The 57,671-nt window shown below is 40.6% G+C and carries 52 protein-coding genes and 4 tRNA genes (1 of these 56 only partly in view); 34 read left to right on the top strand and 22 right to left on the bottom strand.

The window, feature by feature from the left end; translation table 11 throughout:
• Positions 1 to 361 precede the first annotated feature (361 nt).
• On the top strand, positions 362 to 928 hold the full coding sequence (pnuC, locus tag MMO42_RS13790) for a nicotinamide riboside transporter PnuC (RefSeq protein WP_241320954.1): 567 nt from the start codon (positions 362 to 364) through the stop codon (positions 926 to 928).
• A 48-nt stretch (positions 929 to 976) separates the two neighbouring features.
• On the opposite strand, the gene MMO42_RS13785 is transcribed toward pnuC, so the two are convergent.
• Both MMO42_RS13785 and MMO42_RS13780 read right to left on the bottom strand, forming a co-directional pair.
• The gene (locus MMO42_RS13785; RefSeq protein WP_241320934.1) at positions 977 to 2,119 is read right to left on the bottom strand and encodes a glycerophosphodiester phosphodiesterase; all 1,143 of its coding nucleotides are present in this window, start codon (positions 2,117 to 2,119) and stop codon (positions 977 to 979) included.
• A 173-nt stretch (positions 2,120 to 2,292) separates the two neighbouring features.
• Positions 2,293 to 3,909 (bottom strand): phosphoethanolamine transferase, encoded by a 1,617-nt coding sequence (locus MMO42_RS13780; protein WP_241320933.1) that lies wholly within the window; start codon positions 3,907 to 3,909, stop codon positions 2,293 to 2,295.
• A gap of 328 nt (positions 3,910 to 4,237) precedes the next feature.
• Between MMO42_RS13780 and MMO42_RS13775 the strand changes: the two genes are divergently transcribed.
• From MMO42_RS13775 to MMO42_RS13765, 3 genes are all read left to right on the top strand, one after another.
• Positions 4,238 to 7,348, top strand: coding sequence for an efflux RND transporter permease subunit (locus MMO42_RS13775; RefSeq protein WP_241320932.1), 3,111 nt, complete (start codon positions 4,238 to 4,240; stop codon positions 7,346 to 7,348).
• A 287-nt stretch (positions 7,349 to 7,635) separates the two neighbouring features.
• A complete protein-coding gene (gene mgtE / locus MMO42_RS13770) occupies positions 7,636 to 8,973 on the top strand; it encodes a magnesium transporter (RefSeq protein ID WP_241320931.1) in 1,338 nt (445 codons plus the stop codon).
• A gap of 78 nt (positions 8,974 to 9,051) precedes the next feature.
• On the top strand, positions 9,052 to 9,645 hold the full coding sequence (locus tag MMO42_RS13765) for a DUF4112 domain-containing protein (protein WP_241320930.1): 594 nt from the start codon (positions 9,052 to 9,054) through the stop codon (positions 9,643 to 9,645).
• A 62-nt stretch (positions 9,646 to 9,707) separates the two neighbouring features.
• Here MMO42_RS13765 and htpX read toward each other — a convergent pair whose 3' ends face one another.
• Positions 9,708 to 10,613: a protease HtpX gene (gene htpX, locus MMO42_RS13760; RefSeq protein ID WP_005184378.1), complete on the bottom strand. Its 906-nt coding sequence runs from the start codon at positions 10,611 to 10,613 to the stop codon at positions 9,708 to 9,710.
• Between the two features lie 217 nt (positions 10,614 to 10,830).
• Positions 10,831 to 11,691, bottom strand: a complete 861-nt coding sequence (locus MMO42_RS13755; RefSeq protein ID WP_241320929.1) for a lytic transglycosylase domain-containing protein — start codon at positions 11,689 to 11,691, stop codon at positions 10,831 to 10,833.
• 497 nt (positions 11,692 to 12,188) lie between these two features.
• On the opposite strand from MMO42_RS13755, the gene ttcA reads away from it, so the two are divergent.
• A complete protein-coding gene (gene ttcA, locus MMO42_RS13750) occupies positions 12,189 to 13,094 on the top strand; it encodes a tRNA 2-thiocytidine(32) synthetase TtcA (protein WP_005208106.1) in 906 nt (301 codons plus the stop codon).
• A 196-nt stretch (positions 13,095 to 13,290) separates the two neighbouring features.
• Positions 13,291 to 13,674 (top strand): SCP2 sterol-binding domain-containing protein, encoded by a 384-nt coding sequence (locus MMO42_RS13745; protein ID WP_004801562.1) that lies wholly within the window; start codon positions 13,291 to 13,293, stop codon positions 13,672 to 13,674.
• 56 nt (positions 13,675 to 13,730) lie between these two features.
• Here the strand turns inward: MMO42_RS13745 and MMO42_RS13740 are convergent, their stop codons facing one another.
• Positions 13,731 to 14,840, bottom strand: coding sequence for a transglycosylase SLT domain-containing protein (locus MMO42_RS13740; RefSeq protein WP_241320928.1), 1,110 nt, complete (start codon positions 14,838 to 14,840; stop codon positions 13,731 to 13,733).
• A 371-nt stretch (positions 14,841 to 15,211) separates the two neighbouring features.
• Between MMO42_RS13740 and greB the strand changes: the two genes are divergently transcribed.
• Together greB and MMO42_RS13730 are read left to right on the top strand one after the other, a co-directional pair.
• Positions 15,212 to 15,700 carry a transcription elongation factor GreB gene (gene greB / locus MMO42_RS13735; RefSeq protein ID WP_005296174.1) on the top strand — a complete coding sequence of 163 codons (489 nt, stop codon included), beginning with the start codon at positions 15,212 to 15,214 and terminating at the stop codon, positions 15,698 to 15,700.
• A 96-nt stretch (positions 15,701 to 15,796) separates the two neighbouring features.
• Positions 15,797 to 15,886: transfer RNA gene (locus MMO42_RS13730), tRNA-Ser, on the top strand.
• A 50-nt stretch (positions 15,887 to 15,936) separates the two neighbouring features.
• Here the strand turns inward: MMO42_RS13730 and MMO42_RS13725 are convergent.
• Positions 15,937 to 16,533 carry a LysE/ArgO family amino acid transporter gene (locus MMO42_RS13725; protein ID WP_241320927.1) on the bottom strand — a complete coding sequence of 199 codons (597 nt, stop codon included), beginning with the start codon at positions 16,531 to 16,533 and terminating at the stop codon, positions 15,937 to 15,939.
• 450 nt (positions 16,534 to 16,983) lie between these two features.
• On the opposite strand from MMO42_RS13725, the gene MMO42_RS13720 reads away from it, so the two are divergent.
• Complete coding sequence (locus tag MMO42_RS13720) at positions 16,984 to 18,147, top strand: MFS transporter (protein ID WP_241320926.1); 1,164 nt, start codon at positions 16,984 to 16,986, stop codon at positions 18,145 to 18,147.
• Positions 18,148 to 18,393: 246 nt separating this feature from the next.
• The gene (locus tag MMO42_RS13715; RefSeq protein ID WP_241320925.1) at positions 18,394 to 19,281 is read left to right on the top strand and encodes an ArgP/LysG family DNA-binding transcriptional regulator; all 888 of its coding nucleotides are present in this window, start codon (positions 18,394 to 18,396) and stop codon (positions 19,279 to 19,281) included.
• Between the two features lie 173 nt (positions 19,282 to 19,454).
• Here MMO42_RS13715 and MMO42_RS13710 read toward each other — a convergent pair whose 3' ends face one another.
• Positions 19,455 to 19,790 (bottom strand): hypothetical protein, encoded by a 336-nt coding sequence (locus tag MMO42_RS13710; RefSeq protein WP_241320924.1) that lies wholly within the window; start codon positions 19,788 to 19,790, stop codon positions 19,455 to 19,457.
• A gap of 298 nt (positions 19,791 to 20,088) precedes the next feature.
• Between MMO42_RS13710 and MMO42_RS13705 the strand changes: the two genes are divergently transcribed.
• The 3 genes from MMO42_RS13705 to MMO42_RS13695 all read left to right on the top strand — a co-directional run bounded on the left by MMO42_RS13705 (position 20,089) and on the right by MMO42_RS13695 (position 21,935).
• Complete coding sequence (locus tag MMO42_RS13705) at positions 20,089 to 20,499, top strand: J517_1871 family lipoprotein (protein ID WP_241320953.1); 411 nt, start codon at positions 20,089 to 20,091, stop codon at positions 20,497 to 20,499.
• Positions 20,500 to 20,572: 73 nt separating this feature from the next.
• Positions 20,573 to 21,196, top strand: coding sequence for a MarC family protein (locus tag MMO42_RS13700; RefSeq protein WP_241320923.1), 624 nt, complete (start codon positions 20,573 to 20,575; stop codon positions 21,194 to 21,196).
• Positions 21,197 to 21,413: 217 nt separating this feature from the next.
• On the top strand, positions 21,414 to 21,935 hold the full coding sequence (locus tag MMO42_RS13695) for an acyl-CoA thioesterase (protein ID WP_004801507.1): 522 nt from the start codon (positions 21,414 to 21,416) through the stop codon (positions 21,933 to 21,935).
• Positions 21,936 to 22,070: 135 nt separating this feature from the next.
• Here the strand turns inward: MMO42_RS13695 and MMO42_RS13690 are convergent, their stop codons facing one another.
• Positions 22,071 to 22,280: a hypothetical protein gene (locus MMO42_RS13690; RefSeq protein ID WP_241320922.1), complete on the bottom strand. Its 210-nt coding sequence runs from the start codon at positions 22,278 to 22,280 to the stop codon at positions 22,071 to 22,073.
• A gap of 477 nt (positions 22,281 to 22,757) precedes the next feature.
• Here MMO42_RS13690 and MMO42_RS13685 point away from each other — a divergent pair, with 477 nt between their 5' ends.
• From MMO42_RS13685 to pgaD, 7 genes are all read left to right on the top strand, one after another.
• Positions 22,758 to 23,792: a GTP-binding protein gene (locus MMO42_RS13685; RefSeq protein ID WP_241320921.1), complete on the top strand. Its 1,035-nt coding sequence runs from the start codon at positions 22,758 to 22,760 to the stop codon at positions 23,790 to 23,792.
• Positions 23,793 to 23,846: 54 nt separating this feature from the next.
• Positions 23,847 to 24,377 carry a YaeQ family protein gene (locus tag MMO42_RS13680; RefSeq protein ID WP_241320920.1) on the top strand — a complete coding sequence of 177 codons (531 nt, stop codon included), beginning with the start codon at positions 23,847 to 23,849 and terminating at the stop codon, positions 24,375 to 24,377.
• Between the two features lie 29 nt (positions 24,378 to 24,406).
• Positions 24,407 to 24,748: an FKBP-type peptidyl-prolyl cis-trans isomerase gene (locus tag MMO42_RS13675; protein WP_005144817.1), complete on the top strand. Its 342-nt coding sequence runs from the start codon at positions 24,407 to 24,409 to the stop codon at positions 24,746 to 24,748.
• 375 nt (positions 24,749 to 25,123) lie between these two features.
• A complete protein-coding gene (locus tag MMO42_RS13670; RefSeq protein WP_005296148.1) occupies positions 25,124 to 25,525 on the top strand; it encodes a hypothetical protein in 402 nt (133 codons plus the stop codon).
• A gap of 256 nt (positions 25,526 to 25,781) precedes the next feature.
• Positions 25,782 to 27,779: a poly-beta-1,6-N-acetyl-D-glucosamine N-deacetylase PgaB gene (gene pgaB / locus MMO42_RS13665; protein WP_241320919.1), complete on the top strand. Its 1,998-nt coding sequence runs from the start codon at positions 25,782 to 25,784 to the stop codon at positions 27,777 to 27,779.
• A 12-nt stretch (positions 27,780 to 27,791) separates the two neighbouring features.
• Positions 27,792 to 29,048 carry a poly-beta-1,6-N-acetyl-D-glucosamine synthase gene (gene pgaC, locus MMO42_RS13660; RefSeq protein ID WP_241320918.1) on the top strand — a complete coding sequence of 419 codons (1,257 nt, stop codon included), beginning with the start codon at positions 27,792 to 27,794 and terminating at the stop codon, positions 29,046 to 29,048.
• Positions 29,049 to 29,081: 33 nt separating this feature from the next.
• Positions 29,082 to 29,498 carry a poly-beta-1,6-N-acetyl-D-glucosamine biosynthesis protein PgaD gene (pgaD, locus tag MMO42_RS13655; protein ID WP_241320917.1) on the top strand — a complete coding sequence of 139 codons (417 nt, stop codon included), beginning with the start codon at positions 29,082 to 29,084 and terminating at the stop codon, positions 29,496 to 29,498.
• Positions 29,499 to 29,641: 143 nt separating this feature from the next.
• Here the strand turns inward: pgaD and MMO42_RS13650 are convergent.
• A tRNA-Leu gene (locus MMO42_RS13650) sits at positions 29,642 to 29,727 on the bottom strand.
• 212 nt (positions 29,728 to 29,939) lie between these two features.
• Here MMO42_RS13650 and MMO42_RS13645 point away from each other — a divergent pair.
• Positions 29,940 to 31,700, top strand: coding sequence for an alkaline phosphatase D family protein (locus tag MMO42_RS13645; RefSeq protein WP_241320916.1), 1,761 nt, complete (start codon positions 29,940 to 29,942; stop codon positions 31,698 to 31,700).
• A gap of 125 nt (positions 31,701 to 31,825) precedes the next feature.
• Here MMO42_RS13645 and MMO42_RS13640 read toward each other — a convergent pair.
• Both MMO42_RS13640 and MMO42_RS13635 read right to left on the bottom strand, forming a co-directional pair.
• Positions 31,826 to 31,911, bottom strand: a tRNA-Leu gene (locus tag MMO42_RS13640).
• A gap of 8 nt (positions 31,912 to 31,919) precedes the next feature.
• Positions 31,920 to 31,993, bottom strand: a tRNA-Cys gene (locus MMO42_RS13635).
• Positions 31,994 to 32,145: 152 nt separating this feature from the next.
• Between MMO42_RS13635 and folD the strand changes: the two genes are divergently transcribed.
• The 3 genes from folD to MMO42_RS13620 all read left to right on the top strand — a co-directional run bounded on the left by folD (position 32,146) and on the right by MMO42_RS13620 (position 34,153).
• Positions 32,146 to 32,994 (top strand): bifunctional methylenetetrahydrofolate dehydrogenase/methenyltetrahydrofolate cyclohydrolase FolD, encoded by an 849-nt coding sequence (gene folD, locus MMO42_RS13630; protein WP_004652016.1) that lies wholly within the window; start codon positions 32,146 to 32,148, stop codon positions 32,992 to 32,994.
• Positions 32,995 to 33,044: 50 nt separating this feature from the next.
• Entirely contained in the window at positions 33,045 to 33,713 is a 669-nt protein-coding gene (locus MMO42_RS13625) for a 50S ribosomal protein L11 methyltransferase (RefSeq protein WP_241320915.1), read from the top strand.
• Between the two features lie 155 nt (positions 33,714 to 33,868).
• On the top strand, positions 33,869 to 34,153 hold the full coding sequence (locus MMO42_RS13620; RefSeq protein ID WP_241320914.1) for a GNAT family N-acetyltransferase: 285 nt from the start codon (positions 33,869 to 33,871) through the stop codon (positions 34,151 to 34,153).
• 61 nt (positions 34,154 to 34,214) lie between these two features.
• On the opposite strand, the gene MMO42_RS13615 is transcribed toward MMO42_RS13620, so the two are convergent.
• On the bottom strand, positions 34,215 to 34,637 hold the full coding sequence (locus tag MMO42_RS13615; RefSeq protein ID WP_005296131.1) for a hypothetical protein: 423 nt from the start codon (positions 34,635 to 34,637) through the stop codon (positions 34,215 to 34,217).
• Between the two features lie 290 nt (positions 34,638 to 34,927).
• Between MMO42_RS13615 and glpK the strand changes: the two genes are divergently transcribed.
• The 3 genes from glpK (at position 34,928) to glpD (ending at position 39,033) form a co-directional block, all read left to right on the top strand.
• Complete coding sequence (gene glpK, locus MMO42_RS13610; RefSeq protein WP_005296128.1) at positions 34,928 to 36,442, top strand: glycerol kinase GlpK; 1,515 nt, start codon at positions 34,928 to 34,930, stop codon at positions 36,440 to 36,442.
• A gap of 50 nt (positions 36,443 to 36,492) precedes the next feature.
• Positions 36,493 to 37,251 carry a DeoR family transcriptional regulator gene (locus tag MMO42_RS13605; RefSeq protein WP_241320913.1) on the top strand — a complete coding sequence of 253 codons (759 nt, stop codon included), beginning with the start codon at positions 36,493 to 36,495 and terminating at the stop codon, positions 37,249 to 37,251.
• Between the two features lie 261 nt (positions 37,252 to 37,512).
• On the top strand, positions 37,513 to 39,033 hold the full coding sequence (gene glpD / locus MMO42_RS13600) for a glycerol-3-phosphate dehydrogenase (RefSeq protein ID WP_241320912.1): 1,521 nt from the start codon (positions 37,513 to 37,515) through the stop codon (positions 39,031 to 39,033).
• A gap of 208 nt (positions 39,034 to 39,241) precedes the next feature.
• Here glpD and MMO42_RS13595 read toward each other — a convergent pair whose 3' ends face one another.
• The 5 genes from MMO42_RS13595 to MMO42_RS13575 form a co-directional block, all read right to left on the bottom strand.
• A complete protein-coding gene (locus MMO42_RS13595) occupies positions 39,242 to 39,550 on the bottom strand; it encodes a hypothetical protein (RefSeq protein WP_241320911.1) in 309 nt (102 codons plus the stop codon).
• Positions 39,551 to 39,582: 32 nt separating this feature from the next.
• Complete coding sequence (locus MMO42_RS13590; protein ID WP_241320910.1) at positions 39,583 to 40,257, bottom strand: MltR family transcriptional regulator; 675 nt, start codon at positions 40,255 to 40,257, stop codon at positions 39,583 to 39,585.
• A gap of 89 nt (positions 40,258 to 40,346) precedes the next feature.
• A complete protein-coding gene (locus tag MMO42_RS13585; protein ID WP_241320909.1) occupies positions 40,347 to 41,108 on the bottom strand; it encodes a hypothetical protein in 762 nt (253 codons plus the stop codon).
• A 380-nt stretch (positions 41,109 to 41,488) separates the two neighbouring features.
• Entirely contained in the window at positions 41,489 to 43,681 is a 2,193-nt protein-coding gene (locus MMO42_RS13580; RefSeq protein WP_241320908.1) for a TonB-dependent siderophore receptor, read from the bottom strand.
• 198 nt (positions 43,682 to 43,879) lie between these two features.
• Complete coding sequence (locus tag MMO42_RS13575) at positions 43,880 to 45,709, bottom strand: phosphoenolpyruvate carboxykinase (GTP) (RefSeq protein ID WP_241320907.1); 1,830 nt, start codon at positions 45,707 to 45,709, stop codon at positions 43,880 to 43,882.
• Between the two features lie 397 nt (positions 45,710 to 46,106).
• On the opposite strand from MMO42_RS13575, the gene MMO42_RS13570 reads away from it, so the two are divergent.
• The 5 genes from MMO42_RS13570 to MMO42_RS13550 all read left to right on the top strand — a co-directional run bounded on the left by MMO42_RS13570 (position 46,107) and on the right by MMO42_RS13550 (position 50,847).
• Positions 46,107 to 47,045 (top strand): diacylglycerol kinase family protein, encoded by a 939-nt coding sequence (locus MMO42_RS13570; RefSeq protein ID WP_241320906.1) that lies wholly within the window; start codon positions 46,107 to 46,109, stop codon positions 47,043 to 47,045.
• A complete protein-coding gene (locus MMO42_RS13565; RefSeq protein WP_241320905.1) occupies positions 47,026 to 47,793 on the top strand; it encodes a metallophosphoesterase in 768 nt (255 codons plus the stop codon). Before MMO42_RS13570 ends, MMO42_RS13565 begins: the two co-directional genes overlap by 20 nt.
• A 175-nt stretch (positions 47,794 to 47,968) precedes the next feature.
• Positions 47,969 to 48,259 carry a co-chaperone GroES gene (locus tag MMO42_RS13560; protein WP_004652030.1) on the top strand — a complete coding sequence of 97 codons (291 nt, stop codon included), beginning with the start codon at positions 47,969 to 47,971 and terminating at the stop codon, positions 48,257 to 48,259.
• Between the two features lie 58 nt (positions 48,260 to 48,317).
• Positions 48,318 to 49,952, top strand: a complete 1,635-nt coding sequence (groL, locus tag MMO42_RS13555; RefSeq protein ID WP_241320904.1) for a chaperonin GroEL — start codon at positions 48,318 to 48,320, stop codon at positions 49,950 to 49,952.
• Between the two features lie 157 nt (positions 49,953 to 50,109).
• Positions 50,110 to 50,847, top strand: a complete 738-nt coding sequence (locus MMO42_RS13550; protein ID WP_241320903.1) for a hypothetical protein — start codon at positions 50,110 to 50,112, stop codon at positions 50,845 to 50,847.
• A gap of 57 nt (positions 50,848 to 50,904) precedes the next feature.
• Here MMO42_RS13550 and MMO42_RS13545 read toward each other — a convergent pair whose 3' ends face one another.
• Positions 50,905 to 51,279 carry a diacylglycerol kinase gene (locus tag MMO42_RS13545; RefSeq protein ID WP_241320902.1) on the bottom strand — a complete coding sequence of 125 codons (375 nt, stop codon included), beginning with the start codon at positions 51,277 to 51,279 and terminating at the stop codon, positions 50,905 to 50,907.
• 190 nt (positions 51,280 to 51,469) lie between these two features.
• On the opposite strand from MMO42_RS13545, the gene MMO42_RS13540 reads away from it, so the two are divergent.
• Positions 51,470 to 52,537 (top strand): 4-phosphoerythronate dehydrogenase, encoded by a 1,068-nt coding sequence (locus MMO42_RS13540; protein WP_241320901.1) that lies wholly within the window; start codon positions 51,470 to 51,472, stop codon positions 52,535 to 52,537.
• Complete coding sequence (epmA, locus tag MMO42_RS13535) at positions 52,534 to 53,517, top strand: EF-P lysine aminoacylase EpmA (RefSeq protein ID WP_241320900.1); 984 nt, start codon at positions 52,534 to 52,536, stop codon at positions 53,515 to 53,517. The genes MMO42_RS13540 and epmA overlap by 4 nt, the downstream gene beginning before the upstream one ends.
• Positions 53,518 to 53,531: 14 nt before the next feature.
• Here epmA and MMO42_RS13530 read toward each other — a convergent pair whose 3' ends face one another.
• The 4 genes from MMO42_RS13530 to MMO42_RS13515 all read right to left on the bottom strand — a co-directional run.
• Positions 53,532 to 54,659 (bottom strand): LuxR C-terminal-related transcriptional regulator, encoded by a 1,128-nt coding sequence (locus MMO42_RS13530; protein WP_241320899.1) that lies wholly within the window; start codon positions 54,657 to 54,659, stop codon positions 53,532 to 53,534.
• Positions 54,660 to 54,843: 184 nt separating this feature from the next.
• Complete coding sequence (locus MMO42_RS13525; protein WP_241320898.1) at positions 54,844 to 55,005, bottom strand: hypothetical protein; 162 nt, start codon at positions 55,003 to 55,005, stop codon at positions 54,844 to 54,846.
• A gap of 95 nt (positions 55,006 to 55,100) precedes the next feature.
• Positions 55,101 to 56,105, bottom strand: a complete 1,005-nt coding sequence (locus MMO42_RS13520) for an SUMF1/EgtB/PvdO family nonheme iron enzyme (protein WP_241320897.1) — start codon at positions 56,103 to 56,105, stop codon at positions 55,101 to 55,103.
• Positions 56,102 to 57,671, bottom strand: partial view of an arylsulfatase gene (locus MMO42_RS13515; RefSeq protein ID WP_241320896.1) — the 3' portion only. The gene runs 113 nt beyond the window's last position; the window shows 1,570 of its 1,683 coding nt (coding positions 114–1,683); the start codon falls outside the window, past its right edge — the gene reads right to left on this strand; the stop codon is at positions 56,102 to 56,104. The genes MMO42_RS13520 and MMO42_RS13515 overlap by 4 nt, the downstream gene beginning before the upstream one ends.

The raw sequence follows: 57,671 nt of genomic DNA, 5'->3' as shown, positions 1-57,671 counted from the left end.
TAAATTTAGGCAATAAAAAAGGTCGCTGTTGAGGCGACCTTTGTTTTCATATGATGTTTTTAACTTGTCATCGGATGAATATGTTTAAAGTCTCCTCGCATAAATATGCAGACACGTCGCCATCCGGCATTGACAGAAATGCAATGCGCAATGGTAATGAGACGTGAAGAAGAAACCTTGTGGATCAACATATAAAAAATTCTAGATTGGACCAGTTTTTTATAGCACAAGGTTTGGATAAAAAATAGTCGTTTTCTCAAATAAAGATAAAAATATCAGTAAAGAAAATAAGTCATTTAGCATTGCTTAAATTGCGGATTTTTCCATAATGTTGCTATCAAATCTTGAAAGAAGTCTGCTCTTGTCTGCTTTAGAAATCGTTGCAGTGATTATTAGCCTTATTGGTGTGACATTGACTATCCGACGCAATATGTGGTGCTGGTGGTTTAATTTTCTGGCCTGTGGGTTGTATGCCTATTTTTTCTTTACCATCAAACTGTATGGTGAAACGATCCTGCAATTTTTCTTTATTGTGATGAACGTCTATGGATTCTATTATTGGTTGAAAGGCAAGCGTCACGATCATGATATTCGGATTGAGCCCATTGCCAAGACCGTTGTGCTGTTCCAAATGTGTTTGTCGGTGGTGTTTGGTCTAATCTTTGGACTGATTCTTAAACACTTTACCGATGCTGCTGTACCCATGCTGGATTCACAGTTGGTGGCGTTTAGTTTACTTGCGACTTATTGGACTAGCCGTAAGCATATTGCAACATGGATCCTCTGGATTTTTGTCAACATTATCTACGTGGGGATGTTTAGTTATAAAGAAGTTTTCCTTACAGCAGGCTTATATGCTGCTTTTGTGGGATTGGCAGCATATGGCTGGTGGCAATGGGAACAGGTCAAGCAGAAACAAATAGCATAATCATAAATAAGGGCAGCTGAGCTGCCCTTATTTGTTACTGTTCAATGATTATTTAGTTGTGGCTTGATAGCTTTGTACTGCTTGACGACCTAAAGCAGGATCATCGGTAAACAGACCATCAATTCCAGCTTTGAAATAGAGCTGCATTTCTTTGAGCGATCCTGTAGGGCAACGTTCGGCTGCTTTAGCTGGATCAGAACTACATTTTAAGTGGGTGGGTAGAAAGTTATTCTCAGGACGGAAAGTATAAGGATGAACTTTTAAATTGACTTTGTGTGCATCCGCAACAAAAGAAGTCGTCTCGTTCAATGCCGCATCTTTAAAAACATAAGCTTTTGATGGGCCGACACCATTGGCGTATTTTGAGACATCGTTAAGACCACTCGCCGTTGCTAAATCTGCATAGGTCTTGGGATTATTCTGATCTACGTAATCAGCAGGTCTTGCATTCGGAGCGTCATAGAGTTGAATCAATTGCGCATGCTTGACACTCTTATGTAGATCTAACTGATTCTTTAAATATTTTAAATTGCTGACTTCAAATGATTGTAAATAAACAGGTGCAATGTCTCGTGTGTATTGATATTTAGACAGTGTTTTAAGGAGTGTGTCTTCCATTGCCAAATTTTGTTTTTGGAAATAGGTGGGATGTTTGGTTTCAACATAGAGACCAATGATTTTCCCCGTTTTTTTATAATATGCATCTGCAAGTTCAATGATCTGTTCTAGTGTCGGAATCGGATAGAGATCATTGTATTTTTGATTATCTGGTCGATATTGCGGAATACGCTCACGTGCTTTCAGTTGTTGTAATTCTTGTAAGGTGAAATCTTCTGTAAACCAGCCTTCCAAAGTCATTCCATCAATAACCTTGGTTTTTTTTCGATCGGCAAATTGAGGCAGGGTCGAAACATTGGTGGTACCACCAATTTCATTTTCATGGCGAGCAACTAAAACTCCATCACGGGTTGAAACCAGATCTGGTTCAATAAAATCGGCACCATCATCAATCGCTTTTTGGTAAGAGGCAAGTGTATGTTCTGGACGCAACGCACTTGCACCGCGATGTCCAACCACTAAAATTTTTGGAAGTTGATATTCTGGTTGAGTGGTATTGGTTTGATGATCATTGTCATCATTACAACCTGCTAGGCTAATCAGACCGAGACAAAGAACTGCTTTTTTCAACATGGATAAGCTCATTGGTTTTTATATTCAAACAGCAAGTTTGAAAGCCAAAGTTATCAAATCAATGACAGTTGTATGATGGTTTGATGAAAATATAAAGAATTCTACAGTTGAGAGCTGACGATAAAAAACGCCAGCTTAGATAAAGGACTAAACTGGCGTTTTTTTATTCGGTATTATGAAGACTTATGCTTCCAATACGGCCAATTGATCTCTGGTGTAAATTGATAGTTTTCATCTTGCCAATAAGACTGTCGTGGTGATGATTTATCTTTAAGTCCCATAATATGCATGAGGTTATTATCAAGTTCGGCAGTATTTAAGGTTTTGTCTTTATCCACCCCTGTACTTTGTAATTTATCAGACCACATAATCACAGGCACTTGATAACCCGCCTTGGTATTTGGGCTATGTCCCGCATAATCAATTTCATGTCCAACTTCATTGCCGTGATCAGATACAACAGTGAACGATCTAAAGTCTGGCACTGCATCTGCTCTCAAATCATCTAGAAACTTCGCTAGTAAAGAGTCTTCGTATAACACTGCATTATCGTAATCATTACGCAGCGAGCGAATCCATGGATCAATATCTCGATTTTTAAGCTCCATTTCAACTTGATCATTGCTGGTGCTGGTAAATTTATTGAACGTGGCTGGATAACGTTCTTTATAATTTGGATGGGCACCAATCAGATGAAGAATAATCAACTTTTTCGGTTCTGGGTCTGCCAGAGCTTGCTGATAATCTGGGATTAAGCTTTCATCCAAAGAGGTGCTACTGCGTCCAGAACGGTTATTTTTATACACGGCTTTATCAGCATAAGAGCCAAACAGAGACGATAAATAGGTATCATCTTGATTGCTGATCCAATAAATCTTATAGCCAGCGGCGCGAGCATAGGCCAGTACACTTTCCGATGAGTATTTGTCATGTTCTGCGGCAGGACTTTCGGTCAATAAAACACGCAGCGCATTGATGGTAGACGGGGCTGGAGAAAAGGCATTACAGAACACTTTAATCTCAGCAAGCCGCTTTGCTAGTTCAGGCGTGGTATCCCGCGGATAATCACAGACACCTAAGTTTAGACTGGTAAGACTTTCTGACAGGACCAAGACATGGGTTTGTTTGCCTTTGGCTTGGTCAGTCAAGACTAAATTACTTTTTGCACTCATGTCCCATTGATGATGCACATCTTTATGCTGCTTAATTCTATCTTTAAAATCCTGAATTTTAGTTTGGAACTCAGACCAAAATATAACAGGATGCACCTTGCGAGAAGGTTTCATTAAATAGCTGGTGACGGTGAGTAGAATCAGTAGAATAATGCAACTGCGATAAACACGGCTCTGCCAAAGGCGACTAAAATGAATCGGTTTAACCAGTTTGAATACAGCAAAGCTATACAGCGTGAGCACGCTCAGTAAACCAAACACTACAGCAGCAATGGTGACGAGATGAAGCTGGATAAATCCCCAAGTTTCGTGTTGGTTGGTATTGGCAATTGCTTCGATAATAAAATAGGCTTCATTATCGCTATTGAATAAAAACCATGTACTGGAACGAAGAAGGGCATCGAGCCATGCGATGAACCACCAAGCAATGGTCAGGACATACCAATATATTTTTTGTCGCGTAATCGCGAGATAGATAAAAATAATGCCAGGTAAAGATAAAAAGCCAAGCCTTAAACCATCAGACAAATTACCTACGCTGATCAGCAAGCCTCCAGTAATGAACGCTGGAAGCAGGATGAGCAGCAAGATATTAAAGTTTTTTAAGCTGGCCTTCATATATGCCTAATAAAATGGGGGAGAGTAACAGAGCGTGCTAATATCGTTTTAAGTCGGGGACGTGTCAATTCCAAATTAAGAAGTATTTGATTGCACAGCAAATAAAATTGATTAAACAGCTTAACTGTTTACTCGGTAACAAGGGGTAATTCTTGGTTTATGGAAGCGTCGCAAAATCCATTATTTCTCCTCAATTCTTGCTTTTTGAAATGATATGTTAATAGGGATGGTGTTTGCGCTAAAGCTCGGTAATGATCATAGATTGAAAGCACCAAAATTTATCTATCTTTTTGAAAAATTGACTGTTTCACGAATGGAATGAACAGCCATGTTATCTAAGTTTTTTATTCATCGTCCCATTTTTGCTGGTGTACTGGCAATCATTGTCATGGCTGTTGGCCTCTTCTCCATTTTAAATTTACCGGTAGAGCGTTATCCCGATATTGCACCACCGCGCATTACGGTGGCAGCAAATTATAGTGGTGCAGACGCCCAAGCGGTTGAAGATAGCGTTACCCAAGTTTTAGAACAACAGATTAAAGGCATTGACCACCTGCTGTATTTCAGCTCTAGCAGTGATGCCAGCGGCAATAGCCGAATTAGTTTGTTCTTTGACCAAGGGACGGATCCTGATCAAGCACAGGTTCAGGTACAAAATGCCGTAAATGGTGCAATCAATCGTCTCCCAGAAGATGTACAGCGCCAAGGTGTCAATGTCCGTAAGTCTTTGAGCGATTCCTTTATGGTGATCGGTCTTGGAGATAAATCAGGACGTTCAAGCAATCTCGATATTTCAGACTATCTAACCAATAATTTTGAATTGAACCTGAGCCGAATTGAAGGTGTCGGTGAGGTCAGTGTATTCGGATCACAATATGCCATGCGGATATGGTTAGATCCTCAACGTTTGGAACGTTATCATTTACAGGTCAGTGATGTACGTTCCGCGATTGAAAATCAAAATACCCAAGTTGCAGCGGGTGCAATTGGTGACTTACCCGCAGCTGATAACCAATATTTAAATGCCAAGGTCACTTCAGGTTCACTTTTGCGTACGCCTGAACAGTTTGAAAATATTATTGTCAAAGCCAACAATGATGGCAGCTTCATTTATTTAAAAGATGTGGCGCGGGTTGAGGTGGGTGCGGAAAACTACCAAGTGTTTAACCGTCTGAATGGTTATCCAGCTTCGGGGCTTTCATTGTCATTAACTGTCGGTGCCAATGTCATGCAGGTGGCCGACGCCGTTTATAAAGAAGTTGCACGTTTAGAAAAAAACTTACCAGATGGTTATTTTGTAGTTTATCCACGCGATGATACGCCGTTTGTAAAAGAGTCGATGTCACAAGTGGTCTCAACGCTGATTGAAGCGATTGGACTGGTCGTACTGGTGATGTTTATCTTCCTGCAAAACTGGCGTGCGACGCTCATTCCTGCGGTCACGGTTCCTGTGGTGATTTTAGGGACTTTCGCTGTTTTAGCTGTTCTTGGAATGAGCATTAACACACTGACCTTATTCGCGATGGTATTGGCGATTGGTCTGCTGGTTGATGATGCGATTGTCGTGGTTGAAAACGTTGAACGGCTGATGCATGAGCAGCAACTCAGTGCCAAGGAAGCGTCAATCCAATCCATGCAGGAGATCAGTGGGGCTTTGGTCGGGATTACCTTGGTCTTGACCGCAGTCTTCATCCCCATGTCTTTCTTTAGTGGTGCGACAGGGATTATTTATCGACAGTTTTCGATTACGCTCGTGGTTGCAATGGGGCTGTCTTTATTGGTGGCGTTGATTTTAACACCAGCCTTATGCGCAATTTTATTGAAACCGCAGCAGAAGCAAGCACGTTGGGCTGTCTGGTTCAATCAATGTTTAGATGCCATTAAAACACGTTATTTGAATGTTTCCAAAAAAGTCATTGCAGTCAAAGCACTGTCTTTGATTGGCATTGTGGTATTGATTGCGAGTTTTATCTTGGTCTATCGTGATTTGCCGACCAGCTTCTTGCCGCAAGAAGATCAGGGCTTGTTAAACGTACAATTCCGTTTGCCTGAAGGTACCCCGATGAGCAAGACGGAGGACGTTGGCAAACAGATCTCAGATTACTTCCTTGAACGTGAAAAGGCCAATCTGAATGGCGTGATGGTCATTCATGGACGTAACTTTTCAGGAACAGGACAAAATCTTGGTCAGGCCTTTGTTTCCTTAAAACATTGGAATGATCGTAAAGGAACAGAAAACAGTGCACAAGAAATTCGTGCACGTGCAATGAAGTATTTTTCAAAAAATAATCAGGCGCGCATTATGGTGTTGATGCCTTCGGTGATTCGTGGCTTAGGTAACTCCGATAAAATGGAGTTTTGGCTGCAAGATACCCAAGGCTTGGGCAGACAAAGCTTGGTGAATTCTTTCCAACAATTGCAACAACAAGGCAATGCACTTGATTCTGTCGAAAATGTCGATAAAAAAAGCAATGATGATCAAGCGGTATTAAATATCAAAATTGATCATAAGGCCGCCATGATCCACGGGCTGAATGTGAGTGAAATTAATCGCACTTTATCGACAGCGTGGAGCGGCAGTTATATCAATGACTTTATTGACCGTGGGCGAATTAAGCGAGTGTATTTACAGGGCGATGCGCCGTATCGTTCCAAACCTGAAGATTTAAATTACTGGTATGTAAAAAATGCCAATGGACAAATGGTGCCATTTTCTCAATTTAGCCAGATTGCTTGGCAAGGTGCACCACCTATGCTCGAGCGCTTTATGGGCTATCCTTCCATGAGTATGGAGGCGGATGCATCGAAAGGCTTTAGTAGTGGACAAGGTATGCAAGCAATTGCTGGTTTGGTTGATCAAATGCCAAATGTGGGTCTTGCGTGGAGTGGTTTGTCCTATCAAGAACAGCAATCCAGTAATCAGGCGATTTGGCTCTATCTGATTTCTGTCGCCTTTATTTTCCTCTGTCTTGCGGCACTCTATGAAAGCTGGTCAATTCCAACCGTGGTGATGGCTGCCATTCCACTCGGCATTGGTGGAACCATCTTATTTAGTTATTGGTTTGGTTTCGCCAATGATATTTATTTCCAGATTGCACTGCTGACCACCATTGGTCTGTCCTGTAAGAATGCCATTTTGATGGTCGAGTTCGCCGCAAGTTTGCAGCAACAAGGCCGTAATGCACTGGATGCTGCTTTAGAGGCGGCGGGACTTCGTCTCAGACCGATTTTGATGACCTCAATCGCATTTGGTGCGGGCGTGATTCCGCTGATGTTCTCGAGTGGTGCAGGGGCTTTAAGCCGACAGGCGATTGGTTATAGCGTATTTGGTGGTGTAGTTTTTGGCACGATTCTGGTCCTGATTTTTATTCCATTTATGTATGTACTGGTCAGAACCTTGTCTAAGTCGAAAGACAATCCAGTTGAAGTGCTAAAATAAGCTTTGGATAAACAACTGAAATGAACAATTCGTTGAACAGAATAGGACTCGAATTGTTCATTTTTGTTGTCTAAGTTGAGAATATACAAAAATATTTGTAGTATTGCCGTGCCGTATAAGCGGCTTAATGAGGATTGATTCCCCAAATGGACACGCAGAGTTGTAGTTTATTCCAAATTACACATTTTTATATTCATCAAAATCTGAATGAAGTTTTCTATTCGATCGTAAAATAATACGCTGCGTTTAGTCCTTCATTGCAGATACTTTGTAGTGAAGAGGCGAACATGAGCTACAACAACTTTTTATATTTATTAAGCGACGCACTTAAAAATAATCATATTGAACTTGCACTTGCATCAGTTGAAACATTTCAAGCAGTCGATATTGCGGATGTATTGACACAGCTCTCACCTGAACAAAGTCAATTGCTACTCACGCATTTACCTGATCGTGCCTATGTATTTTCATATCTTCCACCCAACGAACAGGTCAAACTGGCCCAAGCTATGCCCAGAAATATATTGGCAGAGATTATTGGCGAAATGTCATCGGACAAACGTGCTGACGTCTTTAAATGTTTGGATGAAGAACAACAGAATGCATTATTACCAGCCCTTGCACAGGCTGAGAGAGAAGATATTCGTCAACTGTCATCCTATTTAGAGGGAACAGCAGGCGCGATCATGAGTTCCGAATATGCGACTTTAAAACCCAATATGATGGTCATGGATGCAATCAGAATGTTGCGCCTTGAAGCGCCTGATACTGAAATGATTTACTTTGCTTATGTTCTAGATGAAGCTCGCAAAATTCTTGGGGTTTTGTCTTTAAAGCAGCTGATACTTGCACCTGAAGATCAGAATATCAATGAACTCATGGAAACTAATGTCTTAACCGCGTTTGTGGATACAGACCAGGATGAAGTGGCAAAAACCATTGCACGCTATGATTTATTAGCGCTGCCAATTATCGATCATCAAAACATGATGGTGGGGATTGTGACCTATGATGATGCGATGGATGTTGCCAGCGAAGAAGCCACGGAAGACTTTTTAAAAGTTGGTGCGGTCAATGCCTCATCTAAACTGAGTATTAAGTCAGCTCCTATTTTGCAACTGTATCAGAAACGGGTTTTCTGGCTGGTGTTTTTGGTGTTTGGCAGCTTGTTGTCAGGAATCGGGATTGCTCACTATGAAGATGTGATTGCCAAAAATCTTGTCTTGGTTTTCTTTTTGCCGTTATTGGTGGGAAGTGGCGGCAATGCCGGTTCTCAGTCTTCAACACTGATGGTTCGTGCCTTAGCTACGGGTGATGTGCAATTTAAAGACTGGTTTTATTTACTCGGGCGTGAAAGCTTAGTTGCTTTGTGTCTTGGTGGAACTATGGCGGTTGCAGTGTCATTACTGGGGTATTTCCGTGGTGATGAAATGGTGGCTTTGGTTCTGGCACTGAGTATGATGGGGATTGTGTTGATGGGCTGTTTGATTGGGATGAGCTTGCCTTTCATTTTAAACAAAGCTGGGCTTGATCCTGCCAGTGCTTCTGCACCTTTGGTGACCTCGATTTGCGATGCCACTGGGGTATTGGTGTATCTATTTATCGCTTCGATGATTTTATTCTGATTGGTAATAATAATTGTACCGACAAACAGGAAAATCTGCTTTATTCTCAAGCATAAACATGGTTTTTAGGTTGAGTGAATGACTGCTCCAACAGAACAAAAAAAATTAACCCAGCAGCAAGCGATTGCTGTCGAACGTGATTTAGCAAAATTTGCCAATACCATGGACAGCTTGGTTCGGATTCCCTTTACCAAGCAGGGGGTCGGGGCTGATGCTGCACTGAGTACCATTCCATTTGCAGGTGATATTGCAGGTTTTATTTTGACGCTGTATGCCTTTAAAAAGGCAAGAGAAGTCGGTGTACCACAGCACAAGCTCAAGGGCGTGGTCAAACTGGCGATTATGGACATGTTGGTGGGTTTTGTGCCGATAGTCGGCACATTATTTGACGTATTTATCCGTCCGAGCCGCAAGACGCTTGAAATTGTGCACGCGCATATCCGTGATGAATATCAGGTACACAGTGATATCCATGTGGTACATCCATTCCTACATGAGTCGCTTGAGCAGAAGCAAAAAACTTCAGCATTTTGGCGTAATCCAGTGGTGAGTTGGATTTGGTTACGTATCCCAGATTTACTGGGAATTGCGGTACTGATTTTATTGGTAGTGGCAGTTTGGGCTGGTTTCAGTTATCTGTGGCAATTTTATCAATCTTTCCAAGCACACTAAATGATTGTCTTGCAAAAGATAAAGCCTCCGTGATGGAGGCTTTATTGTTTATCTGATAGTGATTATTGAACATTTAATTGCTGTAATGCAGCAACACGTTGTTCAATGGTTGGGTGAGTTTGGAATAAAGCAGCTAAGCTAAAGCCTTGTTCCTTACCTTCCGCAATCGCAAATGCTTTCATTTCTTTCGGCATTTGATCTGGCATTTCTGATTCTGCTTGTAAGCGAAGCAAAGCAGAGATCATCGCTTGTTTACCTGCTAAACGTGCGCCGGCTTCGTCTGCGCGATATTCACGTTGACGAGAGAACCACATTACGATGGCAGAGGCCATAATACCGAATACGATGTCGAGTACGATCGTAATGGCAAAATAAGCAAGACCAGGTGCTTCACCTTCTTCACGACCAAACACATTACGGTCGATGAAGTCACCGGCAATACGTGCAAAGAACATGACAAAGGCATTCACGACACCTTGAATCAGCGCAAGGGTAACCATGTCACCATTTGCTACGTGACCGATTTCGTGCGCGAGTACTGCACGAAGTTCATCTTTGTTCATACGCTCTAATAGACCTGTTGAAACAGCTACTAACGCGTCATTTTTATTCCAACCTGTCGCAAATGCATTGGATTGGTAAGAAGGGAAAATACCCACTTCAGGCATGTTAATACCTGCACGTTGAGATAATTGCGCTACTTCTTGTAATAACCAAGCTTCTGCTTGACTACGGGGTGCATTTGGGTCAATTAATTCAGTCCCAGTGGTTTTTTTAGCCATCCACTTCGACATGAATAGGGAAATAATAGAACCCACCATACCAAAGACAAAACAGACGACTAAAAGGTTGCCTAGATTCAAGCCCCCTGCGCCATGGTAACTACCGACACCGAAGAGTGACAAGATAATGCCAGCTACAACCAGTACCGCGAGGTTGGTTAGCAAGAACAAACCAATCCGCATCATTGAGAAAACCCTCTTATAGAGAAAAAGTGATCTGATTTATAAATTATAAATCATAACGCTAATATGCAGGGCGAATTGTAAAAATTCAAGCAAAAAATAGGCGTAGATACATTTAGCCTATAAAACGATGAACTGGCTGATAAACAGTGACTTAAAACAATTTCTGTGTGAAAACAATTCGATAAAATCACGCTGTGAGAATCGTATTCTTGAATTGTTAATCACTGAGGCGGATTCGCGCAGATGCGATGGCATTGGTGGTGGTATAGGTACCTGTAGGGGCGTCGGTAAAGGTGCCATCTGCAAGGGTAATAATTTGACGGTTATATGGTTTAGGAGTAGGTGTAACTTCTGCAGCTTCAGCCGATGGCGTGGTGTAATTGCTCGATTGAGCAATCACTTGGGTATTTGAGCTAGATGATGAGCCGATGCTCGATGCATATAGATTTTGATAGCGACTGGTGACACGACGGACATAATCTTGGGTTTCACGGAAAGGGGGAATGCCACCATACTTGTCAACATTACCTTCACCTGCATTATAGGCAGCGATCGCGAGTTGGGTATTGCCGTTAAAGCGTTTCAGTAGCCAACTTAAATATTTTGCGCCACCAAAAATGTTCTGCTGCGGGTCATAGGCATTATTGACATTGAAGCGGCGTGCTGTTGCTGGCATCAGTTGCATTAAACCTTGAGCACCGACAGGAGAGCGGGCATTGATATTAAAGCCTGATTCAGTATGCATGACTGCTTTAATGAGCCCTTCAGAGATGCCGTGTTGCTGTGCCGCTTGGCGAATCAATGAGTCGAATGCATTTTTATTACGGCTATAGCTTGGAAGCACTGAAGCTTCACTTGCACCCCAGTTACTATAACTATGAATATTACTGTCTGGATAATAGGTCGCTTTAACCACTTTTAAATGGCTATATTCTGCTTTCTTTTTATTGGTCAGCAGCGTTGTACCATTACTGTCTTTAAATTGATAAATCGTCTGACCAGCATAGCTTGTGGATACACCATTAAAAAAACCGATTGTCCCCAAGCAAAGGGTAAAAAAATATGTTGTTTTGTTCATCGTTATAATATTCACGAAAGGATGAGCATAAGTTCTTCACAGCAGTGTAACAAAAAAAAGTAAAAAAAGAACTTTCGCTACAATTTTTTTATTTTCGGCTGTCAGACAAAAATCAAGTCATTTTGTTCGAATGTTCAGCAAAAAAAATTAAAAAAAATTTTTTAAAAACTAAGTCTTGACTTATGTAAGTCATTGATTTTATTTTTATAAAACCATTGGTTAAAAAATGATCAATCTAATCGGAAGCCTTATTTTAAGACAAAAAGAGTTTGTCAATAGCGAAGAAATCCACAAATTTATCCACAGCTTTTGTGGACAACTGTGGAAAAGTTTGAAATATAAGCAATCCAGCCGAATCTGAATTATTTTGGTCAGAATTTTACCAGTATGAAACTCAAATATGACGATTGGAAGAAATTGAAAAATTCTTTAGATGCGCATCTTTTCGGAATGAGATAAAATCTTGCGGTATTTTTGTTTATGAGTAAATCACGTCTATGTACGCGCCAGTGGAATCCAACCAAGGATTTAATTTCAAGCCAGAACTTCCGACAAGTTCAGCGTATTATCGCCTGTTGAAAAAGCTTCGTCGTCAGGTTGGGCATGCAATTCGTGATTACAACATGATCGAAGAGGGTGATAAGGTCATGGTTTGCGTGTCTGGTGGTAAAGACAGCTATACCTTATTGGATATCTTGTTACAGTTTAAACGCATTGCACCGATCAATTTTGATGTTGTGGCTGTGAATCTGGATCAAAAGCAACCTGGCTTTCCAGAAGATATCTTGCCGCGCTATATGGAAGAAAACAACATTCCATATTACATCCTTGAAAAAGATACTTATACCATTACCAAGCGTTTAACGCCTGAAGGGAAGACTTACTGTGCAGTATGCTCACGTTTACGTCGTGGTTCGCTGTATGGTTTTGCGCAAGAAATTGGTGCAACCAAGGTTGCATTGGGCCATCACCGTGATGACATTATGGCGACTTTCTTCTTGAACTTGTTCCATGGTGGTAGTTTGAAAGCGATGCCGCCAAAATTACTTTCATCGGATAAAAAGAATATCTTGATTCGTCCTTTGGCTTATGTCGAAGAGAAAGACATTATCAAATATGCGGATTTACGTCAGTTCCCGATCATCCCGTGTAATTTATGTGGTTCACAAGAAAATTTACAACGTGCCATTATCAATGACATGTTACGTGAGTGGGACAAGCAGCATCCAAAACGTTTACACAGTATTTTTGGTGCTTTACAAAATGTCTCGCCATCGCAATTGGCGGATCGTGAGCTATTCGATTTTGAAGCGTTGGATGCTCAGCGTGAGTTTGATATGAAAGATCCTGAAGAACTGAAAAATCGTTTAGATGTGGTCAATCTGAGTTTTGCTGCTGAGTAAAGTGTAAAAGTTTTTGAAAAGGTACTTGTTAAGTACCTTTTTTTTATAAAAATTTTAAAAATTGAATCACGCGTACAAAAAATCATAGCCTAAAATAAAAATTACATGCTATAACAGGGCACGAGCAAATTGCTTCATGAGATGTCGTCTGGATAGATGGCACAAGAAATTGAACAAATACATTTGAGGAATAATCATGGCTGCATTTTTAACTGATGATTGGTTTGCAACTGTTGAAAAACTTACTGCTGAAGCAGGTGATTTAAACTTGCCACCAGCACTTGCGAATTTAGCGATTAACTTGGTTGTAACAGATGCAGCTGGTAATACAGAGTTGGCTTTAGATGCAGGTAAAATCCAAAAGGGTTTATCTTCAAATGCTAAAACAACTTTGAACATGGATGCTGAAACTTTACGTAAAGTATTCTTGGAATTTGATATGGCTGCTGCAATGCAAGCATTCATGACGGGTAAAATCAAAGTACAAGGTGATATGTCTCAGCTTATGGCTTTACAAACAGCGAAGCCAAGCCAAGAACAAAAAGATTTATTCAAGAAAGTACTTGAGCTGACTGCTTAATTCTTTCCGAATAAAAAAAGCTTACCCTGAGGTAAGCTTTTTTTATATCTATTCAGTTAGACATCAATACGGCTATTGGTTTTAAGATGCTCTAAATAGGTACGAATACGCGTCACATATTGTACGGCTTGTTTATATCGACCATTTCTTGCTTGGTTACGCTGTAAATAGTCATATAAATTGACCCATTGATTCGGATCTTTGCCTTGAGCACGGATACGTTTCTGAATCTGGCTGACTGCACCTGGACCCATATTGTAGGCCACTAAGGCATACCAGTTACGATCTGGATAAGGCACGTTGCCAAATTGATCTAACATCAGGTCAAAGTACTTTGCACCACCTTGGATGCTTTGCAGTGGATCTGAACGATTGCTTACGCCCATTGCCTTGGCTGTACTGTTGGTCAACATCATTAAACCACGGACACCAGTGGGAGAAACTGAGCTCGGTTTAAGATATGACTCTTGATAGCCAATCGCTGCGAGTAAGTGCCAATCTAAATTGTATTTAGATGCACTTTGTTTAAAGCTCGCTTTATAAATAGGTAAACGCTGATTCAAATCTTTTTGAATGGTGGACCAAGATTCAGGCTTAACTACATTACGATTATAAAATGAAGCTAACTGCTGTGTGGTCCCAGCTTGCTTACTCTGGCAAATAAAACCACTCGCGGTCAACGTAAGTGGATCATCTGCCTGTTTGAATACCCAGTTTAACTGAGGATTTAAACCATTTTTACTTAAACTTGTTTGATCGCCACAGCTTGCCGAAAAAGAAACCAGTTGTTTGCTTTCGATTGCTGCCAAATTGGCTGTGGTCATGGCAATGTTGGCTTTGCCTTGAGCGACCCATTTCAATGCCGTGGCATTGTCTGGAACGGTTTTAAAATCAAGTTTTACATTTAAGCTTTGTGCATAATTGCGTGCTAAATCATAGCCAAAACCATGTAAAAACTGACCGTCTTTAAAGACTGTGGTAGGACTTTCAACTGCAACGATAGTTAACACATTGGTGTTCACGACCGTATTGTACTGATGTGATTTTTCAGCATTCAGGCTATTAAAAGGAAGGATTACTACTCCTAACGCTAAAGCCTGAAAAGGAAGTTTGGAAGATAAAGAGTTAAGGCTAGGCCTCGACCCTGAACTTGAATTACTGTGCATGTTGTCTCCGCTACAGATAATTTATGCCCAAAAAGTTCAGCAAAACACTGCCTTAACTTTTAAAAGTTGATAAATTCAATAAGGGGTGGGCAATTCATGAACGTCATTCAAAATGACATTGAGTTAAAAGAAATGCTGTAAATGTTTCACAACGTTTACAAAGTGTATAAAAATTGAACAAAAATAAACTTAGGGGCGCATATTAAGCGCCAAAACAGAGAATGTCAAATTTTGCACAATAAAAAATTGAGAATTACATCACAAACGCATGATTTGAAAAAGAATAAAATTTATACACTTTAGTCGTGGGGAAATAAGGAATACAATGCAAAAACATGTAAATGGAATGTTGTATTAACGTATTTGGGCTTATGAAATCGAATTTAATCACACGTACTGGACATGACCTTTTGGTCGCTGAACTAAAAAAGCTTTGGCACGATGAACGCCCAGAAATAACCAAGAAAGTAAATTGGGCTGCAAGTTTGGGTGATCGCTCAGAAAATGCTGATTATCAATACAATAAACAAATACTTAGAAAGATAGATCGTCGGGTACGCTATCTAGGGAAGCGCCTAGAAGAGTTAAAGATTGTTGATTATGTCCCTGAGCAAGAAGGGAAAGTCTATTTTGGGGCTTGGGTTGAAATTGAAAATGATGCAGGCGAGAAAAAAAGTTTACGTATAGTGGGAGTGGATGAAATTTATGATCATCACCCTCAACATATCTCCATTGAGTCACCCATGGCCCATGCACTCCTGAGTAAACAGGTCGATGACGAAGTTGAAGTGCAGACACCATTGGGAAAAAAGTTGTGGTATATCAACTCAATTCGCTATGAAAAACCTGAAAATGCTTAAAATTACAGAGTGTTGTTTTTATTTTGAGCATTTGATGCATTATTTTAAATAAAAGATTTGCCAAGTCGAACTTTTATTTATATGATAGCCGCCATTGGAAGCGTGGCAGAGCGGTTTAATGCACCGGTCTTGAAAACCGACGAGGGTGTGAGTCCTCCGTGAGTTCGAATCTCACCGCTTCCGCCAAATACGAAAAAGCCCTTATTTACATAAGGGCTTTTTTATTTCTTTATCTTTTAGATAACCAACTTGGTGGCAATTGCCCACATCATGATTCCAACCAGAACATCCAAAACTCTCCAAGAGCTGGCTTTTTTAAACAAAGGCAATAAAATTCTTGCGCCATAGCCTAAAGCGAAAAAGAACAGCCAAGATGCAAGGATGGTTCCAGCAGCGAATAAATAAAGGTCATCTGCAAATTGAACTGAAATCGAACCAACAAGAATAACAGTGTCTAAATAGACATGTGGATTCAGCCAAGTAAAGGCGAGACACATGCCAATAATTTTAAGTAAGGAATCTTTTTCAATTTCACTAGGATTGAGTGCGGAGCTATTGTTTATGGCTGAGTAAAAGTTTCGAAGCCCATAAAAAAATAAAAATGCCGCACCAAAATATTTAGCAATGGTCACGATCAAAGGAAAGTCGACCACGATTTTTGAAAAGCCAGTGACGCCAAGATAAATCAGAATAGAATCTGAAAGCGCACAGATCAAACAGACCCAAAAAACATGTTGCTGCTTTAACCCTTGTTTCAGGACAAAAGCATTCTGTGCACCAACGGCTAAAATTAAAGAAAAGCCGATACCCAGTCCATAGAAAAATGCAGTCATGTTTGAGTTCCTCAATCGTATAGGATGGTCTGTGTTGGCTTTGAATGGAAAAAGAATTTACAGCTGACTTTAGACAAAGGCTGTCTGTCTAACACTTGAATGAAGTGTTAGATGCTTTTTCCACTAGAAATTTACTGTTTGCTATTATCTTTCTTTATTTATAAAAGTCAGTAAAATTAAGATTGTTTTGGTTTGGCTAAATTTTTTTAAGTTTTTAAGAAGGAGAATAAGTAATGTGAAGTATTCTTTGCTGTGTTGAATCAGTGTTTAGAGGTCAGTTTCTGTAAGAAAGCTGCTTAAAATATTGTTGTCCGAATTACCCCCCCTTATTTTTAAATTATTGCCCTTATTTTTAGCATCGTTTTAGATAAAAATTAAAAACAATCGACACAGGAAGTGTTCGAGGCAATATCCAAGCAAATATTTGAAAAATAACGAAGCGAGTCAGGCATGGATCCAAATCCTAATATTCAAACTATAAACAATCTAATGCTCAGTAAAATACGGAAAGTGATTGCGCTTGGTTTTGCGACACAAGGTCTTGCCTATGCGACCGTGATGACCGCACTCCCGACGATAAAAGGTCGATTTAGACTTTCTGATGATCGATTATCGCTGATTATTCTTGGTGTATGTATTGCAGCGGCGCTCGGTTCAATTTTAGCTGATCGTATAGCGGTTAAACTTGGATCACGACTTGCTGTTGTGACGGGTTTTATTTTTGAAGCCATCGGAATAGCAATTGCTGCATTTAGTCCAAATGTGATTCTGATGATTGCTAGTTTTTTGCTTTATGGACTTGGGCTAGGTTGCTTAGATGCAGCATTGAATATGCAAGCGGTTGTGATGGAACAAAGGCTTGGTAAAAGTGTCTTTGGTGGTTTCTTTGCTTGTTACACTGCAGCTGCATTTTTAGGGGCACTCATTATGTCTGCGACTGTTTCAACTACGTTTGGAGCAACGACAGCATTATGTATTGCGGTGGTGATTGCATTCATCACCTCGCAACTCTCTAGAAACTGGTTATTTCAGCAAAAACAATGCGCGCATACACATCCGCAAACAAAACCAGCGATTCCATATCGACAGCTTCTGATTTTTGGGCTGATTATTCTGATTGTGTTTACGGTCGATTCCGCAATCAGTACATGGAGTTCCATTTATCTCAAAGATGTTTTAGCAAGTTCTGCAACTGTTGCTCCTTTAGGCTATGCAGCCTATCAAATTGGAATTTTACTGACACGGTTAAGCCTTGATTATTTGCTGCAATTTAAAACAGCGACATGGATTGCTTTGGTCACTCTCCTGATTGGAGCATTCGGGTGTGTATTATCTGGGATAAGTCATTCATTAATGACAGTTATTTGGGGTTTTGCATTGGCGGGTGTCGCTGTAGGAGCCTTGGTTCCACTTACATATTCTGCTGTCGGTCGTTTAGATGAAAGTCGACGAGATGAAATTATTGCTCGTGTTAATATTTTTAATTATGGCGGTGCAGTCGCAGGTGCTGTCATCGTTGGGTTGTTAGCAACGCCTTTTGGATATGCTCCGTCCTTTGTCGGTTTGGCACTTGCCTTACTCAGTATTATTTATCTGAGAAAAAGGCTGGTTTAATCGGCATCAATCAGGACAAAGGCATTTTGCGATGGTCACGATCTGGGGGAAACAACAACGACCTTGGAAAAATTAGTGACGCCAAGATCAATCAGAATCCTAGCTGAAAATACGCAGATCTATTGCTTAAAAGAATGAGAGGTTTCTTCAGATAGAAAACTTACTGGTTGCTATTATCTTTCTTTATCCATAAAAGTCAGTAAAATTGAGATTATTTAGATTTTGCTAAATTTTTTTAAGGTTTATATGCTGGATAATAAACAATGTGAAGCATTCTTTGCTGTCGCTGAAAATGGAAGCTTTGAACAAGCGGGTACCCAGCTATGTATCACTGCATCCGCTGTGACGTTGAGGGTACAAGCATTTGAAAAAGAATTAGGGCAACTGCTGCTGATTCGGGGTCGTCCCTGTGTGTTAACACAAGCAGGTCAGCAGATCTTCGAACATATACAGCATATTCGACGTTTAGAACAAAACTTGCTGCATGGTTTGACGGGTGGAGGGGAGTCACACTTTTTTAAGACCGTCATTGGTTCAAACGAAGATTCTCTAGCGACATGGCTACTTCCTGCCTTAAAGGAGGTGTTGCTGAAAGAGAAGATTGTGATTGAGTTGAGAACCGATGATCAGTCTCATACCTATTCATTATTAGAAAAGGGGACAGTGAGTGCCTGTATTTCGATTGAAGATCAACCTATGCGTGGTTGCAATGCAGAATATTTAGGCATGATGCGTTATCAAATGATGGCAACGGATGCGTTTAGAAAAAAATGGTTTGCAGAGGGTGTGCATCGAGAAAGCTTACGTGCTGCGCCAGCCATTATCTTTAATGAGAAAGACCGGATGCATTTTGATATTCTTGAAAAAAACTATGGATTGATGAAAGGCACATATCCTTGCCACTTAATTCCATCGTCGGAGTCTTTTGTCACCGCAATTAAGTTGGGACTTGGCTACGGTATGGTGCCTGAACTGCAGCTGAATACTGAAAATCAGGCAGAAGTATTAGTTGAATTATTAGCTGATATTCGAATTGATATTCCACTATATTGGCATCATTGGAATCAACAATCAAAGCCATTACAGCTTTTGACTGAGCATATTGTAAATCAAGCTCGGTTAATCTTGGCTTAAGATAACAGAATAAAATCAAAATAATTTTATTATAGTGCGTATACATCTAATATTTTAAATGTATGTGCTAATGCAGCTTCTAAATTATTTCGTGAGAATAATGAAACCTGAAAATTATTTAGAAGCTGCGTTTAAACTAAATTAAGCCCGAATATTTTATCTTGCTTGAATGACTAGAAAATTCTAGAACTTTCAAAATATTGTTTAGAGACATTATTCAAGGCTGTTAATACACGATTGGTATCTTTCGTGCTTAATGCTTCATTGAGTTCATGCATATAAGCTACGATTTGTGCTTTTACTTTGTCTGCAAAAACTGGGGTAACCTCTTGATCTTCATAGAGTAGAACATAGTTTTTGGCAAAACCATAAATGAGAAATAAAGCGTTGGGTTCGAGAGGGTGCTCTGCGGCAACAATGGCTTGTTCGCATTGATGTTTTAATTGTTTGTAGGCATCCGTTCCATTCGGAAGAGTTTGAAACGTTTCAAATATAGATTGGAAATTCATTTGAATTACTCGCTCAAAAAGAAAATCTACAGATGATTGAATTAAAAATCAAGGAAAATTTATTATTTTTTCATGTTTTGTTTATGTCGTGATTCTTGTGAAGTTATCTCAAAAGAATTAAATATTTTCTGGATGGCGAGATTTATCCTTACGCAGAGTATGAATATAAATATATGTTCATAGATTTATTAAACTATTTTTACATTTCCGATACTAGTCATATACAGGCTGTACAAATTAAAAAATGCGCCAATATGGGAAAATGGTAACAATTATTTGATTTTGATCGTTTTAGGTGATGGTTGTGAAGAAGGTTTTATTACCCGCTATTTTGGTATTTGGTTTGGTTGGCTGTACTTCGATTACCACCATGTCTCCTGCTCAATTTAACCAATTAAACACAACACAGATTCCATTCTCAGGACTTTGGACGGGTGAGGCGGGTGCTGCCTCAGTCGCATTAAGTTTAAACCGTCAAGGCAGTGGGATGCTGTGCATGGATGACCGCAAGGAAGTCATGACGTATAAGGTTAAATTGGTTGATAACACCTTATACAGTGATAAAGGGGTTAAATTTAAAGTCAAAGAGCTGAATAACAGTAAGGCCAATATTCATATGAGCTTATTGGGTTTAGGCGTTAACATTGATCTGAATAAAGATGATTCTTTAAAGAATGTTACTGTAGGGTGTAAGCAAGTACTGAATTAAGTCGGTATTACTATTCTGAACCTTGCCTGTAATCGCAGGCATTTAAAATTTTCCGCAGATTAAAGAGACTGTTATGTTTTCTCCTTATATTCATGCGTTTGCATTATTTTTCTCATTGCTCAATCCCTTCCTGATGAGTGTTTACATGGTCGGGATGATCCGTAATACCGATGCAAAGGTATTTAGTAAAGCCTTGATACAAGGTAGTTTGATTGCCTTTGGGGTGTTTGTTCTTTTTGCCTGGGGCGGGGAAAATATTTTTAGTCGATATTTGAATGTGCGTTTCGAATCTTTTCAAATTTTTGGCGGCTTAATTTTTTTGGTGATTGGTTATCGTTATGTATTTCAAGGCGCGGAGACGATCGGGGAAATGCGCGGTGCACCTGAGCATCTGGCGGGGACCATCGCGATGCCCTTTATGATCGGCCCAGGGACGATTAGTGCTGCGGTGGTGACAGGGGTGAGTGTACCTTTTACGGGTGCAATGGCCGTAATAGCGATTACCTTGATTTTAACCTGTAGTATTTTGATCTTGATGAAATTTGGTCATGATCATCTACGCTATAAACATGCGAAGTATATCGATCGCTATTTTGATATTGTTGGTCGTTTATCTGCTTTGCTGATTGGTACGATTGCGATTGATATGATTGTAAACGGTATCATTGGGCTGATTCGTTCAGCCAATCTGAGTTGAATTGTATAAAGCCTCGATTTCACAGCTCAAGTATTTTATTCAAATATTCTCTTTCTTTGGAGAACGGACTGAATAAAAATACTTGAGATGTCATTATTTTGAATTAAACAGCAACAAGATCATAAAAAGAATTGATGATGTTTTATGGTTTTGCGCATATGTTTATGCTCATGAATAAACGATAATAATCATGTTGTATTCTCTATGAGCTCTTCCCATGTATCAATTAGATCAAGCAAACCAAGCACCTGATGATCAATCAGAGCTGACAATGACCGTTTTGATGACACCTGATATGGCCAATTTTTCAGGTAATGTTCATGGTGGAACCATTCTAAAGCTACTTGATCAAGTTGCTTATGCTTGTGCAAGCCGATACTCAGGCAGCTATGTTGTGACTTTATCTGTGGACCGTGTTAATTTCAAAGAACCCATTTATGTGGGTGAGTTGGTGACATTTTTAGCGAGCGTGAATCATGTTGGGCGGACGTCCATGGAAATTGGCATTCGTGTTGAAGCGCAAAATATTCAGAAGCGCACGATTCGCCATACCAATACCTGTTATTTCACCATGGTTGCAGTCGATGAGCAGCGTAAGCCAAAAGAAGTACCACAATTAAATTTAGATACTGAATGGAAACGTTGCCGCTTTGAAGCTGCAGAGCAGCGTAAGGCAACGCGCTTGCAAGAGGTTCATCAACCTTCATGCAGTATGTTTAAAAAAACAACGCAGTGTTAATTCTTTTATAAATTCTTTCCCCAAAAATAAAAGATCGAACCGCAGCATGGTTCGATCTTTTTACATTTGTAATGAAGTAAATTTTAAATCATTACAAATGTTGGTCTAAAGGTCTGGAGGAACCTTAAGATCTGATTAGTTTGTTGGCGCAGGTGTAGATGCAGGTGCTTCAGTTGTTGTTGCATCAGTAGCTGTTGAATCAGTTGCAGCTTGACCTTGAGTTTCAGGTTGCTCTTGAGTTGAAACAACAACCTTTTCTTCAGTTTGTTGTTCTACTGGTGCTGCAAATGTAGAAGCTGCTGCAAGAGTAAGTGTAGTTGCAAGAACAGTTTTGATAAATTTCATGTTAGGCATCCTTATTTCATTTAAAATAACAACCTCAATAGGAGGATTGGTTAATTCCAATCTCTCAATTTCGGCATGAGGTCCATGCTATGTGCCAAACGTATTTGCGGCAATGTTCTTAACAATCTATTACGTCTATCTTAACAATATGAAATATTGAATCGTCTTATGTAGTTTCTATGTAAAACATCATGAAGAAATTAAGGATTAAAATGTATGGAAATATGTTTTTATGGTCAAAAAACGATCTAATATTTTACGTGTTTTAAACACTGGCTTGGCTTTTATAAAAAATGCTTAATTGAATAAACCATTTATATCTTATTTATAAATAAGTTTTTTAGATTTAATATGTGATTAAAATCTCATATTTTTTTCTTAATAGGTTTTAAGTCTAATTCTACGAAAAAGCATTCTTTATTTTATTTCATGGGTTTTTCTCTTTAGAATGAAATAAATTTCGAATAAGAGTGTGTCGTGAAACTTCTTGCCCCCAAAACTGTTGCTACGCATATTATTTCTGGCTTTTTAGGCGCAGGTAAGACCACATTATTACAGCATTTACTGACTCAGAAGCCTGAAAATGAAGTATGGGCCGTTTTGATGAATGAGTTTGGGCAGATTGGGGTCGACCAACAACTTATTAGTCAGCAGCAAGGCTATGCGGTGAAAGAGCTATTGGGAGGTTGTTTGTGCTGTAGCAGCCAGTTGCCGATGCAGATTGCACTTTCTCGCTTGCTTAGTGAAAGCAGACCTGATCGTTTATTTATCGAACCCACAGGTTTGGGACATCCAGCGCAATTATTAGAACAACTGACTGAACCGCATTGGCAGAGCAGTTTGGCAATGCGCGCTTTGGTGATTGTTGTGGATGGGAGTCGCCTACATGATCAGGGTTGGGTGAAACAGAATCTATATACCGATCAACTAAAAGCAGCACAAATTGTCGTGTTGTCGCATATCGACTGTATGACAGCCGCAGATCATCAAGCTTATGCAGATTTGAAACAAGAGTATGAAACGTATGTCCAGTATTGGATTGAAGCCGAAAATGGGCAGGTAAATATTCAACAATTGGACATTCAACAACAACCTGTACAACGTAAGATTCAGCCTTTATTAAGATTGCAGCAAACGCAAGCTGCTGAACACATACCAGAGATAAAGCAACTTCCTTATCATTATGTTGAAACAGCGCAGGGCTATACGGTTGCGGGTTGGAAATTGCCGAAACGCTGGCAGTTTAATTTTCATGATTTATTGGATGTGTTGTGTGAGCAACAAGACTGGGTGAGAATCAAGGGTATCTTTAATACTGATCAAGGTTGGAGAAGTTTTAATTTTAATCCGCAGCAGTTTAACTATAAGTCGGCTGAAGAAAGCATTGATAATCGAATTGAAGTGATTTGTCAGTCAGCACATGACTGGCTCGCTTTTGAAACACAATTATTGCAATGCCGTATTGATCTGATTGATGATCAACATGATCAAATCGCACATGCTTCTCGCTAAAATAGAGTATGCTTAGCGCCAAATTTGAGAACACTGTATTTAAGAGTTTAGTTTATGGCGTTAAAAGCAACAATATATAAGGCAGACCTCAATATTGCCAATATGGATGAGCATATCTATGCAGATTATCAGCTCACCCTTGCTCAGCATCCCTCTGAAACTATTGAACGTTTAATGGTTCGTATTCTGGCGTATGCACGTTTTGCCGATGAACGTTTAGAGTTTACCAAAGACTTATTTGAAACAGATGAACCTGCGTTATGGCAAAAAGACCTGACAGGGCTGTTAGAGAAATGGATCGAAGTCGGTTGTCCATCTGAAGATAAAGTAAAAAAGGCGAGTGCACGTTGTAAGAGTATTGCAGTTGTGACTTATGGCTCTCAATCGGATGATTGGTGGCAGAAGAATTCCAAGATTAAAACTTTAAGCAATGTGCAAGTGTGGCAATTGACCCCACAAACTACGCAAGCACTTGAGGGTTTATGCGAACGTACTATGCAATTGCAGCTGAATATTATGGATGGCGAATGGACCTTGTTAAGCGATAAAGGTCAGGTCGACATTCAATGGCAACAATTGCAATAATTTAGCTTGAGTGATTTGGAGAGATAAAGATGAGTACAGAATTAGAAATTATTGATTTAAAAGTAGGCGAAGGTAAAGAAGCGGTTCGTGGTGCTTTGATCACGACTCACTACACGGGTTGGTTAGAAGATGGAACCAAGTTTGATTCGTCACTTGATCGCGGTAATTACTTTGAAACGGTGATTGGTACTGGACGTGTGATTAAGGGCTGGGATCAAGGCATTATGGGAATGCGTGTGGGTGGAAAGCGTAAATTGATTGTCCCTGCACATTTGGCGTATGGCTCGCGTAAAATGGGCAAGATCATTCCAGCCAATGCCAATCTGACCTTTGAAATTGAATTGTTCGATGTAAAAACACGCGACGAATAACCAGTTTTGGTACTCAAAAAGAAAGCGATTTGGTCGATTTTTAGACTAAATCGCTTTAAAATCATAAGCATAAAATAATATCAATAAACCTGTAATAAAGTTTTGATTTTTAAAACTATTTCTTTCATCTGAATTTTATTGCAGCCCAAGAAAAAAATATTGATTCTCTATATACAGTACTGTATATCTTTGAGTTAAAAGAGCAATTTTTCTGAAAGCCTTAATTTTTTGAATAACAAGTGTTGATTCTAAGGTCATGAAAGTTTGCTCTTTTAGGTCACTATAAGGCGATCGGGGAAGATGTCACTTATAGTTTATCCATTATAAAAATGCGGCAATAAGCAACGATAAAAATTTGAGTGTATAGAGGTCGATATGAATGATTATTTGGATATCACGGCATCGGAATTGTTAAGAGAGTTAGATCATTTTTTCCTGATCGATACTCATGATGGCGCACAAACGGGTTTTTGGGTGAATGAAAAAGCCTTGATCGATAAGCATTACTGGATTGATGGTGACTATAAAATTGAAATTCTCAGGTCATTACAGCCTTCACATCAGTATGCTCCGCATGACTATAAAATAACGCGCTTAGCGGCAGGTGAGGATGATAGTAATGTTGTGCTGCTGGAATATGATGGTGTACATAAAAAGATACTGACTTTCCGCCGTGGTGAGTGGGTGAATCGTCTGAATAAATATTTTTATCAAAAAGAGCGTCACTATTTACAGCAACTCGCAGATGACCCTAATTTTCAGTTAATTCAGTACTAATCATTTAAAAAATTGTTCAAAGCTCCTGATCTAGAGCGTAGATCAGGAGCTTATTATTTTTGTCAAAAAATATTCAGTTAAAATGTGATTGATATCATAAAAAATGCATTTAAGTTTATTTTCAGTTTTTAAAATTATAAATACAATCCGTACTTCCCGCTGACCATTCAAAAACATCTTATTTATCCATAAAACTGTAAGATGGTGCAGGCATGATCTGCGATCAGCGAATTTCTAATCTTGAGACGATATCTCTATGACAACACGTTTAGTGTCCCCGACGTTAAAAACTTTTTTAGGTCTTGTGTTTGGGGTGGTTGCCAGTACCACAACTTTTGCGGCAAATCCAAAAATCGATGCAACCACATTGACCGTCATTGGGTATCACGAAATTACAGATCGCAAAGATGCACTGATTCCAAGCTATGCAGTGACTGCCAAGCAGTTTGGTGAGCATATCGACTGGTTGAAAAAGAACGGCTATCACTTTATTAATGTCGATCAACTGATCAAAGCACATCAAGGTAAATATAAATTACCAACGAAACCTATTTTGCTGACGGTTGATGATGGCTATCAATCTTTTTATCAAAATGCATATCCGATTATCCGTGCCAAAAAGATTCCAGTCGTGTTAGCTGTTGTGGGGTCTTGGTTAGAACCCAAAGCAGGACAAAAAGTTGATTTTGGTGGTGAGCCGATTGAGCGTAATAAAATCTTGAGTTGGGATGAACTTAAGGAAATGCAAAGCAGTGGTTTGGTTGAAATTGCCAGCCACAGTTATCATTTGCATCAAGGGGTTAATGGTAATCCACAAGGGAATTCAGAACCTGCAGCCATCACCCGTATTTATGATCCGAAAACCAAAAGCTATGAAAGCGATGCGGTCTATCAAGCACGGGTTTATCAAGATTTAAAAACCAATAATGATCTATTAAAAGCACATGGTTTACGTTCGCCACGCGTGATGGTTTGGCCTTATGGTCGCTATAACATGCAACTGGTGCAAACAGCTAAGCAGTTGGGTATGCCGATTACCATTACCTTGGATGATGGGGCAGATCACGCTAAACAATCGCTGCAAAATATGAGCCGTATTTTGATTCAGGGCAATATGTCGACCAGCGCATTGGCGCAAGAAATCAAGAACCGTGAATTGAATTTGAATGATAACAATCGACCGCAAAAAATTATGCATGTCGATTTAGACTATATTTATGATCCAGATACCAAACAGCAAGAACGTAATCTCGATCATTTGATTGACCGTATTAATGGCATGGGTGTAAATACCGTATATTTGCAGGCTTTCTCTGATCCTGATGCCAATGGTTCAGCCGATATGGTGTATTTCCCAAATCGTCATATTCCGATGCGTGCAGATTTATTTAACCGTGTCGCTTGGCAGATTCAAACGCGTACGCCTGTACAACGTTTATATGCGTGGATGCCATTATTGGCTTGGGAATTACCTAAGACTGATCCAGTGTCGAAAGATTTAGTTGAAACGCAACAGGCAAAAGCGGGTGAGCATTTAAATATGGGCTATATCCGTCTCAGCCCATTCTCAGCACCAGCACGACAAACCATTAAGGAAATTTATCAAGATTTGGCGAAGTCGACCCCGTTTGATGGCTTGTTGTTCCATGATGATGTGACATTGTCTGACTATGAAGATGCCAGTCCTGATGCATTGGCTGCGTATGCGAAACAAGGTTTACCAACGGATTTGGCTAAAATCCGAGACAATGATGCAGCGTTGCAAAAATGGACAGCGTATAAAACCCGTTATCTCGATGATTTTGCCATGGAGCTTGCAGGGGAGGTTCGTCAATATCAACCATTCCTTGTGACTGCACGTAATCTTTATGCGCAGGTGGCTTTAAATGCCTATGCAGAAAACTGGTACGCGCAATCTTTGGAGCAATCACTGAATCGTTATGACTTTACTGCGATTATGGCGATGCCTTATATGGAGCAGTCTGATAATCCTGCAAAATTCTATTCAGATATCATGAATCGCGTGAAGCAATATCCAAATGGAATTAAAAAGACCGTGATGGAGTTGCAGGCGGTGAATTGGCGCAATGACCAAAAAGTTCCATCTGAAGAAATGGCGGCAACCATCAAGTCATTATATGAGCAAGGTGCAATGCACGTGGCCTATTATCCTGATGATCCGATCAAAGGACATCCAGATGTCGAAACAATGCATAAGGCTTTTAGTCTAAAATCATCTCAGTTAGTACCATAGTGGAGTAATGAGATGAGTTGGATTGCTTTATTGTGGTCATATGCCATAAAGTTTGTTTTTTACTATCCCTTGTTTATGTCATACCTGTGGATGGTTGGGGCAATCATTTTTTACTGGAAAGAACGTCAGGATCCGCCATATCAGCAACCTGCTACTTTGCCAGAATATCCCAAAGTCGCGGTATTGGTGCCTTGTTTTAATGAAGGGGACAATGCCGAAGAAACCATTAGCCATGCGCTCAAATTGGATTATCCGAATTTTGAAGTGATTGCGATCAATGATGGTAGCTCTGACAATACGGGTGAAGTACTGGATCGATTGGCGACACAGTATGAAAAATTACGTGTGGTGCATCTGGCACAAAACCAAGGTAAGGCCATGGGTCTACAGGCCGGTAGCTTAATGACCGATGCTGAATTCCTGATAGGGATTGATGGCGATGCTCTGCTTGATCCACATGCTGCCAAATGGATGATGCGACACTTTCTAGAAGATCCAACAGTCGCGGCTGTAACAGGTAATCCACGTATTCGCACGCGTTCGACTTTACTTGGACGAATTCAAGTAGGAGAGTTCTCTTCGATTGTCGGCATGATCAAGCGCGCACAACGTACTTTTGGCCGGTTATTTACCGTATCGGGTGTGATTACTGCCTTTCGCAAAAGCGCGGTCCATCAAGTGGATTATTGGTCACCGAATATGTTGACTGAAGACATTGATATCACATGGAAATTACAACGTGCAGGTTGGGATGTCCGCTTTGAGCCAAATGCGCTGGTCTGGATTTTGATGCCTGAAACCTTAAATGGACTATGGAAACAACGTTTGCGTTGGGCCATGGGTGGGGCGCAGGTTCTGGTGAAAAACATTGACGTCTTTTTAAAACCTAAACTTAATTTTTTATGGCCTTTGATGTTTGAGCTGTGTTTGACACTCATTTGGTCATATTTGATGCTTATTATGGCAGTGATTTGGTTATTGCACTTTATCTTTGCGATTCCAGCGCTTGCTGTGGTGAGTTCACCATTTTTACCATACGGTAGTGGAATTTTATTAGGTGCGACCTGTTTAATTCAGTTTGCTTTAAGCAAATGGATGGATAGTCGTTATGAACCAAGCCTAGGGAAAAATTATTATTGGATGATTTGGTACCCGTTTGTGTTTTGGTTGATCACGATTACTGCTACAATCGTCGCCTTTCCAAAGGTACTGTTGCGTAATGATGAGAAACGTGCCCGTTGGATTAGCCCAGATCGTGGAATTCGTTGAATCGGAAAGATTCATTTTGCTGAGTAAAAAGCAATGAAAGCTGACAGTTTAATTATTGATGTACGTCGCCAACTCCCATGGCACAAACGTTATTTTTCAACCACAACCACCGCAATGATGTGGGCGTGTTGGTTATTGTTATGGCGCCCATTTATTTTAGTGTGGGTGTTGGTTGAGCTACAAAAGACCCATATCGCACAACGATTAATGTCTGCATTTAGCGATGGCATTGAGCATGGGGTGACTGCATTATTTATGTGTGCGGTTGCATTGTTGTTGTGGGGTTTCTTGCCTGCAAAACGTGTACATAAAAAGCATGCTGTTGAAAAGACCTTGCCTGATTATGCGCGTTATTTCGAATTACCTGAGCAAGAGATTCAGGTAGGACGTCAGCAGAAAGTGAGCATCGTGCATCATGATGAGAATGGTAAAATTATTCGCGTAGAATAATTACGTATTGTTCTAAATCAAGAATATCAAATGCCTTAATTTTTTAATTAAGGCATTTTTTATGCGGGGTCTTAAATTTCAGACATAAAAAAACCAGCTTACGCTGGATTTTTTATTTGCACCATATTTCATTTGCTGAAAGATGGTGCCCGAGGCCAGACTCGAACTGGCACGCTTTGTGGGCGGGGGATTTTAAATCCCCTGTGTCTACCGATTTCACCACTCGGGCATGTGCGCAATAATAGAGGACACTTTAAAACTTGGCAAGAGTAAAACTTGCTATTTGCTTTCTTTTCAATCAATTCATGTGCTTATCTGATGAAAATTAAGCATTGTCATCATATTTTCATGATTCTTTCATCAAATTGAGATCAAAGCTTCATCTAAGCCCATTAATTTCAATCATTTACATATAGTGATAAAATTAAGGTAGCTATCCAAATGACAGCAAAAATTTCACGACGGGAACTCATTCAAAAAAGTCTATTCGGTTTCGGGGCGTTGTCTTTATCTGCGGGATTTACAGGCTGTAATGACAGTTCAGATCAAGAGACAGCAACATTACAGGTGAACTTTGAACATGGGGTGGCCAGTGGCGATCCATTGCAAGATCGTGTGATCTTATGGACGCGTTTGACACCCAACGATAGTAGTGCACGTTTGCAAGTGACTTGGGAAATCGCGTTAGATCAGCAATTCAAGCAAATCATTAAAACCGATAAAGTCACGACAACGGCTTCACAAGATTTTACTATAAAAGTCGATGCGACAGGTTTAAAACCGAATCAGTCTTATTTCTATCGCTTTATCTTTGGCGATAAGATCTCACCCGTAGGTCAAACCAAGACTTTGCCGACCAGCGCGTCTAAAGTAAGTTTTGCCGTATGTTCATGTTCGAATTATCCAGCAGGTTATTTCTATGTGTACCGTGAAATGGCTAAGCAAAATGTCGATGTGGTGATTCATCTCGGGGACTATATTTATGAATATGGTGCAGATGGCTATGCAGCAGAAGATGCTGCTCAATTAGGTCGTACGCTTGCAGCTGATAATAATAAAGAAATTATCAAATTAGATGATTATCGCAAACGTTATGCGCTCTATCGTAAAGATAAAGACTTACAGGCCTTGCACCATCGTCATCCATTTATTGTGATTTGGGATGACCATGAGTTAGCCAATGACGCATGGCGTGAAGGGGCTGAGAATCACCAGTCAAATGAAGGGTCTTTTCTGGATCGTAAATTGGCAGCTCTACAGGCCTATTTTGAGTGGATGCCAATTCGTCCTGTTGATGATCAACACACCAAGATTTATCGCCAGTTTGATTTTGGGAATCTGGTTCAATTGACGATGTTGGATACCCGTATTATTGCCCGTGATGAGCAGTTGGATTATACCAAATATATGACAGCGAATGGTTTGGATGTTGCAAAATTCCAGACAGATTTGACCAATCCTGCTCGTACTTTAATGGGATATACCCAGCGTGATTGGTTGATTGGTAAATTACAGCAGTCGTCAGCAACTTGGAATGTGCTCGGTCAGCAAATTTTAATGACCAAGATGTTAGTTCCTGCTGAGCTGCTACTTGCTTTAGCTGAAATTACCTCAGGGAATCCGAGTACGGATACCTTAAATAAGATGAATGCCCAAATCACTGAATTAGTAAAATTGAAAATTCGATTATTACAAGGTGATCCTACTTTAACGGCACAAGAAAAAGCACGTGTCCTAACCGTTGCGCCCTATAACTTGGATGCATGGGATGGCTATTTTGTTGAGCGTGAGGTTGTGTATGGCGCTTTGGCACAACTAAAGAAAAAAGTGGTGGTGTTGGCAGGGGATACTCATAATGCATGGTCTTCTAATCTATATAACAAAGATGGTGCATTTGTTGGGGTTGAGCTGGCAACCAGTTCAGTGTCCTCACCAGGCTTGGAAAAATACTTAAATATTCCGCTGGCACAGTTGCAACAGTTTGAGTTTGCATTCACCACATTGATTGATGAGTTGAATTACTGCAATTTGAATCAAAGAGGTTATTTGGTGGTGCAGTTTGATGATGCTCAAGTGCAATCACAATGGATTTATCTGGATTCAATCAAAAAGCCTGAATATACACTTGATAAAACACGTGGCTATCAATTGAGTTTGGATAAAAATCTATTACCAGTGAAAACAGGACAGCAAGTGGCTTAAATTTAAAAAGCGAGGGAAAGGCCAAGTCTTCGTGCTTGGCTTTTTTATTGTGATCCAAATTCTAGGCATAAAAAAACCAGCTTACGCTGGATTTTTATTTGCACCATATTTCATTTGCTGAAAAATGGTGCCCGAGGCCAGACTCGAACTGGCACGCTTTGTGGGCGGGGGATTTTAAATCCCCTGTGTCTACCGATTTCACCACTCGGGCTTTACCAATGGAGGCGGAGGTCGGAATCGAACCGGCGTACACGGAGTTGCAGTCCGCTGCATGACCACTCTGCCACCCCGCCATCTCTTGGTGATGCACATATTAGCAATCTTTAAAAAAAAAACAATAGTGTTTATAGCGAATATGCACATAAAAACAACATCTAAAAGAATATTGCTCAAATTATCATGTATTATTTACGCAATTGATTCATACCCACTTTGGAGATGCGCTGTGGCATTGGTTTTAGACGGTCGTGCATTAGCAAAACAAATTGAAACGGATTTGTTGGTACGTGTAGAAGCATTAAAAGCAAAATCGGGGCGTACCCCAATCTTGGCAACGATATTGGTTGGTGATGATGGTGCATCTGCAACTTATGTGCGTATGAAAGGCAATGCTTGTCGCCGTGTGGGCATGGATTCACTTAAAGTTGAACTTCCAAAAGAAACCACAACTGAACAATTATTGGCTGAAATTGAAAAATTAAATGCCAATCCAGATGTACACGGTATCTTGTTACAACATCCAGTACCTGAACAGATTGATGAAAGAGCATGTTTCGATGCAATCTCATTGGCAAAAGATGTCGATGGCGTGACGTGTTTAGGTTTTGGCCGTATGGCAATGGGTGAAGCGGCATATGGTTCTGCAACACCTGCTGGTATCATGACTATTTTGCAAGAAAACAAGATTGAAATCGCGGGCAAACATGCAGTTGTCGTCGGTCGCTCTGCGATTTTGGGTAAGCCAATGGCGATGATGCTATTACAAGCCAATGCAACAGTGACGATTTGCCACTCACGTACGCAAAATCTTCCAGAACTGGTGAAGCAAGCTGATATTATTGTGGGTGCAGTGGGTAAAGCTGAATTGATCCAAAAAGACTGGATCAAGCAAGGTGCAGTTGTTGTAGATGCAGGCTTCCACCCGCGTGATGGCGGTGGAGTTGGTGATATCCAATTGGTCGGTATCGAAGAGATCGCTTCTGCTTATACACCCGTACCTGGTGGCGTAGGCCCAATGACGATCACCACCTTGATTCGTCAAACTGTAGAAGCTGCTGAAAAAGCATTAGCGTAAAGATGATTAATAACCCCTCGTGAAGAGGGGTTTTTTAGAATTAAACACATATGAGCTGTACTTTTCAATTTGCCAAAGCACCCGAGCAATTGCTTAAAGCCTTGCATGAGGTGATTCCAAACACGGATTTGTTGGCACAACAGTTACCAGAAACACCAATTTCCCTTTGGTTGATTCCACCTGTGTTCCCCACAGATCGCTTAGACGATGAAGTGATTCGGCGGATTTGGAATGAAACGCCGTATTGGATTTTTTGCTGGGCTTCTGGTTTGGCGATGGCACAATGGCTATTGGCCGAGCCTCATCATGTTAAAGATAAAGTGGTTTTAGACTTTGGTGCGGGTTCAGGCGTGGTCGCGATTGCGGCAAAAATGGCAGGCGCAAAGCGGGTGATTTGTTGTGATATTGATCCAAGCAGTCTTGCATCATGTCATGAAAATGCTTTATTGAATGATGTTGAGCTGGGGTATCTAGACGATTTGTACCAGTCCGAACAAGTGGATGTATTACTGGCAGCCGATGTATTATATGACCAATCCAATCGCTTCTTTTTGGATGAATTTTTAAAGTTTGCACCCGAAGTGTGGGTTGCGGACAGTCGAGTCAAAAATTTCAGCCATCCTCGATATCTGAAAATTGATGAGCGTAGTGCAACGACTTGGCCAGACTTAGATGAAGCCAAAGAGTTTAGAAACGTCAGTTTTTATCGCACCAAATAAAATAAACAATTTCTATTAAGAATACACTGTGTTGAGGTTAGCAAATCTCAACACAATCTCCTCATTGCACATGCTAAAACATTCAAATGAAATAAACAGATGGCCTTTGGTGGCTATTCTTAAAGATATTGTTTTGATGGAAAAAGGGAAAGTGTATGGGTATTCAGCAGGTTGATGATGGCAAACATGGCGCATTTAAGCTTTTAGAGGGCGATTTACTCGCAGGTGAAATGGCATATACCTGGGCAGGAGATAGTATGCTCATTATTGATCATACTGATGTAAATGATCAATTTCGCGGGCAAGGCGTGGGGCGTAAATTATTGAATGAGCTGATTACGTTTGTACGCGAACGTAACGTCAAAGTGATTCCTTTATGCCCGTTTGCAAAATCTGTGTTTGATAAAGACTTATCTATTCACGATGTTTTAAAGGGATAAAATAAAGCGGATGTATTCCTGATGATGGGATACATCCTTTTTAAATCATCAATCTATTCGATTAAGAGCAGGTATAACGAACCACTTTCAGTGTGGTTGGGCGAGTTTCAAGTGCTTGACGTGTCGCATAGCCTTCACTGTTGTTTAAGTCTGGTGAATTGGACAGGCCGAAAGTGGCACGACTATTACCTAATTTGACACCGTATTGTTCTTGCTGGGCTGGATTCATAATTTCATTTACACTGAGCACAGCAAGTTTATATGTTTTTTCTGCACCTAAAATTTGCTTACATGCATGTTGTAATTTTTTCTCATCCAAATCGCTATTACTGCGTGCAGCGAGAGTATAAGCGACGGTTGCTGAAGAGGCTGTTTTATTTTCGATTTGATAACCAGTCACGCCATTGTACTGATGTGGACTGCTTTGACATGCTGCAATAAGAAGTGTACCGCTCATAATTAACAATAAATTGGTTTTTTTCATATCAATGGTCCTGTTATTTCTGGTTTCAGTATCGCATAAAATAAGTTTTTTATTGTGAGGAATCTTTAAAACACAGGCTATTCATCGATTTTTAGCTTCAATTTTAAAGAAAGAATTTTCGTTTTCGAACAATTTTGCATATAATCTGCCAAGTTTTTTATTTAATACAGAAGTCATTGCTTTTTTGCAGTATTTGAGCCCGTTTTTTAACGGGCATTTAATTTATTGCAGCATAGGGTTTATAGGAGTGTCCTTAGACCCTTAATTAAGCAAGTCTGGATAGGTATGTCATGATCTCTACAGATAGTCAAAAAAAATACGTGGTTGCATTTGACCAAGGTACAACGAGTTCACGTGCGATCGTATTGGATCACGATGCGAATGTCATCAGTATTGCTCAGCGTGAATTTACGCAAATTTACCCACAACCAGGTTGGGTCGAGCATGATCCAATGGAAATCTGGGCGACTCAAAGCGCGGTATGGGTTGAAGCTTTGGCGCAAGCCAGTATTTCCAGTGAGCAAATTGCGGCAATTGGGATCACTAACCAACGTGAAACCACGGTTATCTGGGATAAAAAGACAGGAAAACCTATTTACAATGCAATTGTGTGGCAAAGCCGCCAAAGCAATGAAATTTGTAATCAACTGCGCCAAGACGGTTGGCAAGATTACGTGCATAAAGTGACAGGTTTGGTGCTTGATCCGTATTTCTCTGCGACTAAAATTAAGTGGATTTTGGACCGTGTTGAAGGCAGCCGTGAACGTGCAGAACGTGGCGAGCTTTTGTTTGGCACGATCGATACTTGGTTGTTGTGGAAATTGACCAATGGTCAAGTTCATGTGACTGACTATACCAATGCTTCTCGCACCATGTTGTTTAACATTGAGACTTTGGAATGGGACGATAAACTGCTTGAGGCTTTGAACATTCCTAAAGCGATGTTGCCTGAGGTTCGTGGTTCTTCTGAAGTTTATGGTTATACACATACCATTAGCGGTCAAGAAATTGGTATTCCAATTGCGGGTATCGCAGGGGATCAACAAGCTGCATTGTTTGGACAAATGTGTGTTGAAGCGGGTCAGGCTAAAAATACTTATGGTACAGGCTGTTTCTTGCTCATGAATACGGGCAAGCGCATTGTTCAATCTGATCATGGTTTATTAACCACGATTGCATGTGGTCCACGTGGTGAAGTGAACTATGCATTGGAAGGCGCAGTGTTCAATGGTGGTTCATGTGTGCAGTGGCTACGCGATGAACTGAAAGCGATTAATGATTCGCATGATTCTGAATATTACGCAACCAAAGTGAAAGACAGTAATGGAGTCTATGTTGTACCTGCCTTTACTGGCTTGGGTGCGCCATATTGGGATCCGACAGCACGTGGTGCGATTTTGGGGATTACGCGTGGTGTGAGCATAGAACACATCATTCGTGCAACGCTTGAGTCGATTGCCTATCAAACTCGTGATGTGCTGGATGCCATGCAGCAAGATTCTGGTGAGAAGTTGCGAACCTTACGTGTCGATGGTGGCGTAACTGCAAATAACTTCTTAATGCAGTTCCAAGCAGATATCATGGGCACTTCGGTAGAACGTCCTGCGATGAAAGAAACCACGGGGATGGGTGCAGCATTCTTGGCTGGTTTGGCTGTCGGTTTCTGGTCGGATTTAAACGAATTGAAGAGTAGAATGACCATCGAAAATACCTTTACCCCAGAGTGCAGTCAGGATGTGACTGAAAAACTCTATAAAGGTTGGTTAAAAGCAGTCGGACGTACTCGTGATTGGGCGGAAGACTAAGCTAAAATACTCTTTATTGCATGATCTAAAATAACACAGGATGGATGAGCATGAGCTTGATACTACGCCAACAAAAAACCCTCGAATTAGTACGAGAGCGTGGCTATATCAGTATTGAAGAACTTGCTCAACATTTTGATGTGACACCTCAAACCATCCGTCGTGATATTAATCAATTGGCGGATGAGGGGTTGTTACGACGTTACCATGGTGGTGCAGCGCATGATTCGAGTGTAGAAAACACTGAATATACGATGCGTGTGGGGCATATGTTAGAAGAAAAGAGACGGATTGCTGCTGCTGTTGCAGCAGCCGTTCCAGATCACGCCTCTTTATTTATTAATATTGGAACCACAACCGAAGCAATTGCACATGCGTTGTTGAACCATACTGGTTTAAGAATCATTACCAATAATCTTAATGTTGCCAAAATCCTCAGTACCAAAGAAGACTTTGAAGTATTGATTGCCAGTGGGCGCGTTCGTCCAGATGGTGGTGTGATTGGTCAGGCAACGGCAGACTTTTTTAAGCAGTTTAAAGCAGATTATGCTTTGGTCGGGATCAGTGGGATTGAAGAAGACGGTACTTTGCTGGATTTTGATTTCCAAGAAGTGTGTGTATCTCAAGAGATTGTATCCAGTGCGCGTCAGGTATTTTTGGCTGCGGATAGCAGTAAATTTGGTCGTAATGCCATGATTCGTTTGGGTTCTCTAAAGCAAGTTGACTGTATTTTTACCGATCAACAACCCAACGATGAGTTTATAAAAACTATTCGCGATTTGGATGTTGGGTTGATTGTTGCGACATAAATCTTCATTTTCGAAAAATTGTTACTTTTCTTGAGCTGAGTGCTTTAGGCTCAAGAATCTTTAAATAAAAATAATGTTATAAGCTTGAGCAGCCTTTGTGTTGCTTGATTATCATCTTTTTAATCCCTGTATTTTTAATTTTGACCATTTATCTAAAAATGTCTATAAATTGGCATTTTTTTGACTACTTTTTATTGTTTATTTTCATATTGTATGTTCAAATGTTCGTTATTGAACAATAATGAAAATTTGCGGTGACTTATGCAAACTTCTCCTCAGTCAAATGACAAAATTTATGACCTTGCTGTGATCGGTGGCGGTATCAATGGTGTTGGTATTGCAGCAGATGCTTCGGGTCGTGGCTTATCGGTATTCCTGTGTGAAAAAGATGACTTGGCGAGCCATACATCTTCTGCAAGCAGTAAATTGATTCATGGTGGTTTACGCTACCTTGAACATAAAGAGTTTCGCTTGGTACGTGAAGCCTTGGCTGAACGCGAAGTATTGTTGGCAAAAGCACCCCACATTATCCGTCCAATGCGTTTTATCATGCCGCATCGTCCACATTTGCGCCCAGCATGGTTGATTCGTACAGGTTTGTTCTTTTACGATCACTTGGGTAAACGTGAAAAGTTATTGGGTTCGAATAACGTTTATTTTAAAGAAGACAGTCCATTAAATACTGCAATTACTCGCGGTTTTGAATATTCAGATTGTGCGGTAGATGATTCACGTCTGGTTGTCTTAAATGCAATGCATGCCCGTGAAAAGGGTGCTGATATTGTAACGCGTACTCGCTGTTTATCAGCGCAACGTGAAGGTCAATATTGGGTCGTTGATTTGGAAAATGCACAGGGTCAATTCCAGATTAAAGCCAAGGCTTTAGTGAATGCTGCGGGTCCTTGGGTTGCGCAATTCATCAAGCAGGATTTACAGCTTAAATCACCATATGGCATCCGTTTGATTCAGGGTAGTCATATCATTGTGCCAAAGTTGTATGAAGGTGATAAAGCGTTTATCATGCAGAATGATGACCGTCGTATTGTGTTCGCCATTCCGTACTTGGATCAATATACGATGATCGGAACCACGGATCGCGAATATCAAGGTGATCCTGCACAAGTTAAAATTACTCAAGAAGAGATTGATTATTTAATTGAAGTGAGCAATGCACACTTTAAAAATCAATTAACGCAAGCCGATATTATTTCGACTTTTGCGGGCGTACGTCCATTATGTGATGATGAGTCAGATAATCCATCTGCCATTACCCGTGACTATACTTTGGCTTTATCGCAAGAAGCGGAAGATCAGGCACCTTTACTGTCAGTCTTTGGTGGTAAGTTAACGACTTATCGTAAGTTGGCAGAATCTGCAATGCAGCAGCTCAAAGCATTTTTCCCAGAAATGAAAGGCAGTTGGACAGCGACAGAAGCTTTGCCGGGTGGTGAAAATATGGCAACAGCTGAACAGTTGGCGAAAGAGATTCGTGCACAAATCATTGATGCATCTGAGGCTTTGGCAAAACGTTGGGCATCTGCTTATGGTTCACGTATTTGGAATATCTTAGGTGAAGCAACTTCGGTTGAGCAATTAGGTCAGCATTTTGATCAAGGCTTGTATGCTAAAGAAGTGGACTATTTATGTCGCTTTGAATGGGGAACGACCAGCCAAGATATTCTTTGGAGACGTTCAAAACTAGGTCTTAGCTTCGCGAAAAATGAAACAGAAGCTTTGGATGCTTATTTAGCTTCTAGACAACAAGAGCCACACGCAGCTTAAAAATCGTATAACCGTACTGTCTTTAAAAAGCCTTTTATCTAACGATTAAGCTAACGGGCGGCCAAAAGTGCAGCTTTTGGACGTCCAGCGAACGAAGTGAGCGTCAGTTGAGCGTATTGTTAGATGCCGTCACGCACATTGGCGAGGATTAGTATGTTTCGCCAAACTCAAGCTCCAAGGTTAGGTGCAGCAGCCTAGGATAGGCAAATCAGTATTGCCGGCGAACGTAATCGTTGAATTTTTCTGCGCCTATTTCCTTTGCATACATTCTCTGGTGCACCTGATGCATTGGTGATCTGTCGATTTCGAGAATTTTCTTACGATGCTTTTTGAGCAAAACTCGTAGGTCTTTTACTGACACTATTCCAAAGTGCATTAGCTCGGAAAGCTCTTCCTCGTAGCCAGTCTCACTCGGGCAATAGTCGTTTTTCTTTGGAAAGGATGCGCTCAGCGCTTTGTGCACTAACGGGGGCATTAGTTCTTTGCGATCAATCCTTTGTCTCGTGCTGGTTTTCATAAGGCTTCTAACGTTGGAGTTAGGCATTAACCTCATTCGTGCTCATGTTTGAGTGGGTACTCCATGCCAGTTATTTTAGTGAAGACATCTGATATTGCAATATAGACGTCAGAGCGATCTGGTATTATGTAGTCTGGGGCAGCTTCAATATGTTCAATACTCTCAAATGCTGAATTTATATAAATTAGCAGGCCCATTACTGATCTTCGAAACCGAGATCCCCCATCAACCGGATTTTTTATGCCATGAAAAACAAGCTGAGAGCATAGATTTTTTACTTTTTCATCTTCGTAACTAAGTGGTGCGGCATGATGGGCAAACTGATTTCTTATGGCTCGGACTGTATGTAAGTCTTTTTGTGCATTTTTTGGGATGATTCCGATAAGATAGCAAAAATCAATTCTTGATGAAAATGTTCCAAGTGGGCCATTAAAATCAAATGCTTTTTGGAGGGTTTTTCTGTCTTGAACCATTCTTTTTTCAATGATCTGTTTGAGTTTTTCATCAAGAAATGCGGCTGACATAAGAACTGCCCCGCGATCAGTTTCTTCAGTAATTGATGATCTGAATGCCCTTACTTCACTAAATAATTCTTTGGCACGCGGTGGTAGTTGATCAGCCAAATCATCCATCATGGAATTAATTTCTGATGAGACTCTCTCGAAGTCATCAATAGTAATCTCGCGATCTTTATCTTTGTCGGCCATAGTAATCTCAAGTTTAATATGAGGGGCATATTTAATGCCTAATGTTGGAAATAACCGGCCCGCTTTAGCGGGTCTGGTTGATTGACTTGTTAGCTTGGTAGGCTGCTTAAGTGGTTGCAAACACCATCTAGGCATCCTTTGGCCATATATGCTTCCGCTTCAGTGCAGGGGTGCTTAGACTTAATTTCCTTTTGTGGATGCACAAAGTTTCTATAGTCTCGTAGAACTTGATCGATGGATGCTGCTCTTTGTGCAGGCAGGACCCCTATATCCACAGCAACTTCGATTAAATTTATTAACTTCCACTTGCCAGAGTTAATTTCTATAATTCCAGAGTTATTTTTTGGTGCCTTTCTACTTGAGTTTGCTTTATTGATATTGTTGATTTGGGATAAGACATCATAAAGAATCGATTCAATTATGCTACCACACATAACAACAGCGCTTTTCCACGCTTCATCAGGCATTAGAATGAAGTGCAGCTCCCGATAATCGCGTTGTATTATTTTCTTAAGCTCGTCATCATGAATAAAGTCAAATTTTTGTGGCAATAAGTATTCACCACCTTTTGCGTAGTTATCTAAAACGCCTTCAAGCGCCCTAGCGGCCCTACTAAAACTTGGAAGTTCATTGTGAGAAAAGCTTCCCTTGTTTGCTAATTTGTGAAAATTTGCCTTTAGTAAAACGAAGTCGTATCGCGTATGCGGTTCAAAATCTGCTGCCCTCAGATCTTTTATTTCAGAGTAAATAAGCTTGGGCCAATCGAAAGTGCTAACACCTTCATGTTCATTTTTCCCACTATCAATAGCAAGGCAGTATGAATTGCAAAGTTTTTTAATATGACTAACCACGAACTATCCTCTGCAAGCTAACTACTCATATGCGACAGAGGTGACACATAAGATTCCAAATTCTGCAGCATAAGAGACCTAATTGATTTAAAAATGAAACAAAAATAATTGATTTATTTGAACTTAAAACTATCAACAAATAATAAAAATAACAAGGATTATAAAATATCTGTTCATCAGCCAAAATTACTTGATTTAGTTATGTAGTGTATTCGTTATAAGCATATAAGTTATAGGGCTGAACAGGTATATTGTGGTTGGATAAAACGCTTTGTTATTCTCTATAAAATAAGTCTCCTATGTGTAAACTTATTTCAAGACGGGACAGTATTTGAATTAAAAAAGCCCCTTTGAATAAGGGGCTTTTTTATTGGTCTTAATTAGTACTTGAAGCGGAATGCAACGGTGTAATTTGCAGGTGCTCCGTAGAATGCCTGCCCATCGGTAAAGCTATTCAAATACTTTTTATCAGTCACGTTATTGGCATTGGCTTGAATAGAAAGATTTGGACTAATGTCATAGCTTGCCATCAAGTTCAACAATGCATAATCACTTTGTCTGAGGTAGGTGCTAAAGCTTGGGTCAAAACGGGTGATTTTACCTTGCCATTTCACCCCAGCACCAACTTTCAGTTTTGGCAATTGAGCTGGAGAATAGGTGGTTAATAGATTAAAGCTTTGCGTTGGATTGTAGGTTCTTGCTGCACCGCCATTTTTCAGATCTTGTAGGCTAAATTGGGTATAGCCAAGAGAAACATTGACTTGATCGGTGAGTTGTCCCGCCAGACCAACTTCTACACCTTGAGAACGAAGATCACTAATTGCTGAGGTACGATTAAGAGGATGGCTATCTGTAGGGCGTAACGGGTAATTACTTTCTTCAGTTCTAAACACAGCCAGTGTACCTGTGAGTTTACTGTCTAACCAAGAACTCTTAAACCCAACTTCATAGCTCTTCCCTTCAATTGGATCTGCAACTTTGCCAGTTGTTTGATCAACTGCAGTTTGTGGGCGGAAAATTGAGGTATAACTCATATAACCTGTATATTCAGGGGTGAAGTTATAGGTGATACCAGCATATGGGGAAACTTTACTTTCATCATAAACCATTGGTGAGCTGTAGCTGGTACCTTCACTCTTGGCTTGGACGTAATTTGCGCCTAGGGTTAATTTTAAATCATCATTGAAGTGAAGGCGGGTTGCAGCATAAATGGATTGATTGCGTTGTGTATAATCTGCTTGTTTAACGAAGTCAGACCAAGTGACGTTGGTTGGAGTCCAGCTTGCCCAGTCTGTTGTACATTGCGCCTGATATTGGTTTTGTCCTGAGCCACGAACACATGTTCCAACATTGCTATCGTGAATAGTGCCCATGCTTTGAGCATCATTCTGTTTGTTCTGAGTGAAGTTATAACCGACAATCGCTTCATGTTGTTGGCCAAATAATTCAAATTTACCTTTTAGATTGAGGTCGATATTGTGCTGTTTGTTTTTCTCGAGATAACCACCCGCAGTAAAGTCAATATCAGCACCGTTTGCGGTTGGATAACCATAATAGTATAGCAATCGGCTTTCACGATTTTTTTCATTGTAGTTATAGCTCAGGTTGGCAGACCAAGTTTCTGAGAGTTTTTGTTTGAGCTCAAAAAATGCATTACGTGAAGTATTGTCCCAATACGCCCAGTCTGGATTCGGATTGTAAGAGCGGTCATAGCTGATTTGTTTGCCAGAGGAATCCATGAGGGGTAAAGCACCCCAGTTATTGGCATTTGGTTTGTTTTTTTCTTGGCTTGCACCAATAGTAAGTAGGGTGCTATCACCAAGATCAGCTTCTAGAATCCCAGCAATACCATTTTTCTCAGACGTGTAGCGGTCCAAATGAGAATCTCCGGTTTGTTGGAAACCTGAAAGGCGACCGCGGACACTGCCATCTGTTACTAGACTACCTGAAGCATCTGCTTCATAACGTTGTGTATCCCATGAGCCATAGCTCAGACCCGCATTGGCTTGAAACTCTTTAGTTGGGCGTTTACGGATATAGTTAATGGTTGCACTTGGATCACCAAATGCATTGGTGAGTGCATCTGCACCCTTAATCACTTCAATTCGATCATAGAAATAGCTGTCAGGATTGGTGTCATTATAATTCCACCCTCCTGATGGGAAGCCAACACCATCGACTAGAATATTTGAGATTTCAAAGCCACGCGCCATATATACCGAGCGCTCAGTTTCCAGCGAATTTACGGTGACACCAGGGGTGTTATTTAAAACATCTCTTGAGCTGGTCAGACCGAAATCTTCAATTTGTTGACGTGTCACCACATTGATGGTCTGTGGAATTTCTTTGGCTTCAATATTGAGTTTAGTTGCACTTGAGCTATTTTTAATACTGTAAGCTTTGGTTTTTTCACTGATGTCACTGTCCTGAGTTGCTTGGACTTTGATGGTTGGAAGTTGTTGCGATTCCCCGTCAAGTGCATAACTATAAGAACTGATACTGACTAATGTTGAGATGGCTAAAAATAGTGGGGTGCGTTTAAATAGCGGGGAAGAACTCATAGCTACAACCATGTAAATGAGAAATATTATTGTTACAATTATTGTTAATATTCGTTAATTTTGCAATTTATTTTAGCTAAAGCTTAATGGGAATACCTAGAGTGGGGTGGAGAGTTGATAGGAATTTTCGAAATTTGAGCAATAAAAAAGGCCGCCGAAGCGACCTTTTCTAATCTCCCTAATCCTCTTTAGTCAAGAGGGATGAAGGAGTTAAGCAGATTTAACAGCTGCTAATAATTCATTTTGACGATCTTTAAGTGCTTGAGGTAAGCGAGCACCAAGTTTAGTGAATAACTCAGTGTGGCTTTCAAGTTCTTTGATCCATTGGTCTTTGTCTTGTGCTGTTACTGTGTTGAATTGCTCTTTAGAGAAGTCAATACCAGTCCAGTTCAACTGTTCGTAAGTCGGAACATAACCGATTGGTGTTTCAGTCGCTTCAGCGCGGCCTTCACAACGATCAATGATCCATTCAAGAACACGCATGTTTTGACCGAAACCTGGCCATACGAAGTTGCCTTCAGCATCACGACGGAACCAGTTTACGTTGAAGATTTTTGGTAGTTTATTACCAGCAGCTTCAGCTTTTGCGCCAACTTCTTGACCAAGTTGTAACCAGTGGCCGAAGTAGTCAGCCATGTTATAACCTGCAAATGGAAGCATTGCGAATGGGTCACGACGAACAATACCTTGTTGACCAACAGCCGCAGCAGTTGTTTCAGAACCCATGGTTGCTGCTTTATAAACACCATCAACCCAGTCAAATGCTTCAGATACTAAAGGCACTGTGTCTGCACGACGACCACCGAAGATAAATGCAGAGATTGGTACGCCCGCTGGATTTTCCCAGTCAGCATCAATCGAAGGGCATTGACCCGCAGAAACAGTAAAACGTGAGTTTGGATGTGCTGCTTTTTCGCCTTCAACATAAGGTTGGCCTTTCCAAGTGATCAGGTCAGCTGGAACTTCTTTAGTTAGACCTTCCCACCATACTTCGCCGTCTTTGGTTACTGCAACGTTGGTGTAGATTACATCTTTATGCATGGTTGCAATACAGTTCGGGTTGGTTTTGGTATTTGTACCAGGCGCAACACCGAAGAAACCTGCTTCTGGATTGATTGCATATAAGCGACCGTCTTCACCTGGTTTGATCCAAGCAATATCATCACCTACAGTTTCAATCTTCCAGCCTTCGTAACCTGCTGGTGGAATCAACATCGCAAAGTTTGTTTTACCACAAGCAGAAGGGAATGCCGCTGCGATGTAGTGTTTTTCACCTTGTGGATTGGTTACACCTAAAATCAGCATATGTTCAGCTAACCAGCCTTGCTCGCGACCCATTGCAGAAGCAATACGTAATGCTAGGCATTTTTTACCAAGCAATGCGTTGCCGCCGTAACCAGAACCGTAAGACCAGATTTCACGAGTTTCTGGATAGTGAACGATATATTTTTCGTTGTTACATGGCCAAGCAACATCTTTTTGACCATCTTTAAGCGGTGCAGCAACAGTGTGTACACATGGGATAAACTCACCATTAGTACCTAACACGTCATAAACTGCTTTACCCATACGCGCCATTTTAGTCATGCTGACTGCAACGTAAGGTGAATCTGTTAACTCGATACCGATGTGAGCAATGTGGCTTCCTAAAGGACCCATCGAGAAGGGAACCACATACATGGTACGGCCTTCCATTGCACCGTCAAATAATCCATTTAATTTTTCGCGCATTTCTGCAGGAGCAACCCAGTTGTTTGTTGCGCCAGCATCTTCTTCATTTTGCGAGCAGATATAAGTACGGTCTTCAACACGAGCAACGTCAGAAGGATCAGAATTTGCAAGATAAGAACCAGGATGTTTTTCTTGGTTAAGTTTTTGCATGGTGCCGTTAGCGATCATCAAGTCCATAAGACGTTGATATTCTTCTTCGCTTCCGTCACACCATTCGATTTTTGCTGGTTTGGTCAATTTTGCAATTTCTTCCACCCATGCAATTAGCTTAGGGTGACGAACGAATTCTGGTGCGTTCACTTGGGTCATGGTGATGCCTTTTTAAAGTGTGTACGACGTACAAATTCTATCCACTGGATGGCAGTGAGACAGATGAAGTAAAAAAAGTGGCTGTATTAAAGCATAAAATCATAAAAAATATAAGACTAAAGAATAGGTGGGTGATGAAGGGTGGAAATGTTTATTTTGGTTTATGTGTTTGTTTTTTAGTAATTTTATTATTCTACTTTTTGTTATTTTGTTTTTTTATATGTAATATTTTTTTTATAAATTTTATTAATAATCAGTTATTTAATTTATTTTTAATTTTTTGAGAATTGTTATTGATTATATGAATAATGTTCATTCAAAATTTACATAAACTTGCTTTTATTTGTTGATTTTGTAAACAAAAATAAGCTTATCTAAAGCCTTGAGGTTGATGCGAATGAGTCAAAATTTACAGCCTTTATCTATTATTTATAATCAAAAATCAGGCTTTCATGCTGCGCAGCAAGATGAAGAATATGAACGCCTCATGACCTATTGGACACAATATGGATTTGAAATTCAGGTTTTTGAGTTAAATCAACAGGTTAATTTTGATGAAATGATGCAGGCTGTATTTGCTAGACATCAGCAGGCAGATTCACGGGGTGTGGTGGTTGCGGCTGGGGGGGATGGAACGTTGAATGCCGTTGCAAAAAAACTTATCCATACTGATATTCCGATGGGAATTATACCGCTAGGGACGTTTAATTATGTCGCACGGGCATTAAATATCCCGATTGATGTTGCTCAAGCGGCAGAGGTGATTGCAACGGGTGTGATACAAGCGGTGCATGTTGCTGCGATCAATGACCAAATTTATCTCAATAATGCAAGTTTGGGGCTATATCCTTTATTTATAAAAAAACGTGAATTGTACAATCAGCGACTAGGCCGTTTTCCATTGAATGCCTATACATCGGGCTTGGACGTGTTGCTGCGTGAATCTAAGTCTTTAAAGTTGGCGGTTACTGTAGATGGTCAAAAGTATCCAGTAGCCACACCTTTGATTTTTTTTGGCAATAATCAATTACAGCTCAGTGATATGAAATTAAGAATTGCCGAGTGTGCTGCCAATGGCAAGCTTGCAGGGGTTGTAGTCGCTAAAAGTGATCGTCTCAGTTTATTAAAAATGTTATGGAAGTTGATTCAGGGCAAAATTGATCAGGCTTCAGATGTGTATTCATTTTGTGCTGAACATATACAGGTCGATTGTAAAAAGCCAAAATTAACAGTTGCCGTGGATGGAGAACTTATGGAGATGCAAACTCCATTAAAATTTTCAGTGAAGAAGTCAGCGTTAAAAGTGATGGTTCCGAATGTTATTACATCTGTCTGATCTGCATTTTGGGACGGAACGAGAAGTTTGCCTTGAAGCGATCAAGCAGTTTTGTCAGCAGCATCGTCCTGAAGCTGTGATTGTGAGTGGTGATCTTACCCAACGCGCACGCTTGAAGCAGTTTTATGCATGTCGACAATTTCTAGATTCCCTCAATCTTCCTTATCTGGTGGTGCCAGGCAATCACGATATTCCGCTTTATCATGTCTGGAATCGTTTCTTTTCTCCTTTTGTACGTTATCAGGCCTTCTTTGGTCGTTTGGAAACAACGTTGGAAACGGAGCATTTTTATATTGTTGGAATGAATAGTATTCGTCGGCGCTATCATACCAGAGGACATATTTCTCTTGAGCAAATTCATGAGGCTTATGAGCAGTTAAAAAAAGCGCCACCCAATAAAATCAAACTGGTGGTTTTCCATCAACCCTTTTATACCTTTCCAAATGAGCATGGTGATAAGGATTGTCCTGTGTTAGGAAAAATTGCTTTAGAGCGCTGGGGAGAAACAGGTTTATTTGGTTTATTACATGGACATTTGCACAAAGTGGCCGTTCATGATTTAAATCAAATTTTTCAATTGGGTTTTGATCATCCGATCTTTGATATTCATGCTGGAACAGCAACCTCAAATCGATTACGTTTTGGATTTTCGAATAGTTTTAATGTAATTTTGGAGGATGGTGCGATCGAACATTATTGGTTTGATGAATCACTTAAAATATTTGTGAAATCCCAAAATGTTGTTTAATTCGGCATCTATAGATTTCGATGTTTAAAAAATCATCTATAAGTAGAATTTTTTTTCATTCTCCCCTTGAAGCTATTTTTTTTAACCCCACAAAAGTGGCATATCAAAATTTTATGTATTGCCATGAATTGGCGATACGCATTAATCAAAAAGACTAAGTCTGATGGAGTTAACTATGAGCAACATTCGTCCATTACATGATCGTGTTGTGATTCGTCGCGTAGAAGAAGAAACTAAAACGGCTGGTGGTATTTTACTTCCAGGTTCTGCTGCTGAAAAACCATCTCAAGGTGAAGTTATCGCAGTAGGTAATGGTCAAATCACTGACAATGGCGTTCGCGCTTTAGACGTTAAAGTTGGCGATAAAGTATTGTTCGGTACTTATGCAGGTACAACAGTAAAAGTAAGCGGTGAAGAACTCTTGATCATGAAAGAGTCAGATATCTTAGCTGTACTTGAAGGCTAATCGATACATAACTCACAAATTAATCAGATACAGTATTTAAAAAGATTCGGAGTTAAACATGTCAGCTAAAGACGTAAAATTTGGTGATTCAGCTCGCTCAAAAATGATTGCAGGCGTAAACACACTTGCAGATGCAGTAAAAGTTACTTTAGGTCCTAAAGGCCGCAACGTTGTCATCGACCGTTCTTTCGGTGCGCCACACATCACTAAAGATGGTGTAACAGTTGCGAAAGAAATTTCTTTAAAAGACAAGTTTGAAAACATGGGTGCTCAACTTGTTCGTGAAGTTTCTTCTAAAACAAATGATATCGCGGGTGACGGTACAACAACTGCAACTGTACTTGCGCAAGCAATCTTAAATGAAGGGATCAAATCAGTGACTGCTGGTATGAACCCAATGGATTTAAAACGTGGTATCGACATCGCCGTTAAAACTGTTGTTGAAAATATCCGTACCAATGCAAAACCTGCTGATGATTTCAAGGCAATTGAACAAGTAGGTTCAATCTCTGCGAACTCTGATACTACTGTTGGTAAACTTATCGCTCAAGCGATGGAAAAAGTAGGTAAAGAAGGTGTTATCACTGTAGAAGAAGGTTCTGGCTTCGAAGATGCTTTAGACGTTGTAGAAGGGATGCAGTTCGACCGTGGTTATATCTCTCCATATTTCGCGAACAAACAAGATACTTTAACAGCTGAACTTGAAAATCCGTTCATTCTTCTTGTTGACAAAAAAATTGGCAACATCCGTGAATTGATTACTGTATTAGAAGCTGTTGCTAAAACAGGTAAACCTCTTCTTATCATTGCTGAAGATGTTGAAGGTGAAGCGCTTGCTACACTTGTTGTGAACAACATGCGCGGTATTATCAAAGTATGTGCGGTTAAAGCACCTGGTTTTGGTGATCGTCGTAAAGCAATGCTTCAAGACATCGCGATCTTGACTGGCGCGACTGTAATTTCTGAAGAAGTAGGCATGTCTTTAGAGCAAGCTTCTCTTCAAGATTTGGGTACTGCGCACAAAGTCACGGTATCTAAAGAAAACACTGTGATCGTTGATGGTGCTGGTAATGCAGCGCAAATCGCTGAGCGTGTTCAACAGATTCGTGCGCAAATCGAAGAATCAACTTCTGAATACGACAAAGAAAAACTTCAAGAACGCGTTGCTAAATTAGCAGGCGGTGTTGCAGTCATCAAAATTGGTGCGGCAACTGAAGTTGAAATGAAAGAGAAGAAAGACCGTGTAGACGATGCACTTCACGCAACTCGCGCAGCGGTTGAAGAAGGTGTTGTTGCAGGTGGTGGTGTTGCACTGGTACGTGCTGTAAACGTATTGGATGGCTTAAAAGGCGCGAACGAAGATCAAACTGCAGGTATCAACATTTTACGTCGTGCGATCGAAGCACCACTTCGTCAAATCGTTTCAAATGCTGGTGATGAGCCATCAGTTGTCATCAATGCTGTTAAAGCGGGTGAAGGTAACTTCGGTTATAACGCTGCAACTGGCGAATATGGCGATATGTTAGAAATGGGTATCCTTGACCCTGCTAAAGTAACGCGTTCAGCACTTGAACATGCAGCTTCTGTTGCTGGTTTAATGTTGACAACTGAATGTATGATCACTGATATCCCAGAAGACAAAGTTGCTGCTCCAGATATGGGCGGTATGGGTGGAATGGGCGGCATGATGTAATTACATCTGCGTCTAGATCAGAAAAATCCCTGCTTAGGCAGGGATTTTTTACGTTTGTAGAATGGTAAAAACCAAGATAAAACGCTATTAATACGCTAATTCATATTTATAACTTTAAAAAATTTAATAGAACATAACTCGGTTGGAGCGTATATACATGTATAAATCTTGCTGTTTCATCTTGGCATGCAGCCTATTGGGGTGCCAAGCTCATGCAGAAAGCATTAAAGCGTCTTTTGCAGGGGAGACCAAAGTCTTTTTGAATATCTATGGATTTGCTGCCGATATTGATGGAGGGATTGGCTATCAAGGTTTGAACTATCAACTGGATCAACCCTTCAAAGATACAGTTGATGCACTTGATCAGGCACTCATGGGACATTTAGAGATAAATAAAGGCAAGTGGGGGATTTTCTCTGATATTCAATATGTAAAAACTGAAGAGAAAAAACAAGTTTATGCATTTCCTGTGGTTTTATCGACTAAAGTTAATATGAGTAATTTAGGTATTTATTACCGAGCCTATGAACAATTTCCTCATGGTCAGGGTTTGGTCATTGAGCCTAGTTTAGGTGTGAATTATACCGATTTAGAAGGTGTGTTAGGGGCGTTGGGCAAGCAAGTTTCTGTTGGAGAGGATTGGTATGAATATTTTGGCGGAGTAAGGCTTCGCTATAATAATGATTCACCTTGGAATCTTGCCGCTCAATATACCTATGGCACGGAACAGACCCAAATCGCACAGGCATATTTGGGTTATCGTCAAAAAATATTTACAGCACCTGTAAACTTTAGAGTGGGCTACCGTTATGTATCGCAAGACTATAAAAATGGTAGTTTTAAATGGGATACGGTACAACAAGGTCCTGTCATTGGTATCGGGGTTGGATTCTAAGCCGATGAAATAAATGACGAGAAGAAAGAGTCATCCTGTTTCTTCTCGATATCAAAATTATTTCAATAAAATAATTATCCACGTAAAGAAGATAATCGCTAAAGAAACAAATTGCGCAGCACTACCCATGTCTTTGGCATTCTTAGACAATGGATTTCTTTCCAAAGATACACGATCTACAACAGCTTCAATGGCTGAGTTAAAAAGCTCGACAATAATCGCCAATAAACAGACAGCAACCATCAGGGCCTGTTCAACCGCTGAGACATGTACGAAAAAGCTAATCGGGATCAAGATTACATTGAGCAACAGGATTTGTCGGAAGGCTGCTTCATGGTGAAAGGCAGCTTTAAAGCCAGCAATGGAATAGCCTGTGGCATTTAAAATCCGCTTAATGCCACTTTTGCCTTTATAGGGAGAGTATTGCGTCATTAGGATGAAGGAATTGCAGAAAGCATTATTATAAGAGCAAAGATGTTGCAGTAAATTGGCAATATGTCGCATGCGTGTACGAATCAAGACGGTTTTCTGCCAGCTGATCTTATCAGCGTTGCATTTATGAATTGTCAATTCGGATAAGGCTAAGGATAATAAGCACAGGTTTATTGAGGGAAAGTTCTGCATGAAAATTATCGCAGATGAAAATTTGGCATTTACCGATTATTTCTTTGCGGAATTTGCAGAAATACAGCACCGAGCAGGACGGACACTGACACATCACGATGTGCAGGATGCCGATGCACTTTTAGTTCGCTCCGTCACCAAAGTGAACCATGCCTTAATTGATCAGACTACGATTAAATTTGTGGGTAGTGCTACCATTGGAACTGATCATCTTGATATTCAAGCCTTAGAACAACAGCATATTGCGTGGAGCAATGCGGCGGGTTGTAATGCGCAAGCGGTCGCTGAATATGTGATTACCGCATTACTACATTTAGATATCGATCTGTTAGAAAAAAATAAAACATTTACTTTGGCGATTGCCGGTCTGGGCAATGTGGGTAAACGATTGGCGACCATGGCCCAAATTCTCGGTTGGAATGTAATTGGCTATGATCCTTATGTGCAATTAGCAGGTATTGAAAATGTCTCTTTTGCTGAGCTGTTAGAACGTGCCGATGCAATTTCAATTCATGTACCTTTAACCTTATCGGGTGATTTTCCCACGCAGCATTTGTTTGATGCAGCTGCTTTGGCTGTAATGAAACCATCCGCCATTTTAATCAATAGTGCGCGTGGTCCAGTGATTCAACAGTCTGCATTAATGGCTGATATTATTGCGACGCAGCGTCAAGTCGTTCTCGATGTATTTGAGTTCGAGCCTGAAATTTCAGAACAGTTATTAGATATGTTGGCATTAGCGACCCCGCATATTGCGGGTTATAGTCTGGAAGGTAAGGCCAGAGGGACGCAGATGATCTATGAGGCTTTTTGCCAGACATTTGCCTATGAGGTGACAAAGCGATTCGAGAGCCAGTTGCCAAGTGTTGAACAGTATTTCGGGCAACAAGATGTAAAAGCAACGCTTAAACAGCATCTGACTCAGATTTATGATATTGCTGTCGATGATCAACAACTTCGTGCCTGTATCCAAGATGGCAAAGTAGAACAAGCAGCATTTGATTTACTCCGAAAAAATTATCCTTTGCGCCGTGAATGGGCTGCACACGGTGGACCACAAGCATGAACCAAGCAATGAAAAGCTACCAACCGACCTGTTCACTTGAAGCGCTGAAAGCACGTGCGGAGATGTATAGCAAAATTCGCCAGTTTTTTGCTGCGCGTGAAGTGCTTGAGGTGGAAACACCGATTCTGTCACAGGCGGGTGTGACGGACGTACATTTGGCCTCGGTTCAGGTGCAGCGTCATATTTATGGCAAAGTAAATACCCAGTATTTACAGACCTCACCAGAGTTTCCAATGAAACGTTTATTGGCAAGTGGCAGTGGGGCAATCTATCAAATCTGTAAAGTATTCCGTGACGATGAACATGGTCGTAAACACAATAGTGAATTTACCATGCTGGAATGGTATCGACCGGGATTAGATTTAAAAGGGTTGATGCATGAAACTGCGGATCTGTTAGCAACATGCTTGGCACATCGCTTTGGTGAAATTCGTCCAGTTGTTCTCAGTTATAAGCATGCTTTTCAGGATCGTTTGGATATTAATCCTTTGCAGGCGACCGTGAAGCAACTTAAAGATACAGCGAATCGTGTTGGTTTGAATCTTGATTTAGGCGATGATCGCTTGGCCTATATGGACTTGTTGTTTTCGCATTTCGTTGAACCAAGTCTAGGTTTTGATGCACCTGTATTTTTAACGGATTTTCCACCTGAAATGGCTTCATTGGCAAAAGTAAAACAGGATGAAGATGGAGAACTGGTTGCAGCACGTTTTGAGGTTTATATCGAAGGTTTAGAACTGGCAAATGCCTATGATGAACTTTTGGATGCGTCTGTGCTGGCTTCACGTTTTGAAGCGGATAATGCAGAAAGAACCCAGCAAGGTTTGCCTGTAATTCCAACCGATCAGTATCTGTTGGCTGCTTTGCCGAATATGCCAGAGTGTTCAGGTATCGCTTTGGGAATTGATCGTTTACTGATGGTTGCCATGAATCAAGTCAAAATTGATCAGGTCATTGCATTCCCAGCAGAGATTGCCTAAGGCTTTCTTTATATTTATAGAAGTTGCATCAAGAGTTGCATCAATTCACTTTGGCGATGCGTTCGGGTTTTTTTGAAAATTGATTGTAGATGCTTCTTTACCGTATCGGCTTGAATTTGATGTGACAGGGCAATTTCTTTGGTGGTTTTACCTTCTAGAAGTTGCTCACATATTTTATGTTCAACAGGCGTAAACATAAACAGTTGCGTACAAATGTCTTTTTGATATTTAGGTTTCTGTTTTAATCCAGAGAATGTTGCAAGCAAGACGGGACGAAGGCCAAAAATCTTATGGGCTTTTTCTGGGCTGAGCAGGTCAAGGGTTAAGAATAAATGCTGGTCGAGTACGATGATTTTGCTACGTTCATGATCTGCTTGTTGTTGATGATTTTTATAATTACGTTCCAGTTCAATCAGATTCTGGTCAAATTGTTGCTGATGTTGTTCATTTAAAATAAAACGACGCTGTTTAATTTGAATCTGTTGATGATCTTGCAATAATTGCTGAGCTTCGGAATTGATCTCTAAAATATCGCCATTTAGGTTAATAATCGCAATTGGTTGATTCATTTTTTGGATCAGCTGGGATCCGAGCAAGGTCATGGTGGAATATTCAAAATGATGGCGATATTGCTGAATTTTCTGTTGTACGATGGGTAAAATTTCATGAATTGGCTGAAGTTCACTACAGCTTAATGCACCACGTTCAGGGCTGGTCAAAAAAGCCAGTAAGACACAGACTTTATGGTCATAAATGATTTGTATGGCTGAACAGAAGCGTAAATCCAGAGGCTGTAGTACCCGTTGGTAAACTTGAGTCTGTGTGATTTCGTGCTCTTGAAAATGTTGAGAGCAATGCATCCATCCCGTCATGGGGGCCAAAAGCATTTTCTTTAAACGCGGGTCATCATCTATGGCCAAACGGATTTGGGTCAGTGCGGCTTGTTCGAGTTGATTGGAATCAAAATTCACGCCGTGATGAACACTGAAAGATAGTGCCTGTACTTCTAGGTCAACAGCCAACAGTTGCGACGCTTGGACATCAAAATAGTGATTCAGTTGCTCTAAGAAAATCATCCAATCATCTGCATGTTGAACTTTATTCAAGATGTCCATGACTGGGCTGTGCTGGCTTAGAGTCATCTAAAATCCCATCAAAAAATAGAATATATTCCATATAGTTTATATGGATTTTAAGTAAATGAAATTATTAAATTAAAAAAACGTGACTGCTTATGCAATTATCTGATGAAATGTGTGTTTTAAGTTAAATGCGCTTTAAGCGCAATATACCTAAACCCGATAGCAGGTTTAGGTATATGAGGATTTAGCAACGTCCTTTTTTGGCTTGTCCTGGAGGACAGAAATCACCACGACCATCATGATGATTGTCAGGGTCAACAATGACGCTACCATGAGGTGTATGTACGGCACAGGCAGATAGGATTAAAGTCAGTAGGGTACAGAGATAGAGTAGTGTTATTTTCATGGTTCCATCCTATTTTTATTGCTTTCCTATCTACTTTAAATTGGCTGTTACTTTTCGGCTAGCAGTCCGATGGATGTTTTTAATGCAGATTTGTATCATTCCAGTGCGCGGAAAACGGTTCTAAACCCCACATGTGTTGCGGCTAAATCAAATTCTTGTGGATAACGGCTACTATTGCGGTAACGAGCGCAAAAGTTTGATGCGCATAAAAAAGACCCACCTTTAAGGACATACTGGGTTGCCGTGGTATTTTGTTGACGTAATTCAGCGTAATTGCCCATGTGCTGATCATGAGCGCCATGATAAACGGAAGAGGTCCATTCCCAGACATTACCGATCATATCGTATAACTTGAATGCATTGGCGGCATAACAGCCCACAGGTGCCACCCCTGCAAAATGATCTTCAGCGGTGTTTTTCTGTGGAAATTCACCTTGCCAATAATTGGCTTGCGGATGTTGATGTGCATCCTGGGGCACTTGATGTAAGGGTGTATCTGTTTTTGAGCCTGCTTTGGCGGCATATTCCCATTCTTGTTCTGTGGGTAAATCACGACCTAACCAAACTGCATAATGTTCTGCATCATTCTTGGTAACGTAGCGAACTGGCTCAGAGGGAAGAGGGGCTTGACCTGCGCTACCGTTGGGATTTTTCCAGGTGTAATCTGCTTTCAGTTGCCACCATTGATTTGGGTTATTCACATCAGGAGAAAATACTGCAGCCTGCTTCTGTTTTTCTGCATCAGTGATATAGCCTGTCGCTTTGACGAAACTGGAAAACTGAGCCACAGTGACTTCGGTTTGATCGATCCAAAACCCTTTTACCTGACGTTGTGATTTTCCAAAATTCAGCTCATCTGGGTAGGCAAGATTTGATCCCAATTGAAATGAACCTTCAGGAATCCACACCATGCCTGCAGTTTTATTGTCTTGCCATGCGTCGGGGACACCCGAATATTTTTTGCATTGCTGCAATGAACCCAACTGAGCTAGCGAACTGCTTTGCGTACGAGTATGGCTTGTATGATCAGGCTTAACTTTGCTACAGCCCGCCACAAGCGACAGGCTGCTGAGTGAAACTAAAAAGGTCATCCACTTCATTTAAGGAAATATTCCTTAACGCCATTTTTCTGCGTGTATTGATTGTATACATCTACAAGTTCTTGCAGTTTTGCAGGATTGTTCTGAGCGAGATTTTGTGTTTCGCCCCGATCATTTTTGAGGTTGTACAGTTCCCAAGAGCCGGTTCCTAGTTCTGGTGTACCTTGTAATGCAATTTTCCAATCTCCTTGGCGGGCATATTTACTGCCATGTAATTCATCCGCAAAACTAAAGTTGACTGGACGAATAGCTTCGGCTTTATTTTCGAGCACAGCTTTCCATGAATAGCCGCTTGGAGTATTAATCTGACGACCTTTATATTGCCCTTGTGGTACTGCGATATTGGCGTAATCTAAAACCGTCGGGAAAACATCTAGAACAGAGGCAAAACCATGATGGGTGGTTTGAGCTTTGGTTTGATGTGGGAGTTTTACAATTGCAGGTGCAGTGGTTGCACCTTCACCAGCAGTGTCTTTCCATAGGTGGAAAGGTGCAGCGCTGACTTCTGCCCAGCGTGGCCCCACATAGTGGTAGGAACTCGAGGTGCCGACATTATTGACACTATTATCAAAACCAGATTCGGCACCATAATTGCCACGAATAAAGCCTTCTGCGCCGTTATCTGAAACGAAGAAAATTAAAGTATTGTCATATAAGCCATTGGCTTTGAGGTATTGAATGACACGACCGATATTGGCATCCAGATTTTCGACCATACCTGCATAGATTTCCATTCTGCGGGCTTCCAGTGCTTTTTGTTCACTTGAAAGCTCATTCCATTTGCCATATTTTTGTGGTGCATTTTGTGTGGCGATTGGTTCAGCTGCAGTAAAATTCGCTGGAATTAAGCCAAGCTGTTTTTGACGGGCAATACGTGCATCTCGAATCACATCATAGCCTACGTCGTAAACACCACGATAACGGTCACGATATTCGGCAGGGGCTTGTAAGGGCCAATGCGGTGCAGTGTAAGCAGCATAGGCAAAGAATGGTTTACCTGAATTTTTCCCTGAATCTAAATAGCTAATCAGTTTGTCAGTAAAATAGTTGGTCGAAAAGAAATTATCAGGCAAGGATGAGATTGGTACTTGCTTGCCATCCTCAGTATAGGTGGCATTACGTTTATACGCTGCGGGTGTCTGTTTGAAATGAAGATCCAGACCTTGTAAGAGCGTGAAGGAATGGTCAAAACCTTTGGCATGTGCATTGGTGGCATCCGTCAAGCCTAAGTGCCATTTGCCGCTGATGTAGGTTCGGTAGCCATTATCTTTCAGAACTTCTGCAATGGAGAGCGAACGTTCATTTAGATAGCCCTCATAACCTGGTTGCCCCTTTAAATGTTCAGGTGTGAGCTCAGCCATCGCCCCAATTCCTGCTAAATGGTGGTCAGTACCTGAGATCAATTGTGAACGCGTTGGCGAGCAGGTTGGTGCGGTATGATAATCCGTTAAAATACGACCTGCTCGGGTCAATTCATCGATATTCGGAGTATGGATTTCTCCACCAAACGCCCCTAAGTCTGAATAACCCAAATCATCGGCCATGATGAATAAAACATTAGGTTGT

Source organism: Acinetobacter sp. ANC 3882, from assembly GCF_022549545.1.
Classification (GTDB): Bacteria; Pseudomonadota; Gammaproteobacteria; order Pseudomonadales; family Moraxellaceae; genus Acinetobacter.
Note: the sequence above shows the minus strand (reverse complement) of the source record. Positions and strands in the feature narration are given on the sequence as shown.

Excerpts from the sequence above, each read along its gene's own strand:
- MMO42_RS13590 (WP_241320910.1), bottom strand. The coding sequence starts at position 40,257 with ATGGCCGACAAAGATAAAGATCGCGAGATTACTATTGATGACTTCGAG.
- pgaC (WP_241320918.1), top strand. The coding sequence starts at position 27,792 with ATGAGTTGGATTGCTTTATTGTGGTCATATGCCATAAAGTTTGTTTTT.
- MMO42_RS13615 (WP_005296131.1), bottom strand. The coding sequence starts at position 34,637 with ATGAAAAAAACCAATTTATTGTTAATTATGAGCGGTACACTTCTTATT.
- MMO42_RS13580 (WP_241320908.1), bottom strand. The coding sequence starts at position 43,681 with ATGGTTGTAGCTATGAGTTCTTCCCCGCTATTTAAACGCACCCCACTA.
- MMO42_RS13690 (WP_241320922.1), bottom strand. The coding sequence starts at position 22,280 with ATGAAATTTATCAAAACTGTTCTTGCAACTACACTTACTCTTGCAGCA.
- MMO42_RS13675 (WP_005144817.1), top strand. The coding sequence starts at position 24,407 with ATGAGTACAGAATTAGAAATTATTGATTTAAAAGTAGGCGAAGGTAAA.
- MMO42_RS13620 (WP_241320914.1), top strand. The coding sequence starts at position 33,869 with ATGGGTATTCAGCAGGTTGATGATGGCAAACATGGCGCATTTAAGCTT.
- MMO42_RS13780 (WP_241320933.1), bottom strand. The coding sequence starts at position 3,909 with ATGAAGGCCAGCTTAAAAAACTTTAATATCTTGCTGCTCATCCTGCTT.
- pgaD (WP_241320917.1), top strand. The coding sequence starts at position 29,082 with ATGAAAGCTGACAGTTTAATTATTGATGTACGTCGCCAACTCCCATGG.
- MMO42_RS13700 (WP_241320923.1), top strand. The coding sequence starts at position 20,573 with ATGTTTTCTCCTTATATTCATGCGTTTGCATTATTTTTCTCATTGCTC.
- MMO42_RS13680 (WP_241320920.1), top strand. The coding sequence starts at position 23,847 with ATGGCGTTAAAAGCAACAATATATAAGGCAGACCTCAATATTGCCAAT.
- epmA (WP_241320900.1), top strand. The coding sequence starts at position 52,534 with ATGAACCAAGCAATGAAAAGCTACCAACCGACCTGTTCACTTGAAGCG.
- MMO42_RS13570 (WP_241320906.1), top strand. The coding sequence starts at position 46,107 with ATGAGTCAAAATTTACAGCCTTTATCTATTATTTATAATCAAAAATCA.
- htpX (WP_005184378.1), bottom strand. The coding sequence starts at position 10,613 with ATGATGCGGATTGGTTTGTTCTTGCTAACCAACCTCGCGGTACTGGTT.
- ttcA (WP_005208106.1), top strand. The coding sequence starts at position 12,189 with ATGTACGCGCCAGTGGAATCCAACCAAGGATTTAATTTCAAGCCAGAA.
- MMO42_RS13785 (WP_241320934.1), bottom strand. The coding sequence starts at position 2,119 with ATGTTGAAAAAAGCAGTTCTTTGTCTCGGTCTGATTAGCCTAGCAGGT.
- MMO42_RS13765 (WP_241320930.1), top strand. The coding sequence starts at position 9,052 with ATGACTGCTCCAACAGAACAAAAAAAATTAACCCAGCAGCAAGCGATT.
- mgtE (WP_241320931.1), top strand. The coding sequence starts at position 7,636 with ATGAGCTACAACAACTTTTTATATTTATTAAGCGACGCACTTAAAAAT.
- MMO42_RS13695 (WP_004801507.1), top strand. The coding sequence starts at position 21,414 with ATGTATCAATTAGATCAAGCAAACCAAGCACCTGATGATCAATCAGAG.
- MMO42_RS13720 (WP_241320926.1), top strand. The coding sequence starts at position 16,984 with ATGGATCCAAATCCTAATATTCAAACTATAAACAATCTAATGCTCAGT.
- MMO42_RS13715 (WP_241320925.1), top strand. The coding sequence starts at position 18,394 with ATGCTGGATAATAAACAATGTGAAGCATTCTTTGCTGTCGCTGAAAAT.
- greB (WP_005296174.1), top strand. The coding sequence starts at position 15,212 with ATGAAATCGAATTTAATCACACGTACTGGACATGACCTTTTGGTCGCT.
- MMO42_RS13575 (WP_241320907.1), bottom strand. The coding sequence starts at position 45,709 with ATGACCCAAGTGAACGCACCAGAATTCGTTCGTCACCCTAAGCTAATT.
- MMO42_RS13560 (WP_004652030.1), top strand. The coding sequence starts at position 47,969 with ATGAGCAACATTCGTCCATTACATGATCGTGTTGTGATTCGTCGCGTA.
- MMO42_RS13605 (WP_241320913.1), top strand. The coding sequence starts at position 36,493 with ATGAGCTTGATACTACGCCAACAAAAAACCCTCGAATTAGTACGAGAG.
- MMO42_RS13740 (WP_241320928.1), bottom strand. The coding sequence starts at position 14,840 with ATGCACAGTAATTCAAGTTCAGGGTCGAGGCCTAGCCTTAACTCTTTA.
- MMO42_RS13710 (WP_241320924.1), bottom strand. The coding sequence starts at position 19,790 with ATGAATTTCCAATCTATATTTGAAACGTTTCAAACTCTTCCGAATGGA.
- MMO42_RS13755 (WP_241320929.1), bottom strand. The coding sequence starts at position 11,691 with ATGAACAAAACAACATATTTTTTTACCCTTTGCTTGGGGACAATCGGT.
- pgaB (WP_241320919.1), top strand. The coding sequence starts at position 25,782 with ATGACAACACGTTTAGTGTCCCCGACGTTAAAAACTTTTTTAGGTCTT.
- MMO42_RS13530 (WP_241320899.1), bottom strand. The coding sequence starts at position 54,659 with ATGACTCTAAGCCAGCACAGCCCAGTCATGGACATCTTGAATAAAGTT.
- MMO42_RS13595 (WP_241320911.1), bottom strand. The coding sequence starts at position 39,550 with ATGAAAACCAGCACGAGACAAAGGATTGATCGCAAAGAACTAATGCCC.
- MMO42_RS13565 (WP_241320905.1), top strand. The coding sequence starts at position 47,026 with ATGTTATTACATCTGTCTGATCTGCATTTTGGGACGGAACGAGAAGTT.
- MMO42_RS13745 (WP_004801562.1), top strand. The coding sequence starts at position 13,291 with ATGGCTGCATTTTTAACTGATGATTGGTTTGCAACTGTTGAAAAACTT.
- glpK (WP_005296128.1), top strand. The coding sequence starts at position 34,928 with ATGATCTCTACAGATAGTCAAAAAAAATACGTGGTTGCATTTGACCAA.
- groL (WP_241320904.1), top strand. The coding sequence starts at position 48,318 with ATGTCAGCTAAAGACGTAAAATTTGGTGATTCAGCTCGCTCAAAAATG.
- MMO42_RS13540 (WP_241320901.1), top strand. The coding sequence starts at position 51,470 with ATGAAAATTATCGCAGATGAAAATTTGGCATTTACCGATTATTTCTTT.
- MMO42_RS13625 (WP_241320915.1), top strand. The coding sequence starts at position 33,045 with ATGAGCTGTACTTTTCAATTTGCCAAAGCACCCGAGCAATTGCTTAAA.
- glpD (WP_241320912.1), top strand. The coding sequence starts at position 37,513 with ATGCAAACTTCTCCTCAGTCAAATGACAAAATTTATGACCTTGCTGTG.
- MMO42_RS13670 (WP_005296148.1), top strand. The coding sequence starts at position 25,124 with ATGAATGATTATTTGGATATCACGGCATCGGAATTGTTAAGAGAGTTA.
- MMO42_RS13775 (WP_241320932.1), top strand. The coding sequence starts at position 4,238 with ATGTTATCTAAGTTTTTTATTCATCGTCCCATTTTTGCTGGTGTACTG.
- MMO42_RS13705 (WP_241320953.1), top strand. The coding sequence starts at position 20,089 with ATGGTTGTGAAGAAGGTTTTATTACCCGCTATTTTGGTATTTGGTTTG.
- MMO42_RS13725 (WP_241320927.1), bottom strand. The coding sequence starts at position 16,533 with ATGACTGCATTTTTCTATGGACTGGGTATCGGCTTTTCTTTAATTTTA.
- MMO42_RS13545 (WP_241320902.1), bottom strand. The coding sequence starts at position 51,279 with ATGACGCAATACTCTCCCTATAAAGGCAAAAGTGGCATTAAGCGGATT.
- MMO42_RS13550 (WP_241320903.1), top strand. The coding sequence starts at position 50,110 with ATGTATAAATCTTGCTGTTTCATCTTGGCATGCAGCCTATTGGGGTGC.
- MMO42_RS13520 (WP_241320897.1), bottom strand. The coding sequence starts at position 56,105 with ATGAAGTGGATGACCTTTTTAGTTTCACTCAGCAGCCTGTCGCTTGTG.
- MMO42_RS13645 (WP_241320916.1), top strand. The coding sequence starts at position 29,940 with ATGACAGCAAAAATTTCACGACGGGAACTCATTCAAAAAAGTCTATTC.
- MMO42_RS13525 (WP_241320898.1), bottom strand. The coding sequence starts at position 55,005 with ATGAAAATAACACTACTCTATCTCTGTACCCTACTGACTTTAATCCTA.